The organism is Gammaproteobacteria bacterium (assembly GCA_036381015.1).
In the GTDB taxonomy this organism is placed as follows: domain Bacteria; phylum Pseudomonadota; class Gammaproteobacteria; order Steroidobacterales; family Rariloculaceae; genus ZC4RG20.
Genome location: DASVDR010000017.1, coordinates 57,672 through 115,342 on the forward strand (window position 1 = coordinate 57,672; position 57,671 = coordinate 115,342).

The following is a 57,671-nucleotide window of genomic DNA, read 5'->3' on the forward strand; positions in this document are numbered from 1 at the left end:
CCAGGTTCCTGCCGAGGCCGGCGCAACGGCCGCCCCGCCCGCGCGCGGTCGAGACGCGGCCGCCGCCCCGATCCCGGAAAGCGCCGGCATGCCGCGGGAGCCGCAGGAGAGCCTGGCCGAAGGCGGCCCGCGCCGCCGCCGGGTTGCGCCGTCCAAGGCCGCGCCTTAGGGTTCGCGCCCTTTCGGGTCGCGCTCGACCTTCCCGCGTCGCGCGGACAACGCGTAGAAGCGGTTCCGGAGCCGAATCAAGGCGGCGTGCCAGCTCAACCTCGGTTCCTTTCGTACCCGAGCCGTGCGCGCAGCGTCTGCCATTCCGGCTGCTCGAGCACCGGGTCCGCCCACGTGTTGCGGCGGATGAGAAGCAGCGGGATCGGGTCCATGCCGCTCGCGCGCGTCGCGACCGCCTGCTCGAGGGTTTCGCGCGCGCGGGCGTATTGGCCGAGCGCGAGCGCCGCCATCGCGTCGAGCCCCGGCTCGATGCGCCGTCCGGCGCTCGCCCGCTCGAACTCGCGGATCGAGCGCTCCGCATCCGCCCGTGCGCCGGCGCGCGCATAGCTGAGCGCCGCGTCGACGCGGAAGTTGCGCGTCGTGTCGTCGAAAAAGCGCTCGGCGATGCGCAGTGCCTCCAGGATGCGCTCCGGCTCGCCGCCGGCCGTCTCGGTTCTCGCGAGGTGAATGTAGCCGATCGGCGCGGCGGGCACGCACTCGATCGCGGCCCGAGCGGCCGCCCGCGCGCCGGCGAGATCGCCGAGTGCGCGCAGCCCGAGCACGAGCGGCGTGTACGGCGCCGGATTCAGCGGGTCGAGCTCGAGCGCTCGCCGTGCCGTGCGGACGGCGGCCTCATGCCGGTCGAGCAGGGTCTCGATCATCGCGGTGTAGTGCAGCACGACCGAATCGCTCGGCCGAAGCTCGCGCGCGCGCTCGAGCCGCGCGAGTGATTCGTCGAGCCGCCCGCGGTACATCGCGAGGCGCGCGAGTATCACGTGCGCCATCGCTTGAGAGGGCTCGAGCTCGAGGGCACGTGCGGCATCGCCTTCGATACGCTCGATCAAGGCCGCTCTCGTCCGCGGCCAATCCTCCGCCTGGAGGGGATCGAAGATCAGCGAATCGAGCGCGACATGAGCGCGCCATCCGACCGCCGCCGCGAAGCGGCCGTCGAGAGCGAGCGCCTCGCCGAGCAGGCGATCGATCTCGGCACGCACGTCGAACGGCATGCTCACGCCGATACCGCCGCGTGCGCGATAGAGCGCGACCGCCTGGAGGTAAAGCGCATAGGCTTCGAGCGACTGCGTCGGCGCGGCCCCTACGCTCGAGCGTTCGGCCGGCGTGAGCTCGGCCGCGAGCGCCGCTGCGATGCGTTCCGCAATGTCCGCCTGGATCGCGAACACGTCGCCGAGCTCGTCGTCGTACGTCTCGCTCCAGAGCTCGGTGCCGCCGGCGTCGACCAAGCGCACGCTCACCCGCACCCGCTCCGCGGCGTAACGCACGCTGCCTTCGAGCACGGCCGCGACGGCGAGCTCGCGCACGATGGTCTCGATGGGCGTCGTCCCTTCCGCATAGCGGAGCACCGACGTGCGCCCTTTCACCTCCAGTCCGCGAATCCGCCCGAGGCGGCTCAGCACTTCCTCGTGCATTCCGGCGGCGAAGTAGGCGTGCTCCGCGAGCGGGCTCAGGTTCTGGAAAGGCAGCACGGCGATCGCACCGGGGCGCGCCGGCGTATACGCCCCCGGGGCGCTTGGCGGGGCGCGCCGAACGGGCGCGATGAACTGGTAGCCGCGGCGCGGTATCGTCGCGACGAACCGCGGCGCGCTCTGCGTGTCACCGAGCGCGCGCCTCAACGCGAGCACGGTCTGGCTCAGGTTGTTGTCCTCGACGACCGTCGACGGCCACAGCGCCTGCGAGAGCTCGCGACGCGGCACGACCGTGCCGGCGCGCTCGACCAGATAGGCGAGCGCGTCGAAGGGCTTGCCTGTGATGGGCACCGGCTCCCCGTGCGCGCGTGCGAGCAGGCGTCGCGCCGGGTCGAGCCGAAACTCGCCGAACTCGTAGACGCCGCTCGCTGGGGCAGTGCCGCTCATGCCGAGCCTGCGTCGGGTTTCCAAGCGGATTTCACCGCATTTCACCCCGGGGCAACGTCATTTCATCGGCCCAACGATAGTGTCGTCCCGAATCCGGGGCCATCGCAATCGCCCGAGCACAGAGGAGAAAGCACCGATGAGCGCAGTCGCCTATTCCGGCACCGGGGAGCCGCTGAGGCGGCGCGCCCGCGCGGCCTCGCACGGCAAGCTCTACTTCGGTACGGCAGTGTCGATGGCCGCCGTCGCTTTCGCAGGCTTCGTGCCGAGCTACTGGGCGCCGTTGGCCGCCGGGACGCTCGCGCTCCATCCGGCCGTCCACTTCCACGGTGTGCTGTTCTTTCTGTGGATGCTCTATTTTGTCGCGCAGACGGCGCTCGTGGCGGACGGGCGCACGGGCTGGCACCGGGAGCTCGGTCTCTTCGGCATCGCGCTCGCGGCCGTGATGGCGTTCTCCGGAATCCTGGTGCAGATCGTGAGCCTCGCGGCCGGGTTGCAGGGTCCGCAGCCGGAGGTCGCGCGCTATGTCGCCGCACTCGGCTTCTCGGCGATGCTGATGTTCACGACGTTCGTCGCGCTTGCGATCGCGAATGTCCGCCGGCCCGAGATTCACCGGCGGCTGATGGTGCTCGCCTCGTTCGCGATCATCGGCGCGGCGGTGGTGCGCCTGGTGCGGCTCGTGCCGGGAATGACGACGCTGGCGGAGCGCGTGCTGCTCGGCACGGTCATCGTCGACGGGCTGCTCGTCGCCCTCGTCCTGCTCGACCGGCGGACGGTCGGGCGGGTGCATCCGTGTGGATCGCGGGCGGCGCGTTTCTCGTCGCGAACCAGGCGGCGCGGGCGTTGATCACGGACACCGAGCCGTGGGTTCGTTTCACGGCGTGGCTCGCCACGCTGACCGGTTGAAGTGCGAAGGGCGCCGGCGACGCTGCGTCGCTCGATACGCTCGAACGGCGAAGGCTACGGTGCTTGCTCGGATGGCATTAGGAGCCTCAAGACGTCTAGTATCGGCCCTCCAACCAGGAGGGTGATGCCATGAAGATCGTGACGAGCTTGTCTTTTCAGGGGCAGTGCCGGGAGGCGTTCGAGTTTTATGCCAGAGTGCTCGGCGGCAAGATTACGGCGGCCGTGCCGTACGGCGATGGTCCGCCGGACATGCCCGTCAAGCCCGAATACAAGAACTGGCTCATGCATTGCTGGCTCGACGTCGGCGACCAGGCGATCATGGGGGCCGACATGGCCAAGGATTGGGCGCCGAACATCGACAAGCCCAAGAACGGCTTCGATGTGACGTTGCACTTCGACGATGCGGACAAGGCGAAAGCCGTGTTCGACGCCCTCTCGGAGGGAGGCAAGGTCGTCATGCCCTTCAACGCGACGTTCTGGTCGCCGGGCTACGGGAGCTTCATCGACAGGTTCGGCGTGCCGTGGATGGTGAACACGGCGGGAGCACCCCCGGCGAGCTAGCGGCCGCCGACCAGGTCCGGCCGGTCGGGGTGACCGCCACGGCGATTTACTACAGAGCTCATCCTGATCGGCCACTCGCTCGAGCGCGGAACTCATCACACGGGACATCGCGAACGCGTATCTCCCATTCGATGCGAGCGAGGATGCGTCGATCAGCGCGCAGCTACGACATTCGATAACTGATCACCGGCCTACGGCGCGAGCAGGCGCGACAGATCGACCGACGTCTCCGGCAACGCGGCGATCCGCGTGAGGCCCGGCTTGGACGTCCAGGTCTTGTCCCGGTACTCGCCATCGACGAGCGATCGATAGAAGCGCAGCCGATCGTGCCGCAGATCCACGATCCACACCTCCGGGACGCCGTGACGCGCATAAAGCGGAACTTTGAGAACGAGCTGAGGCGAACCGAGCCCTGCACGCGCACGATTGCGCGGTCGCCCACGGCCGGAACGAGCAAATGGTTGAGCTGATCGACCACGCTTTCGTGGGTCTTTCCGAGCGCCGGCAAGTCGAAGATCTCTCCCTCGATCAGCTCGACGCGTGCCTCCGGCGCCAGTAGGCCGACCTCCGCCATCCGACAGTACTCATCGGCGGTGATGCGGTGGCGCCGGGGCCATGTTTCCATGCGCGTGCTCACGAGTCTCCCGTGATGATGCGAGTCTACTGCCTTGGAGTGAACGGCGGGCGCGCGGGAGGCCGTGTTCCCGCGGAGAATCGTCTCTCGAGCGGCTCCGCGGGAGCCGCCCGCAGCCCGGACGAAGCCGCAGCGCGCCGTCGCCGGCTTGCGCGGTTCGAGGCCGCACCGTAAGATTCGCGCCCTTTCGGGTCGCCTTGACCCTCCCGCGTCTTTGTCGTTCCTTATCGGGAACGCCGCGCCGCCGGGTCCGGCCGCGCGACCTTCGGGCGACACGCCGGAGCGGCGGCGACGGCCCGACCGACGAGCCGCCGGAGAAGAGGGTTAGCCAATGCGCAGTCACTACTGCGGCCACGTAGATCGAAGCCTGGTCGGCCGGCGGATCGCCGTCGCGGGCTGGGTGCATCGCCGGCGCGATCACGGCGGCGTGATCTTCGTCGACCTGCGGGACCGCGAAGGTCTGCTGCAGATCGTGTTCGACCCGGAGCGCCCCGATGTTTTCGCCGAGGCGGAGCGGCTGCGCGGGGAGTACGTGATCGCGGTCGAAGGTGTGGTGCGGGACCGGCCGGAAGGCACCGTGAACCCGGCGCTCGCCACGGGCGAGGTCGAGCTTCTCGCCGACGCGCTCACCGTGCTGAACAAGTCCGCGACGCCTCCGTTCCATCACGACGAGCCCGCGAGCGAGGAGCTGCGGCTGCGCTACCGATATCTCGATCTGCGCCGCGAGTCGATGCTCCGCAATCTGCGCTTGCGGCACGCGGTCACGCGCGCGCTGCGCGCCTTTCTCGACGATGCGGGCTTCATCGACGTCGAGACGCCGATCCTCACGAAGACGACGCCCGAGGGCGCCCGCGACTATCTCGTCCCGAGCCGCACGCAGCCCGGCAACTTCTTCGCGCTGCCGCAGTCGCCGCAGCTCATGAAGCAGATCCTGATGATCGCGGGCCTCGACCGGTACTACCAAATCGTCAAGTGTTTCCGCGACGAGGACTTGAGAGCGGACCGCCAGCCCGAGTTCACGCAGCTCGACATCGAGACGAGCTTCATGGACGAGGCCGCGATCACGTCGCTAATGGAAGCGCTGATGCGCGACTGCTTCGCGCGCGTGATGGGCATCGAGCTGCCGGATCCGTTTCCGCGCATGACGTTCGCCGAGGCCCTGTCGCGCTTCGGCACGGACAAGCCGGACCTGCGCAACCCGCTCGAGCTCGTCGAGGTCGCCGACCTCATGGCGGGCGTCGACTTCAAGGTGTTTGCGGCGCCGGCGCAGGATCCCGAGAGCCGCGTCGCGGCGCTGCGCCTTCCCGGCGGCGGCAGCCTCACGCGGAAGGAAATCGACGACTACACGACGCTCGTCGGGCGCCACGGCGCGAAGGGGCTCGCCTACATCAAGGTCAACGACCGCGGCGCCGGCCGGGACGGCTTGCAGTCGCCGATCCTGAAGTTCCTGCCCGACGAGGCGATCGAGGCCGTGCTCGAGCGCGTGCGCGCGGAGAGCGGCGACCTGGTCTTCTTCGGCGCCGACAAGAGCCGTGTCGTAAACGATTCGCTCGCCGTGCTGCGCGACGCTCTCGCGCGCGACCGGGGGCTCGTTGCCGAAGGCTTCGCGCCGCTGTGGGTCGTCGACTTTCCGATGTTCGAGGCGGACGAGAAGGGAACGCTCTCGCCGCTGCACCACCCGTTCACGGCGCCGCGCGACGTGACTCCGGACGAGCTCCGGGCGGCGCCGCTCGCCGCGATGTCACGCGCATACGACATGGTCATCAACGGCTACGAGATCGGCGGCGGCTCGATCCGTATCCACGACCCGGAGATGCAGACGGCCGTGTTCGACGTGCTCGGCATCTCCCGCGACGAGGCGTCCGCGAAGTTCGGCTTCCTGCTGACGGCGTTGCAGTACGGCTGCCCGCCGCTCGGCGGTATCGCATTCGGCCTCGACCGGCTCGTGATGCTGATGGCGGGCGCCGAGAGCATCCGCGAGGTCATCGCGTTCCCGAAGACGCAGAACGCGAGCTGCCTGATGACCGGCGCGCCGAGCCCGGCGGACCCCGAGCAGCTTCGCGAGGTCGGCATCCGTTTGCGCACGCCGGCCGGGAGCTGACGGAGCGCGCGGATGCCCGGCCGGCCGGAACGGACGCCGCAGCCTGACCCGCGCGGACCGGACCGGGAAACGGCGGCCGACGACGCGGATCCCGCGTATCGCCGCCCCGAGTCCGTGCTCGTCGTGATCCACGACGCGGCGCGGGCGTGCCTGCTGCTCGAGCGCGTCGTTCCCGCCGGCTTCTGGCAGTCGGTGACCGGCAGCCTGCAGTGGGGCGAGGCTCCGGCGGACGGGGCGGCCCGCGAGGTCGTCGAGGAAACCGGGCTCGACCCGGCCGGGCTCCGCGAGGCGAACGTGCGCCGGCGCTTCCGCATCCTGCCCGAGTGGCGCCACCGGTATCCGCCCGGCGTCGAGGAGAACCTCGAGCATCTCTTCTACCTCGAGCTGCCCGAGGCGCTGCCGGTCACGATCGATCCGCGCGAGCATCGCCGCTATCTGTGGCTGCCTCTCGAGGAAGCGATCGCCCGCGTCGGCTCGTGGACGAATCGCGAAGCGCTGGAACGCCTGCGCGCGAGCGCCGCCAATGAGGGACATGAATGAGGTGAGCCCGCCGCCGGCACGGCGCCCGGCCATGCCGCCGCCGTCGACGAATGTCGGCCCGGGGCCGGCCGTCGTCGTCGTCCACGGGCTGTGGATGCCGGGATGGGAGACGTGGCTGCTGCGGCGGCGGCTCGAGGCCGCCGGATACCGAACGTACGTTTTCGTCTACCGGACCGTCGAGCACGGGCTCGACGAGAACGCGAATCGCCTCGCCGAGTTCGCGGCGGGCATCCCCGGCGCGCCGCTGCATTTCGTCGGTCACAGCCTCGGCGGCGTGCTGATCCTCAGGCTCTTCCAGCGCCATGCGCTGCCGCATGCCGGCCGGATCGTCTGCCTCGGCTCGCCGTTGAACGGGACGCACGCCGGGCGCGTGCTCGAGGGCACTCCGTTCGGGCGGCGCGTCGTCGGCCGCTGCATCCGCGATCTCCTCACGAGCGGCGGCTGCGGCGCGTGGACGGGGCCATGCGAGGTCGGCGTGATCGCGGGCAGCCTGCCGCTCGGCCTCGGCCGGCTGCTCGGCGGGCTGCCGTCGCCGAACGACGGCACGGTCGCCGTCGACGAGACGCGTCTCGCCGGCGCTGCCGATCATGTCGTGCTGCCCTGCACGCATCTGTCGATGCTGTGGTCGCCGGAGGTCGCCGAGCACGTCGTCCGGTTTCTTCGCGCCGGCCGCTTCACGGAGCCGAAGCCGCGCGGGTAGCGCCGCGCGTCGGCATCGCTTCGCCCTTAGCGCCGCCGGCGTCAGCGCGGCTTTGCCTTTAGCGCCGCGCACGTCAGCGCCGCTTCGCCTTCTCCGCGAGGTCGTACAGCACGCCGAGCGCCTCGCGCGGCGACAGCGCGTCGACGTCGATGCGGCGAAGCGCGTCCGCGACGGATGCCGCCGCCGCGTCGGCCGGCGGCGCGAGCTCGAGCTGCCGCTGCGGGCTCGGCGGGGCGAGCGCCTGCTGATGCCGCTCGAGCCGCGCCAGATACTCGCGCGCCTCCTCGATCACCTCCCGCGGCACGCCGGCGAGCTCCGCGACCGAGAGCCCGTAGCTTTGATTCGCCGGGCCGGGCTTCACCCGATGCAGGAAGATCAGCTCGCGCCCGTGCTCGGTGGCGTCGAGATGCACGTTCGCGCAGGACCCGAGTTCCTCCGGCAGGCTCGTGAGCTCGAAATAGTGCGTGGCGAAGAGCGTGAACGCGCCGACGTGCCGAGCGATGTGGCGTGCCGCGGCCCACGCGAGGGAGAGCCCGTCGAAGGTGCTCGTCCCGCGGCCGACCTCGTCCATCAGCACGAGGCTCTCCCGCGTCGCGTTGTTCAGGATGTTCGCGGTCTCGGTCATCTCGACCATGAACGTCGAGCGGCCGCCCGTCAGATCGTCGCCGGCCCCGATGCGCGTGAAGATGCGGTCGATCGGACCGATCTCCGCGTCCTCGGCCGGCACGAAGCTGCCGACGTGCGCGAGGATCGCGATCAGCGCGGTCTGCCGCATGTATGTGGATTTGCCGCCCATGTTCGGGCCGGTGACGATCAGCATCCGCCGGCGGTCGTCGAGATCCAGATCGTTCGGCACGAACGGCGCGTCGCTCGATTGCTCGACGCCGATGTGGCGGCCCGTCCGGTATTTCAGCCGCGGCTCCGTGACGAGACGCGGCCGCGAGAGATCGAGCGCCTGCGCGCGCTCGGCGAGATTCGCGAGCACGTCGATCTCGGCGACCGTGGCCGCGGTCGTCTGCAGCGCCTCGAGATCGGCGGCAAGCGATGCGAGCAGCGCCTCGTAGAGGTGCTTCTCGCGCGCGAGCGCCCGTTCCCGCGCGCCGAGCACCTTGTCCTCGAACGCCTTGAGCTCCGGAGTGATGTAGCGCTCCGCGCCCTTCAGGGTTTGCCGCCGCACGTAGTCGGCCGGCACGGTATCGGAATGCGATTTGCCGACCTCGATGTAGAAGCCGTGCACCTTGTTGTAGCCGACCTTGAGCGACGCGATGCCCGTCCGTTCGCGCTGCTTCGCCTCGAGCTCGTCGAGGTAACGGCCCGCGTTCTCGCTGATCGCGCGCAGCTCGTCGAGCTCGGCGTCGTAGCCCTCCGCGATCACGCCGCCGTCGCGCAGCAGCACCGGCGGCGCGTCGACGATCGCGCGCTCGAGCAGCGCGCGCTCGGCCTCGTGCTCCCCGCACCGTGCCGCGAGCTCGGCGAGACGCGGCGCGTCGAGCTCGCCGAGCAGGCGCTTCAGCTCCGGCAGCCGCGCGAGGCCGTCCCGCAGCTGCGCGAGATCCCGCGGGCGTGCGGAGCCGAGCGCGACGCGCGTGAGGATGCGCTCGAGGTCGCAGATCTCGCCGAGCTCCGCGCGGATCGCGCGAAGCTCCGGTGCACCGTGAAGCGCCGTCACGGCCTGCTGGCGCAGCTCGAGCTCGGCCCGCGCGCGAATCGGCCGGTTCAGCCACCGGCGGAGCAGCCGGCTGCCCATGGCCGTCGCGCATCGGTCCATGATGCCGGCCAGCGTGTACTCGGGGCGCCCGCCCAAGCTCGTCTCGATCTCGAGATTGCGCCGCGTCGCGACATCCATGATCAGCGCGTCGTCGCGCCGCTCGCGCGTGAGGCCGCGAAGGTGCGGCACGCGCGCCCGCTGCGTCTCCTTCACGTACTGCAGCAGGCACCCGGCCGCGCCGATGGCCGCCGGCACGTCCTCGGCGTCGAAGCCGAGCAGGTCGCGCACGCCGAACTGCTCGCAGAGCAGGCGGCGGCCGCTCTCCTCGTCGAACTGCCACGGCGGGCGGGGACGCACGGCCGGCCGCTCGAGCAGCCAGTCCGGCCCGGACGCGTCCTCGGCGATCAGGAGCTCCGCCGGCTTCAGCCGCTCGAGCTCCGCGGCGAGGGCGTCGAGGTCGGCGAGCTCGTCCACGGCGAAGCGGCCGCCGGCGAGATCGAGCCAGGCGAGCCCGATCGGCCGGCCGAGCTTCACGGCCGCCAGGTGGCGGGTCTCGCGCTCGTCGAGCAGCGCCGAGTCGGTCAGCGTGCCCGGGGTCACGATGCGGACGATCTCGCGGGCGACGGGCCCCTTGCTCGCGGCCGGGTCGCCGATCTGCTCGCAGATCGCGACGGACTCGCCGAGCCGGATCAGCCGCGCGAGGTACGTCTCGACGGAATGCACCGGCACGCCCGCCATCGGGATCGGCGCGCCGTTCGACTGCCCGCGCTTCGTCAGCGCGATGTCGATCAGCTTCGAAGCGCGGCGCGCGTCGTCGTAGAAGAGCTCGTAGAAGTCGCCCATGCGATAGAACAGCAGCATGTCCGGACACTCGGCCTTGATCGCCAAGTACTGCTGCATCATCGGCGTGTGGCCTGTGGGCTCGGCGGTGCTCACTGCGATCGGGAAGCGTTCGGCGTTCTTCGGATGGTCCCCGGGGCGGAGCGCGCGCGGATCCCTAAGCCGCGCGGCGCGGGCGCCCATTGTAATCGCTCGGGATATGGCCGCCTGCGGGGCGCGGGGAGGCGAGTATCATCGGCCAATGCACGTCGTGCACATCGAAGCGGGGCGCCACCTCTACGGCGGCGCCCGCCAGGTGCTGTCGCTGATCGACGGCGCGGGCCGCGCCGGCGCCCGCAGCACGCTGTTGTGCCCCGCGGGCTCCGAGATCGCCGAGGCCGCGGCGCGCTCCGCGGCGCGCCCTGAGATCGTCGAGCTGCCGATGCGGGGCGATCTCGACGTTCGTGCGATCGGACGCTATCGCCGGGCGATCGCGGCCCGGCGCCCGGACCTCGTGCACGTGCATTCGCGCCGCGGCGCGGATCTGTTCGGCGGCTTGGCCTGCGCCGGCGCGCCGTGGCCCGCGGTGCTCACGCGCCGCGTCGACGAGCGCGAGCCGCGCGCGTGGGCGCGTCTGAAGTACCGGCCCTACTCGGCGTTGATCGCGATCTCCCGCGCCGTTCGCACTGAGCTCGTCGAGCACGCCGGCGTGCCCGGCTCGCGGGTGCACGTCGTGCCGAGCGGCGTCGATCCCCGAGCGTACCGGCCGGCCCCCGCGGCCCGCTCGGCCCTGGTCGCGGCGCTCGATCTCCCCGCCGACGCCTGCATCGCCGGCATCGTCGCGCAGCTCATCCCGCGCAAGGGGCATCGCGTGATCCTCGACGCGCTGCCCGCGGTCGTCGCGCGCCATCCGCGGGTCGTCCTGGTCTGCTTCGGGCGCGGGCCCGAGGAGGGTGCGCTGCGCCGCGAGATCGAGCGCCGCGGTCTGGGCGCGCACGCGCGCCTCGCCGGCTTCCATGTCGAGCTCGGGAGCCTGCTCCCGGGGCTCGACCTGCTCGTGCATCCGGCCCGGGCCGAAGGCCTCGGGCTCGCCGTGCTCGAAGCGATGGCCGCCGGCCTCCCGGTCGCGGCTTCGGCGGCCGGCGGGCTCGTCGACGTGATCGAGGACGGCACGAGCGGCCTTCTCGTGCCGCCCGGCGACGTGCCCGCGTGGGCCTCCGCCCTCGGGCGGCTGCTCGATGACGCCGATCTCCGCCTCCGGCTCGGCGCGGCCGCGCGGCGCCGGGTGGAGGCGGCGTTCACGGCCGAGCGGATGGTGGCGGGAAACCTCGGCGTGTACCGCAGCGTGCTCGCGGGCGGGCGCGCGGCTCGGAGGGGCCGGCCGGCCCGGCGCGCCGGCGCCGCCGCACAGGAACGCGAGGCATGACGGCCGCGGGCGCGGATCGCGGTGCCGACGACGCGCTCGGGCCGGGCGACGACGAGCTCGAGCGCCTCGCCCGGGATCTCGGCGAGCGGCTGGCCGGCCGCGGCTGGACCCTCGCGACGGCCGAATCGTGCACCGGGGGCTGGATCGCGAAGGCCGTGACGGACGTGCCGGGCAGCTCCGGCTGGTTCGGCGCGGGCTTCGTCGTGTACTCGAACGCGGCGAAGACGGAGATGCTCGGCGTCCCGGCCGAGCTGATCGACCGCGACGGCGCCGTCAGCGAGGCCGTCGTCGTCGCGCTCGCGGAAGGAGCGCGGCGCCGGGCCGGGGCCGATCTCGCGGTGGCTGTCAGCGGCGTTGCGGGGCCCGGCGGCGGCACGGCGGACAAGCCGGTCGGCACGGTCTGGTTCGCCTGGGCGAGCCCGGCCGCGACGTCGACGGAGCGGCGGCGCTTCCCCGGCGGGCGAGAGAGCGTTCGGCGGCGGAGCGTCGCGTGCGCGCTCGAAGGCCTGATCGCGGCGGCGGAGGCGGGTGCCCGATGACCGGAGAGGCCCCGGCGAACGAGGAGCGAGCGCGCCGGCGGCGAGTCTTCTTTGCGCTCTGGCCGGACGATGCGACGCGCAACGCGATCTCGCGCGCAAGCCGCCGGGTCGTCCGGCTTTGCGGCGGGCGGCCGACCGCGAAGCGCAACCTGCACGTCACGGTCGCGTTTCTCGGCGGGCTCGACGCGGAGCAGCTCGAGCGCGCGTCGCAAGTGCCGCCGATCCCGGTCGGCGCATTCGAGCTCGAGCTCGATTCGCTCGCGTATTTCGACGGCTCGAAAACGCTTTCTCTGGTGCCGAGAAGCGTTTCGCCGCCGCTCGCGGAGCTCGAGCGGGCGTTGTGGGACCGGCTCGAGCGCGAGGGGTTCGAGCGCGAGCCGCGGATCTATCGCCCGCATCTCACGCTCGCGCGCCGCGCCCGCCCGGTGGAGGAGCCGGTGACGCCCGTGCGCTGGCCCGTCGCCGCGCTCACGCTCGTCGAGTCGATTCCGCTGCCGCGCAGCGTGCACTACGAGCCGCTCGAGCATTGGCCGCTGTAACGGCCCGTCGCGAAAAAAGGTGTCGAAAAAAGGTGTCAGACACGATTTTGCCGAAAATCGTGTCTGACACGTTTTTCGGGCGCGCCGCGAATCCGCGCGGATGGCCGACAAAACCGCGGCTGCTCGACCCCGGAATCTATGAAATAATCCGCGCTGCCGCCGTCGTCCGGCGGCTCCGAAGCTCCGCGAATCCGATCACTCCTCAGGAACATCGAATGGACGACAACCGCAAGAAAGCCCTCGCCGCGGCCTTGGGTCAAATCGAGAAGCAGTTCGGCAAGGGGTCCGTCATGCGTCTCGGCGACTCGATCGCGTCGCGCGACGTCGAGGTCGTCTCCACCGGGTCGCTCGGGCTCGACATCGCGCTCGGCGTCGGCGGGTTGCCGCGCGGCCGTGTCGTCGAGATCTACGGGCCCGAGTCCTCGGGCAAGACCACGCTGACGCTTCAAGTCGTCGCGGAGGTTCAGAAGCAGGGCGGCACCGCCGCGTTCGTCGACGCCGAGCACGCGCTCGACCCGGTCTATGCCGAGCGGGTCGGCGTCAAGGTCGACGATCTGCTGATCTCGCAGCCCGACACCGGCGAGCAGGCGCTCGAGATCACCGACATGCTCGTGCGCTCCGGCGCGGTCGACGTCATCGTCGTCGACTCGGTCGCGGCGCTCACGCCGAAAGCAGAGATCGAAGGCGAGATGGGCGACTCGCACGTGGGGCTCCAGGCACGGCTGATGTCGCAGGCGCTGCGCAAGCTCACGGCGAACATCAAGCGCTCCAACTGCCTCGTGATCTTCATCAACCAGATCCGCATGAAGATCGGCGTGATGTTCGGCAACCCGGAGACGACCACCGGCGGCAACGCGCTGAAGTTCTACGCGTCCGTCCGGCTCGACATCCGTCGGATCGGCTCGATCAAGAAGGGCGACGAGGTGCTCGGCAACGAGACGCGCGTGAAGGTCGTGAAGAACAAGGTCGCGCCGCCGTTTCGCACGTGCGAGTTCGAGATCCTCTACGGCCACGGCATCTCGCGCGAGGGCGAGATCATCGATCTCGGCGTGAAGGAGAACATCATCGAGAAGTCCGGCTCTTGGTACAGCTACGGCGGCGACCGCATCGGCCAGGGCAAGGAGAACGCGCGCGATTTCCTGCTGCAGAATCCGGCCGTCGCAGCCGAGATCGAAGCCAAGGTCCGCGCGAAGCTGCTGCCGAAGAAAGGCTCGGCCGAAGCCGCGGCCGAAGAGGCGGAGGGGGCGGCGCTCCAGCAAGCCTGATCCGGCCCGTGCGTCACGACGGGCGCGCCGATCATGCCCCGGCGGGCCGCGGCTGACCGAGACGACCCGGCCGCCTGCGAGCGGCAGGCCGTCGCGCTGCTCGCGCGGCGCGAGCACAGCCGGCTCGAGCTCGAGCGCAAGCTCGCCGCCCGCGGCTTCCCGCAGGCCCTGATCGCGTCCACCCTCGACGGGCTGGAACAAAAAGGCCACCTCGACGGTCAGCGGTTCATGGAAACCTTCATCGATTCCCGAGCGGCGCGCGGCGTCGGACCTCTCCGCATTCGGGCCGAGCTCGCGCAGCGCGGGGTCGCAAGCGCTGCGGCCGCCGCGGCCGTCGCCGCTTCCGCCGAGGATTGGAGCGCGATCGCGCGGCGCGTCCGGGCGAAACGCTTCGGCCCGGAGCCGCCCCGCGATCGCGCCGAACGAGCGCGCCAGGCCCGTTTCCTGCAATATCGGGGGTTCGACGCGGCCCAGATCGACGCGGCACTGGAAGTCGACGCCGATTCGGATTAGCGTCTGCTGCCCCGCCGCGCGGGCGGGTCGGAAGGCGGCCTGCGCGGTGCACGTGAGCACCCGGAAGACCCACTGGCTATGAGCGTTTCGAGCAACGAGCTGCGTCGAGTGTTTCTCGACTTCTTCGCCCAGCGCGGCCACGAGATCGTGCCGAGCTCTCCTCTCGTGCCGGCGAACGACCCGACCCTGCTCTTCACGAACGCCGGCATGGTGCAGTTCAAGGACGTCTTTCTCGGCCGCGAGACGCGGGCGATTCCGCGCGCGGCCTCGGCGCAGCGGTGCGTGCGCGCGGGCGGCAAGCACAACGATCTCGAGAACGTCGGCTACACGGCGCGCCACCACACGTTCTTCGAGATGCTCGGCAACTTCAGTTTCGGCGACTACTTCAAGCGCGAGGCGATCCGCTACGCATGGGAGCTCGTCACGCAGGTGCTCGGGCTGCCGCCGGAGCGCCTGTGGTGCACCGTGTACGAGGACGATGACGAAGCGGCTGCGATCTGGCTCGACGAGATCGGCGTCGACCCGGCCCGTTTCTCGCGGCTCGGGATGAAGGACAACTTCTGGGCGATGGGCGACACGGGCCCGTGCGGGCCGTGCAGCGAGATCTTCTACGACCACGGGCCCGAGATTCCCGGCGGTCCCCCCGGCTCCCCGGACGAGGACGGCGACCGCTACGTCGAAATCTGGAATCTCGTGTTCATGCAGTTCGACCGGAACGCGGAAGGCGAGCTCACGCCGCTGCCGAAACCGTCGGTCGACACCGGGATGGGCCTCGAGCGGATCGCAGCCGTCATGCAAGGCGTGCACTCGAACTACGAGATCGATCTCTTCGTGCGGCTGATCGAGGCTGCCGCCGCGGCCACCGGCACGCGCGATCTCGAGAGCAAGTCGCTGCGCGTGATTGCCGATCACATCCGCGCGTGCTCGTTCCTGATCGCCGACGGCGTGCTGCCGGGCAACGAGGGGCGCGGCTACGTGCTGCGGCGGATCATTCGCCGCGCGGTGCGCCACGGCTACAAGCTCGGGCAGGATCGGCCGTTTTTCCACTCGCTCGTCACGGCCGTCGAGCGCGAGATGGGCGAGGCGTATCCGGAGCTCGTCGCGCGCCGCGCGCACGTCGAGCGCGTGCTGCACCAGGAGGAGCTGCGCTTCGCCGAGACGCTCGCGCAGGGCATGCGGCTGCTCGACGACGCGATCGCGCACTTGCCGAAAGGCGGAGTCATTCCGGGCGAGACGGTGTTCAAGCTCTACGACACGTACGGATTTCCCGAGGACTTGACGGCCGACGTCGCGCGCGAGCGCGGGCTCACGATCGACAAGGCGGGCTTCGATCGGGAGATGGAGGCGCAGCGGGCGCGAGCCCGCAAGGCAAGCCGCTTCGGGTCGAACGGCGGGGCGGCGCCGGTGCTCGAGCACCCCACGGAGTTTTTCGGCTACGACACGCTCGAGCTCGACGGCGAGATCACCGCGCTCTATGACGAGGAAGGTCGGCCGGTCGAGCACCTCGACGCGGGGCAGCGGGGCACCGTCGTGCTCGACCGCACACCGTTCTATGCCGAGAGCGGCGGGCAGATCGGCGACACGGGGAAGCTTCGCAACGAAGCGGCCGAGCTCGAAGTGACCGACACGCAAAAGCTCGGCGCGGCGTACGGCCACATCGGCACCGTCGCGGCGGGGACTTTTCGTGTCGGCGACCGCGTCCGCGCCGTGGTCGACGGCGAACGCCGCGCCGCGATCCGGCTGAACCACTCCGCCACTCATCTGCTTCATTCGGCGCTCCGCCGCGTGCTCGGAGATCACGTGCAGCAGAAGGGCTCGCTCGTCGCGCCCGACCGCCTGCGCTTCGATTTCTCGCATTACGAGCCGGTCAAGCCCGAGGAGCTCGAGCGCGTCGAGGCATTGGTCAACGAGCAGATTCGGCTGAACGTCGACGCCGAGATTCGCGTGATGGGCTTCGACGAGGCGATCGCGTCGGGCGCGATCGCGTTCTTCGGCGACAAATACGGAGAGCGGGTGCGCGTGTTGCGCCTCGGCGACTTCTCCACGGAGCTTTGCGGCGGCACGCACGTGCGCCGCTCGGGCGACATCGGCGTGTTCAAGATCGTCTCCGAGAGCGGCGTCGCCGCGGGCGTGCGGCGGATCGAGGCCGTCACCGGGGCGGGCGCCCTCGAGTGGATCTCCGCGAACGAGCGCATGCTGAAAGGCGTCGCCGGGCTCGTCCGCGGCAGCCGCGACGACGTGCTCGACAAGGTTCGTCAGCTGATCGAGCGCAACCGCGGGCTCGAGCGCGAGGTTCAGGCTCTCAAGGCGAAGCTCGCGAGCGGGGGCAGCCGCGATCTGCTCGAGGAGGCGACCGAGGTCGGCGGCGTCAAGGTGCTCGTCGCCCGCCTCGACGGCGTCGACAACAAGGTACTGCGCGATACGGCGGACCGCTTGAAGGACAAGCTCGGCTCCGGCGTCGTCGTGCTGGGCTCGGCCGAAGGCGACAAGGTGCGGCTCGTGGCCGCGGTCACGAAGGACCTCACGGACCGCCTCGAGGCGGGCCGCCTGATCCGCGTCGTCGCGGAGCGGGTCGGCGGCAAGGGCGGCGGTCGGCCGGACTTCGCGCAGGCCGGCGGCAACCGCCCGGAGCAGCTCGACGAGGCGCTCGCGCTCGTCGAGCGCGAGGTCGCCTCCATCTGCTGAAAATAGGTGTTCGACACCATTTTCCGGCCGAGAAAGGCGTCGCACACCTTTTCCCTGCCCCGAAAAAGGTGTCAGACACCTTATTTTGGGCCTCCGGCGATGGGACTATCGCAGGGCCCGGAATGTCAATAAAAATCGCTCGGAAAGGGTTACATCGTCGGGAAATGCATTACCATTGGACCGTTGGGGCGTCGCGCCACGGGCGCTCCGACCGGGGGGACCGGCCAGCAGATGCAATAACGAAGATAAAGGCCGGCCTTGGCCACGGACGTTCGAGGGGGAGAGCAGCGCGCACCAGGGGCGCAATCGTCATCCTCGGGCAGACGGGCGGCCGTTGATGCCTCGAAACCGCGTCGCACAGGAGAGTGCGGCCGAGGAATCAGCGGCGAGACCAAGAAGGAGTTTGGCTATGCTGATCTTGACCCGGCGAGTGGGGGAGACGGTGGTCATCGGAAACGATGTGACCGTGACCGTCCTGGGCGTGAAGGGAAATCAAGTACGCCTCGGTGTGAACGCCCCCCGAGAAGTTGCAGTGCACCGCGAAGAGATCTACGAACGCATCAAGCGCGAGCAGTCGGACGAGGAGAATCGACAACCGCAGGCCGTCGGCGCCGGGCACAGATAGTCTGACGCCGCCCCGGGTCCACGCCCCCGCATGATCCGGATCGCGATCCGGCGGGATCCCTTCATGTCGCGGTCGCTGGGTGCAGCCGCTAGAATCACAGGTCGCGGCTCGACCCGACTCATCATTCGGAGAGGTGGCTGAGTGGTCGAAAGCGCTCCCCTGCTAAGGGAGTAAGGGCTTCAAAAGGCCCTTCGAGGGTTCGAATCCCTCCCTCTCCGCCATCCTTCGGCGTATCCCTGGCGCGGATGCGTACAGTGTCGCCGTTCGGCGACCGCCGGTTTCCCGTTTTCCCGCAGTCCGCACGCAGCGCTTTGACGTTTTAGCCCATAGAACGACGACGCGCGGTTCCGGAACTAACACGGTAGTCGCCCCCCCTCGACAACGCGCCGCGAGCGCTATCCAGGAATACACCCGCATGAACGACGACCAAAACCTGCGCGACCGTGCCAGACAAGCGATGCGCGCCGGAGCCCTGCCGAATCGGCGGCCGAGCCGTACCTGGGGAGGGCCTGGCGCGGGCGCCGCCTGCACGATCTGCGGGACTCCGGTGGCGCCGAACGAGGTCGAGCTCGAGGTCGAGTTCGTCGACGACGTGGACGGCACGATCGACAAGCACCACATGCACGTCCGCTGCTTCGCGGCGTGGGAAGCGGAGTGCCAGGGCCGCGAGGACGCGCAATCCGCGCCCTCTCGCCGGGTCCGCCGCGGCACCTTGCCGGACGTCGAGGACGACGGCGACCTGTCGAGGCGCGGACCCTCCGCGGCCTACAAGTCCAGCTCGTCCTGAGACTTCCCCGCGCCGGCTCTACGATGTGCGCTACGCCGGCAAGCCCGGTCGCGACGCCGCTGAACCGCCGGTGCCCGGCCGCCGGTAATGCGAGCTATCCGAGGCTCGCGAGCCACTCGTCGTCGGAGCCGTCCGGGATGTCGTCGAACAGATAGGTGCCGAGGTAGCGCTCGCCGGTATCCGGCAGCATCGCGAGCAGCACCGAGCCTTCCGGCGCGCGCTCGGCAACCTTGACCGCCGCGGCCAGCGTCGCGCCCGACGAGATGCCGACGAAGATCCCCTCTTCGCGCGCGAGGCGCCGCGCCATCTCCTTGCCTTCCTCGTCCGTGACCGTGACGAGCTGATCGAAGACCTTCGGGTTCAGCACGTCCGGCACGAAATCCGGGGTCCAGCCCTGAATCTTGTGCGGCTGCCACGGCTTGCCGCCGAGCAGCGACGCGGCGGCGGGCTCGGTCGCGACGATCTGCACCTCGGGCCGGGCGAGCTTGATGACCTCGCCGGCGCCGGTCAGCGTGCCGCCGGTGCCCCATCCCGTCACCCAGAAATCGAGCCGCCGGCCGGCGAAGTCGGAAAGGATCTCGGGTCCCGTGGTCTGACGGTGGTACGCCGGATTGGCTGGATTCTGGAACTGCCGGGCGAGAAACCAGCCGTGCTTCTCGGCGAGCTGCTCCGCGAGCCTCACCATGCCGGTGCCGCGCTCGGCCGCCGGCGTGAGCAGCACTTTCGCGCCGAGCGCGCGCATGATCTTGCGCCGCTCGACCGAGAACGTCTCGGCCATCGTCGCGACAAACGGGTAGCCGCGCGCCGCGCAGACCATCGCAAGGGCGATGCCGGTGTTGCCGGACGTGGCCTCGATCACCGTCTGGCCGGGCTTCAGCGTCCCGCGCCGCTCCGCATCGTCGATGATCGCGATCGCGAGCCGGTCCTTGACCGACGCCATCGGGTTGAAGGCCTCGATCTTCACGTAGATCGTCGTGTGCGCGGGAGCGATCCTCGCGAGCTTGACGATGGGAGTGTTGCCGATCGTGTCGAGAATGCTTTCGTAGATCATTGCGCCGGTCTCATCGCTGGGCTGACGTGAAGCAGGAACGGCCGCGCGGTCTCGGGCCGCGCTCCGCCGACCTAGCTTACACGAGCGAGCCCGCGGGCCGCGCGGTCGTCGAAGACCTCGAGCCGGCTCGGACCGAACCATCCGTAGCGCTCCGCGAGGCGCGCCGTCTCGCCGATCACGAGGAGCGCGGGGGGACGCACCCGGAGCGCGTCCGTCGCCCGGGGCAGAAGGCGCAGCACGGTGAGGATCACGCGCTGCTCGTCGGTGGTGCCGTTCTCGACGATCGCCGCGGGCGTGTCGGGGGAGTGACCGAGGCGGATCAAGTCGGACGCGATCGTCCCGTACTGCCCGACGCCCATGTAGAGCGCGAGCGTCTGACCCGGACGGAACGACGCGAGGTCGCCCGAGTCGTCGTCGTTCGCTCGCCCGGTCGAGATCAGAAGCGTGCGCGACACGCCGCGGAGCGTCAGCGGGATTCCCGCGTAGCCGGCGCAGCCCTCTACGGCCGATACGCCGGGGACGATCTGAAACGGCAAGCCGGCCTGGACGAGGGCGTCGAGCTCCTCGCCGGCCCGGCCGAAGACCATCGGATCGCCACCCTTCAGCCGACACACGCGCTTGCCGGACGCGACGAGCTGCACGAGCAGCCGGTTGATCTGCGCCTGGGTGATCGACGGCCGGCCCGGCGTCTTGCCGACCGAGATCAGCTCCGCGTCGCGGCGCGCGAACTGCAGGAGCTTCGCGGTGCCGAGCCGGTCGTACAGCACGGCGTCGGCGTCGGCGAGCAGCTGGCGGCCCTTGAGCGTGATCAGCTCCGGGTTCCCGGGGCCGGCGCCGACGAGCCAGGCTTCGCCGCGGCTTCGCCGGGCGTCAGGGCCGGGCCGGCCCTCGGCAGGGTCCGCGGCGTCGGACGGCTCGCGCGCCGCGTCGATCCGCCCCGACCGCCACGCGTCGAGCTCCTGCTCTAGCGCGGTCGCGGCCGCGTCGTCTCGCCCGGCCACGCACTCCGCGGCCACGCGGCCTTGCACGACGTGCTGCCAGAAGCGACGGCGGTCGTCCGCGTCCGGAAGCGCGGCGCGAACCCGCTCCCGCCATGCTCCCGCGAGTCGTGCGAGCGCGCCGATCCGAAACGGCAGAAGAGCCTCGATCAGGCCCTTCACGTGGCGGCTCACGACCGGGGACCGGCCGCCGCTCGACACGGCGATCGTGATCGGATCGCGGTCGACGATCGCCGGCATGATGAACGACGAAAGGGCCGCGTCGTCGACGACGTTGCAGAAGCGCCGGCCCCGCTCCGCGGCGGCGGCAACGCGGGCGTTGACGGCCCGGTCGTCGGTCGCCGCGACGATCAGCCAATAGGGCTCGACGTCCGCGGCCGCGAGCTCTCCGAGCTCGAGCGCGAGCCGCGGCTCCGCCGCCGCGAGGGCGCGCAGCCCGGCACCGATCTCGGGCGCCTTGACGGTGACGCGCGCGCCGGCCTCGAGGAGCAGCCGCGCGCGGCGCTCGGCCACGGTGCCGCCGCCGACGATCAGGCACGGGCGGTCTTTCAGCTGGGCAAAGAGCGGTAGATGGCGCATCGTGAAGCGGCTGAGGCGCTGGCCGGATCGAGCCGACCGGTTCTCCGGAAAAGGCGGCACGCACGATAACCCGCGCCCGCGCCGGGGCCAAGACGAACTCCTTCGTTGGTTATGCCCCGAAAAAAGGTGTCGGACACGATTCTCCCGGGAATAAGGTGTCTGACATCTTTATTGGCCGCCGGGGCGAAAAGGTGTCTGACACCTTTTTGGGTCCAGCGGGCTCGGTTGACACCTTTGTAACCGCTGGTTATATATTCGGTCGGCCGCCGACTCCTCGGGGAGGACGCGGCTTTTTTCACTGTGCAGGGAGAGCGGCACCGGGGGCGCTGTTGACGCTGAAGCAGCTCAAGTACCTGATCGGCATCGTCGACAGCGGCCTGAACATCACCGCGGCGGCCGAGCGGCTCTATACGAGCCAGCCGGGCATCAGCAAGCAGCTGAAGCAGCTCGAGGCGGAGCTCGGCGTGCAGCTCTTCACCCGGAAGGGCAAGAGCCTCGCGGCCGTCACGCCGGCCGGGCGGGAGGTGATCGCGCGCGCCCGCAAGATCCTGCGCGAAGTCGACAACATCACGAGCCTCGCGAGCGACCTCACGGCCGAGCAGGAGGGAACGCTCTCGATCGCGACCACGCATACGCAGGCGCGATACATGCTGCCCGAGGTCATCCGGAGCTTCAGAGAGCGCTACCCGAAGGTCGATCTCGAGCTGCACCAGGGAACGTCCGAGCAGATCGCGGAGCTGATCAGCACGAACAAGGTCGATTTCGCCATTGCGAGCGGCGCCCGGCATCTGTTCTCGCAGCTCACGCTATTGCCGATCTTCCACTGGCACCGCATCGCTCTCGTGCCGAAGCACCATCCGCTCGCCGAGCAGCGCAAGCCGCTCGATCTGCAGACGCTCGCGAACTACCCGCTCGTCACGTACGTCTTCTCGCTGACGGGGGAGTCCTCGTTCAAGCGCGCCTTCCACGATCAGGGTCTCGAGCCGCGCGTCGTCTTCACGGCGCGCGACGCCGACATCATCAAGACTTACGTCCGAATGGGAATGGGCGTCGGCGTGATCGCATCGATGGCTTTCGAATGCCAGGACCTCGAGGATCTCGTCGCGCTCGACGCGAGGGGGCTGTTCCCGAAGGTCACGACGTGGATCGGGTTCCCGCGCGAGATGGTGCTGCGCAGCTTCATGGTGGACTTCATCCACTTTCTCGCGCCGCACTACTCGACGCAGCTGATCCGGCAGGCGGCCGGCCTGCCCACGCAGGAGCAGGTCGACGAGCTGCTGAAAGACGTCGTGCTGCCGGAGCGCGGCGGCTGCGAGCAGGGCGCGCCGGTGTAGCGGGCCCAAAAAAAGATGTCAGACACCTTTTCCCGGGAAAAGGTGTCTGACACCTTTTTCCTGGTTTCAGAGATCGCCCAGGTCGATCTCGTGAATCCCGCACTCCCGCTTCAAGCCGAAGAAGCGGGTTTGCTCCACCGTGCTGACCTCGTGGATCGGCCGGGTGCTGTGGTAATCGCCGATCGAGAGATACCCCTTCTCCCACAGCGGGTGATACGGCAGCCCGTGCTCCTTCAGGTAGTAATGCACGTCGCGATCACTCCAGTCGGCGATCGGATGCACCTTCCAGCGCCCGCCGGCCCAGTCGAGGAACGGAATGCGCGCGCGCGACTCGCTTTGCTTGCGCCGCAGACCCGCGAACCAGGTATTCACGCCGAGCTCGCGCAGCGCACGACGCATCGGCTCAACCTTCGTTTCCTCGTTGTATGCTTCGATGCCCGCGAGCCCCTGGTTCCAGCGCTGGCCGTAGCGGGCCTCCTGCCACGCCGGTGAAAGCTCCGCGCGATAAACCCGGAGGTTCAAATCGAGCCGCTCCACGAGCTCGTCGACGAAGCGGTAGGTCTCGGGAAAAAGATACCCGGTGTCGATCAGCACGACCGGAATGTCGGGCTTGACGCTCGTGATGAGGTGCAGCGACACGGCGGCCTGCGCGCCGAAGCTCGACGTGAGCACGTGGTTCGCCGGAAGGTTCTCGAACGCCCACTCCACGCGCTCGCGCGGCTTCAGGTCCGCAAACAGACGATTGCAGTGCTCGAGGGCGTGCGCGCGAGTGCTTTCCTCGTCGTACGACATCAGCTCGGCAGGCTTCGAGCCTCGAACGTCCTGCCCTAGAGAATCGGGAAGTGCGCTCATTCTTGTCCGCTCTGCTCCGCGCGCCGGCGGCGCGGTGAGCAAAATGGAGTTGATCCGGAGCGCACTAAAGTACGGTCCGGCCTCGATTACCGGAAGGTTTAAGTTCTTATTCCCGTATAGCCAAAGCGCATAAGATCGCGGCTTGCGACGGCCGCCCATTGCCGGGATCCCGGCGCGCCCATCGCGAAAATTACGGGCATCGGAAAAGTGCCGAGGCCTGCGCTGCTCTTCGCGGAGCGCGCGCCTCACAGGCGGGCGAGGATCTCCGCGGCGGCGCGCTCGCCGGTCTCCATCGCCCCTTCCATGCCGCGGCTCGCCCGCGCGAGATGCTCTCCGCAGAAGTGGATGCGGCCGTGCGGGCCGGCCGCTGCGTCCGCGAAGGCGCGCACCGCGCCGGGGCGGAAATACGCCCACGCGCCGCGCGCGTACGGGTCGTTGCCCCAGGACTTCAATCCCGCGACCTCGAGCCGCCCCTTGGCCGCCGGTCGGATGCGCTCGATCGCGGCGATCACCTCCCGCGCGGCATCCGCCTCCGGCATCCGGTCGAGCCGCGCCGCGCCGCGACCCATGACCCAGGCGGTCAAGCTCGTCACTTCGCGCGGGTCCTCGCCGTTACGCGCCGCCGCGATCATGCCGGCCGCGGAGTCCGTGTAGAGGCTCGGGGCGTGGCCGTCCTCCTCCCAGAACGGCGTCCTCGGAAGCAGATAGACCTGTGTGACCGGCTGCGAAGGAAGGGCGGCGACCTGCGCGGCCTGACTTTCGAGGGGCGGGCTGATGCGGATCTCTCCGAGCACTGCGTGCGGAACGGCGCACACCACGAAGTCGGCGACCGCACGGCTCCCGTCGGCGCAATGCACGCGCACGCCGTCGGCCTCGGACTCGATCGCCGCGACCGCGCGGCCGAGCTCGACCTCCCGCCGCAGCGCGGCGGCCATGGCCTCCGGAATGCTCTGGACACCGCCCGCGGCCGTGAACCCGACGCGTCCTTCGGGCGCGAGGCGCCGCTGCGCCTTCGAGAACGCCGCGCGAAAGAAAAGCTGCAATGCCGAGACGTCGCGGGCATCCGCGCCGAAGCTCGGGTTCAGCTCGTAGCCGATTTCGATCGCGCGATCGCTCAGGCCGAGCGAGCGCATCCACGCGTGGACGGAGACGTCCGCGTGCGCGAAGCGCGGGTCGAGCCAGTCCTCGGGCCGCTCGAGCGGGTTCTCGCGCATCGCGAGCACCCGGTGGAACGTCCACGGCATCAATGCGCGGTCGCGCGGCGGGAACGGGTTCGCCGGATGGTCGGGCCACTCGTTCTGGCCGATGATCTCGCCGCCGAGCACGAGCTCCTGCTCGCGGAAGAACTCGAGGAGCGGCGTGACGTCGATCAGCCGCACGCCGAAGCGCCGCGCCGCAGCGATCACGCGCTCGTAGCCGGCGCCGATGTAGGTCCCGCCCGCTTCGGCCTGCGTGCCGAGCTGGCGCATCGAATGCACGCGGCCGCCGACCCGGTGCTGCGCCTCGAGCACCCGCACGTCGAGCCCCGCGTCCTCGAGCGCGAGCGCCGCGGCGAGCCCGGCGAGGCCGGCGCCGACGACGACGACGTCCGATCGCTCCGTCATCCGTGGGTCATCCGGCCGGGGCTTCGCCGACGGTCGGCGGCGGGGCGCCCGGGCGCCCGCTGAGGCAACAGTCGGGCGGGCAGAAGTCGGGCGCCGGACCGAGCGATCCGAGCGCGCGGCGCGCCGGCCGCGCGGTCATGCGCTCGCAGATCAGGTCCCGCACCATCGACACGTAGGCCGGATGCGTGCCGACGGTGGCGGCGCGGATCATCTCGAGGCCGTGCGCGCGCGCAATCGCGGCCGCCTCGTGGTCGAGATCGAGCACGACCTCGAGGTGATCGCAGACGAAACCGATCGGCTCGACGACGACGTGCTCGAAGCCTTCCTTCGCGAGCTCGATCAGCGCTTCCCCGATGTCCGGCCCGAGCCACGGCTCGCCGCCGTAGCGCGCGTTGTTGCTCTGAAAGACGAGGCGCCAGCGCTGGTGCTCGAGCGCGTCGCCGACGAGCCGGCACGCTTCGTTGAGCTGCGCTTCGTACGGCGAGCGCCGGGCCATCGCAAGCGGCAGGCTGTGCGCCGTGAAGAGCACGGGCGTGCCGTCGCGCCGCTCGGCCGGGAGGCGCTGCAACGCTTCCGCGACCCGATCGGCGACGGCCTCGATGAAGCCCGGGTGGTTGTAGCCGCTGCGCAGCCGATCGACGATCGGCGGCCTCTCCACGGAATGGGCCGCCTGATACAGGTTCTCGCGATACTTGCGGCAGCCGCTGTAGGAGCTGAACGTGCTGGTGACGTACGCGATCGCTCGCTTCACGCCGTCGCGCTGCATGTCCGCGAACGCTTCCTCGAGCAGCGGATGCCAGTTGCGGTTGCCCCAGTAGATCGGGAGCGCCGGGCCGTGCGCGTCGAGCTCGCTGCGCAGCGCGGCGATGAACGCGCGCGTCTCCGCATTGATCGGGCTCACGCCGCCGAAGCGCGCGTAGCGCTCGGCGATCTTGGCCCTCGTCGCCGGTCCGACCTCTATGCCGCGGAAGACGTTATCGAGAAACGGCATCACGTCGTCCGGCCCTTCCGGGCCGCCGAACGAGACGACGAGCAGCGCGTCGTACTCGCGCGCGGCGTCGTCGTAAAGCCGTTCGCTCGCCGGGATCATTCCGTTTGCGGACTCTGCCAGGCGACGCGGCCGACGAAGAACGGTCCGAGGCTCTCGAGGTATTGCGCCGTCTGCTCGGTCTTGCGCATCTCCTGCACGACGGCCGACAGCGGGTGAAGCGTGGGGCCGACGAGACCGACGATGAAGTCGTTGTCGTTGCGGTCGAGGCCGTGACAGGCGAGACGGATGTCGTTCGCAAGCCCGGCCGTGCCGAACCGGCGCGCGAGCGTGCCGTGCTCGCCGAGGATCTGCCGCTGGCGCTCCGGCGGCAGCAGCTGGAAGCTCTTCGCGCGGCGCAGCGGATACCAGACCGCCCACCGGTGCATCGGATCGAGCAGCTTGCGGCGCGGACGGTGGAGGAGGGTGTCCTCGAGGTCGCTCTCGTATCCGATCGAGTAGCTGCGGCCGAGCATGTCGAGCTCGGGCTTGTGCTCCAGCGCGTCGAAAGGCGGCGCGTTGAAGAGCTCGCGAAGGGTCGTCACGAAATAGTCCGGGTCCTCGCTCGACGCCATCAGCCCGATGCCTTGCGGATCGTTTGCATCGAGATAGAGCGCGCCGACGACGCCGGCGCGCGCCGCGGCCGCGGCGGCCTCGTCGGGGCGCGGGCAACGGCCGAACGCCGTGAACTTCATGAAGAGCCGCCGATCGAGCGAGATCACCTCGCCGGCGCGCCGCCCCTTCTCGCTCAAGTCGAGCGGCGGCGGCTCGGCGATCGCCGTTTGCGCATCCTTGTCGGGAGTGGAAGTGGCCATCGTTCCTCCGAGTCTTCGAAAAAAGGTGTCAGACACCTTTTCGTGGAACCTCGAAAAAGGTGTCAGACACCTTTTCCGGTCTCGCCGTGCACGGCCTCGATCAGCGCCGCGACGCTCTCGAGCGGCGTCGAAGGCAGGATGCCGTGGCCGAGATTGACGACGTGCCCCAGCCGATCGACGGCGCCGAGGAGCCGCGCGGCGGCGGCCCGGGTGGGATCGGGCCCCGCCACGAGCACCGCCGGATCGATGTTGCCCTGCACGCTTCGGCCGGGGTAGCGGGCGCGCAGCTCGCCGAGATCGATGCGCCAGTCGACGGCGAGGACCTCGGCGGGGAGCCGTGCGTAGGCGTCGACCAGATGCGGCGCGTTCTGCACGAACAGAATACGCGGAACGCCGGCGGCGCCTATCGCACCGAGCAGCGACTCGAGATGCGGGCGGATCAGCCGGCTCCAGTCGTCGAGCGACAGCACGCCGGCCCACGAGTCGAAGATTTGCACGGCATCCGCGCCCGCGGACGCCTGCCGAACGACGTAGTCCGCCATCAGGCTCGAGAGCCTCCCGAGCAGCCGATCGAGCAGGTCCGGCCGCGCGGCGGCGAAAGCGCGCAGCGTCGGGAAATCCTTCGCGCCGCGGCCTTCGACGAGATACGCGGCGAGCGTCCACGGCGCGCCGCAGAATCCGAGCAGCGCGACGTGCTCGGGCAGCTCGGCGCGCACGAGCTCGAGCGTGCGCACGACCTCCGGCGCGATCTCCTCCGGCGCCGGGTCGCGGAGCCGCTCGAGCCCGCGCTCGTCGCGGATCGGCTCGGCGACGATCGGACCCGGATCGAAGTCGAATTCGACCCCGAGCGCCGGCAGCGGGCTCATGATGTCGGCGAACACGATCGCCGCGTCGAGCGGGAAGCGCCGGAGCGGCATCAGCGTGACCTCGGCCGCGAGCTCCGGCGACGCGGCCATCTCCTTGAACTCGTGCCGCGCCCGCAGGGCCCGATACTCCGGCAGGTAGCGCCCGGCCTGCCGCATGATCCACAGCGGCCGCCGCGGCGTCGGCTCGCCGCGAACCGCCCTCGAAAAAATGGTGTCTGACACCTTTTTCGGCGAAAAGGTGTCTGACACCATCTTTTTGCCGTCCCGTTTCATTCGGTCGGCGTCTCCGGCTCGAACGTGAAGCGGTAGCCGACGCCGCGCACGGTGTGAAAGTGCGCGGGCTCCTCGGGGTTGCGCTCGAAGCGCTTGCGCAGCCGTACGATGAAGTTGTCGATCGTGCGCGTCGACGGAAACACCTCGTAGCCCCAAACGCGATCGAGAATGTCCTCGCGCGTGACGATCGCACCCGCGTGCTCGGAGAGCACCTTGAGGATCATCGCTTCCTTGTGCGTCAGCGAGTGCTCCGTCCCGTCCCATGCACGCGCGTGATACGTCTCGAAGTCGATGCGGTTTCCGCCGAACTCGAGCGTCGCCTCCGTCTCGGCATACCAGCGGCTGCGCTTCAGGATCGCGGCGACGCGCAGCAGCAGCTCCTTCAGGTGGAACGGCTTCGGCAGGTAGTCGTCGCCGCCGGCCTCGAGCCCGCGGATCCGGTCCTCCGGATCCCCTTTGACCGTGAGGAACATCACCGGGGTCCGCGACCCTTCGCGCCGAATCGCCTCGCAGACCTCGAGGCCGTTCATCTTCGGCATCATGACGTCGAGCAGGACGAGGTCGAAGTGCTCGCGGCGAATTTTCTCGAGACCTTCGACACCGTCGTGCGCGACGTCGGCCGAGTAGCCCTCGGCCTCGAGATTCTCGCGGATGCCGTCGGCGATGTGCGCCTCGTCGTCGACGACGAGGATGCGCGCGCGCGCCGCGCCGCGCATGTCCGCGTCGCCGCTCATCGGATGTCGCTCGCCGGCCACGTGACGGTGACCGTTGCGCCGCGCCCGGGCCCCGCGCTCGACGCACGCACCTCGGCGCCGGACAGATCGACGAGCCGCTTCACGATGTACAGCCCGAGCCCGGTGCCGGCCGTCGAGCGTCGCAGCTCGTCGCCGAGACGATGAAACTTCTCGAAGATCATCGCCGCGTCCTCGGGCGGAAACCCGATGCCGTCGTCGGCGACGCAGAGCTCGGCGCGGCTCCCGACGCGCTTCGCCCGCACGACGATCGAGCGGCCGCCGCCGGCCGCGCAGGCCTTGATCGAATTGTCGAGCAGGTTGCGCAGGATCGTGTCGAGCGCGGCGCGGTCGGCCGAAAGCTCGAGGCTCGAGTCCACGTCCGCCGTGATCTCGATGCCGCTCGCTGCCGCGCGCTCGGCCACCTCGGCGATCGCGCCGTCGACCGCGCGCGCGATGCGCACCGTCTCGCGCGTGAGCGCATGGCGGCCTTCCTCGAGCCGGGCCGTGTCGAGCAGGTTGTCGACCATTCGAAGGAGGCGCTCCCCGTCCTCGAGGATGCGCCGGCCGAGCCGCTGCGTGTCCGGCTCCTTCGAGCGCATGACGAGGGTCTCCGCCGCGAGCCGCACGCTCGCGAGCGGACTCTTGAACTCGTGCGACACGGCCGCGAGAAAATTCTGCTGGCGCTGCCGCAGCGCGCGGTCGTGCCGGATCGCGCGCGTGAGCACGCCCATCCCGCCGATCAAGACGACGAGGAAGAACGCGCCTTCCCACGTGTAGCGGTTGCTGCGCCGCGCCGTCTCCTCCCGGAGCTCCGCGAGCGCCGCGGGCTTCACCCGGGCGCCGCCGTCGTCGACGTCGAGGTGCGGCATCGCGCTCGGTAAATCCTCGGGCGTTCGGCCGCTCAGGAAATCGGTCACGATCGCGGCGTCGGCGCGATACAGCGCTCCGATGCGCTGCTCGACGGCGTTCGCGTAACCGATGTGATCGGTGACCCAGTACGCGACCTGCACGACCGAGACGACGAGCAGCGCGAGAAAGCCGATCAGGAGGGCCTTGCTCGGATCGCGGCGCAGCGCGGTCATGTCGTGCTCCGCTCGGGCTCGACGGCGCGCAGGGATTCGGCGAGCGCCTCCGCGAGCCGATCGACGTCGCGGCGCTCATGCGCGAGCGACAGGAAGCCGATCTCGAAAGCCGAGGGCGCGAGCGCGACGCCTCGGGCAAGCAGCGCGTGAAAGACCCGCGCGTAAAGCGAGCCGGTCCGCGGGTCGAGCGCCTCCGCCGACCGGGGCGGCGTCGCGGCATACCACGCGAGCCAGAACATCGACCCGAGCCGGACGAGCACGCACGGGACCGGCGCCGCCGCGAGCACGGGCGCGACGCGCTCCTCGAGGTAGGCGCCGAGCGCGTCGAGGCGCCGCCATCCGTCCTCCTCGCGCATCGTGCGCAGCGTCGCGAGGCCGGCGGTCATCGCGATCGGATTACCGGAAAGCGTGCCGGCCTGGTAGACGCCGCCTTCCGGCGAGAGCAAGCGCATCAGCTCGCGCCGTCCCCCGAAAGCGCCGACCGGCATCCCGCCGCCGATGACCTTGCCGAACGTCGCGAGATCGGGCGTGAGACCGTAGTGCTCGGCCGCACCGCCGGGGCCGAGGCGAAAGCCGCTGATGACCTCGTCGAAGATCAGCAGCGCGCCGCTCGCGTCGCAGTGCCGACGCAGCGCCTCGAGGAACTCGCGGCGCTGGAGCAGCAGGCCGTTGTTCGCCGGGACCGGCTCGATCACGACGGCCGCAATGCGGTTGCCTTCGGCCGTGAAGAGCGCGCCGAGCGCGTCCGTGTCGTCGAGCGGCAGGACGCGGGTCAGCGCGGCGAAAGCATTCGGCACGCCGGCCGACGAAGGCTGCCCGAGCGTGACGAGCCCCGAGCCCGCGGCCACGAGCAGGTGATCCGCGTGGCCGTGGTAGCAGCCCGAGAATTTCACGATCAGGTCGCGGCCCGTGGCAGCCCGCGCGAGCCGCACGGCGCTCATCACGGCCTCCGTGCCGGACGAGACGAAACGGACCTGCTCGAGGCCGGGGTACGCGACGACCACTTCTTCGGCGAGCTCGATCTCCGGGCGGCACGGCGCGCCGTACGACGTGCCCCGCCGCACGGCCGCGTCGATCGCCGTGACGACCTTCGGGTGCGCGTGCCCGAGGATCAGCGGCCCCCACGAGCCGACGAAGTCGAGATACTCGCGGCCGTCGACGTCGACGATCGTCGTGCCGTGCGCCTCGCGCACGACGAGCGGCGTGCCGCCGACGGCGCCGAACGCCCGCACCGGCGAATCCACGCCGCCCGGCGTGACGCGCTTCGCCCGGTCGAACCACGCGGCCGACTCCGGACCGCCGCCGATCGCCGTGCCCCCGGACTCCCCGCTCACAGCCATCCTCCGCGAAGCGCGTCGCGCGCGTGATAAGTGATGATCAGGTCGGCGCCCGCGCGGCGGATCGCGATCAGGTTCTCGCGCACGACGGCGGGCTCGTCGAGCCAGCCGTTCGCCGCGGCGGCCTTCACGGCCGAGTATTCGCCGGAGACATTGTAGGCGGCGAGCGGCAGGTCCGATATCTCGCGGACCGCCCGGATCACGTCGAGATACGGGAGCGCGGGCTTCACCATCAGCAGGTCCGCGCCCTCCTGCGTGTCGAGATCGGCTTCGCGCAGCGCCTCGCGCACGTTGCGGCAATCCATCTGGTAGCTCTTGCGGTCGCCGTGCTCCGGCGCGGAATCCGCCGCCTCGCGAAACGGTCCGTAATAGGCCGACGCGTACTTCACCGCGTACGACATCACGACGACGTCGTCGAACCCGGATGCGTCGAGCGCGTCGCGAATCGCCGCGACGCGCCCGTCCATCATGTCCGAAGGCGCGACGACGTCGGCGCCGGCGCGGGCGTGGCTCAACGCCGCGTCGACGAGCGGCTTCAGCGACGCGTCGTTGACGACGCGGCCGTTCTCGAGCATTCCGCAATGCCCGTGGCTCGTGTACGCGCAGAGGCAGACGTCGGTCATCACGATCAGCGCGTCGCCGTGCTCGCGCTTGAGCCGCTCGACCGCGCGCTGCACGGCGCCGTTCGCCGCGGCGGCCGCGCGCCCGTCCGGGGTCTTTCCACCCGATTCCAGGTGGCCGAAGAGGAGCACGGCGCGGATCCCGAGCTCGAGGTCGGCCGCGACCTGCGCGCACAGGTTCTCGATGCCGTGCTGCGGAATGCCGGGCATCGATCCGATCGGGACTTCGGCCCGGTCGGCGGGCAGCACGAAGTGCGGCATGACGAGCTCGGCCGCGGTGACGCGGGTCTCCGCGACGAGATCGCGCAGCGCCGGGGTGCGGCGCAGTCGCCGGGGCCGGATGCGCTCCGGCAGCGTGATCGGCACGTCCTTCATTCGATCGCCTCCAGCAAACCTTCGAGGCTCGGCTCGCGCGCCTCGGCCGCGACGGCGAGGCCGCGCGCGCGCGCCGCTTCCGAGGTCGACGGCCCGATCGCGACGAGCCGCGCGCTGCCGTCGACCTCGACCTGATTCACGAAGCCTTCGACCGCCGACGGGCTCGCGAGAAACACCGCATCGACCCGGAAAGCCGCGAGCGGCCGCCGCGGCTCGCGCGGCGGCACCGGCACCGTGCGGTACACGTCGAACCTGCGGCACTCGGCCCCCGCCGACCGCAGCTCCCGCTCGATCACGTCGCCCGCATTCGCAGCGAGCGCCAGCACGACCCGCGGTGCACCACGTGAGCTCGGTGCCGGACAGGCATCGTGCGGCGCATGACGCGCAGTCGGTGCAGTAGAAGCATCGTTCCGTGCGGGACTCGCCGCAGGCCCGAACAACGCGTCCTGCAGCTCCGGCACCAGCGCCTTCGCGGTTCCGCGGCCGACGAGGTCGGCGCGGCCGAGAAGGCGGCGTGCCGCCTCGGCCGTGGCCGGGCCCACGACCGCGATTCTCGCGCCCGCGGCCCTGTCCGGCACGAGCCGCGCGAAGCACTCGACGCCGCGGCGCGACGTGAAGACCAGCCAGTCGGCGCGGGACGACGCGTCGCGCAGCACCGCGGCGAGCGCCGGCGACTCGAGCGGCTCGGCCGCGATGCAGGGCAGCACGACCGCCGCGTGGCCGCGCCGTTGGAGCGCCTCGGCCCACGCGGCCGAATCCTCCTCGGCGCGGGTCAGCAGGATACGGTGTGTCCGGCTCGCCGCGCTCATTCCTCGGCCTCGATCCGCCGCCAAAGCTCAGCGCCGACCGCTTCGGGCGTCTCGCCCGCCGCGTCGACCGTCACGATGCGTCCGGCCCGTTCGAGCATCGCGGTCAGCGCAAATCCGTCTTCCGCCGCGACGCAGTACGCGCCGAACGCCGTGTTGCATCCGCCCTCGGCCCGCGCGAGCGCATCGCGCTCGATCGTCACGGCCGCCCGCGTCGAGGGATCGTCGATCGACGCGAGCAGCGCGCGCACCGGCGCGTCGTCCGCCCGGCACTGCACGGCGAGCGCCCCTTGCGCCGGTGCCGGCACGAAGCGGCGCGGGTCGAGCCTCACCGCGACGATGTCCGGCAACCACTCGTCGAGCGCCTCGCCCAGACGCGCGATGCCGGCCGCCGCGAGCACGATCGCGTCGTAGTCGCCGGCGCGAAGCTTGCGGATGCGCGTCGGCACGTTGCCGCGGAGCGGCAGCGCCGCGACGTCCGGCCGAAAGTGCCGCAGCCATGCCGCGCGCCGGACCGACGACGTGCCGACCCGGGCACCGCGGCACAGCGCGAGCCCGACATCGGCCGTCTCGCGCGGCGCCGCCCCGGCCGACTCCGGCGCCCCGGCCGACGCCCGCGCCGCGGCAGCGCTCGAGCCTTCGTCCCGCCGGGACGGCAGCAGGCACGCGTCCGCGCGCACGAGCAGCACGTCCGCCGCATCCGCGCGCAGCGGAATCGCCCCGATCGCGAGTCCTTGCGGCGACGCCGTCGGCAGGTCCTTGAACGAATGGACCGCAAGGTCGACGCGCCCGTCGAGCAGCGCCTCCTCGATTTCCCGGACGAACACGCCCTGCGCCCCGATCGATCCGAACGACGGTGCCTGCGAGCGGTCACCGGCGGTTCGGATCGGGACGATCTCGACGGTATGCCCGGCCGCGCGCAGCCGATCGGCCACAGTGCCGGACTGCATCAGCGCGAGCTCCGAGCCGCGCGTGCCGAGCGCGAGCTTCACCGCTTCGTCTCCGCAACCGACGCGGCCGCGGTCTCGTCCCCGCCGGCCGGCCCCTGCCGGCCGGCCCCGGCAGCGCGCCCGAGCGCCGCGCGAAGCTCGTCGGCGAACTCGGCGTCGAGGCCGCTCAGGAACGCCTCGATCGAGCCGTCCGGCCCCCGATGGAGCAGTCCCTTCAGCCCGAGGCACGGGATGTGCGCGAACCGGCGCGCGAGCGCCTCGGTCCACGCCTCGATCGCCGCGCGCTCCGCGTCGCCGAGCCCCTTCAGCTCCTTCTTCAGCAGGCGCTGGACGCCTTCTTGCGCCGTGCGCCGGTAGCGCTGCTGCAGCGTGCCGAACAGCGGGCCGTAGTAGCGCTCGGCGAAGCGGTCCCGCAGCTCCGCGAGCGCGCGGTCGACGTACTCCCGTGCCTGCGCGGCCTCCATCAGCCGTGCCGCCCGGTTCGCCTCGGCGCGGCGCACGATCTCGTCCAGGCCGACCCTCGGGATGCCGAGCTTCGCGCAGGCCGCGGGATCGGCGTCCGGCGGGATCGCCATGTCGACGATCAGCGGCGGCCGGCCGGACTCGGCGGCCGCGTGGAGTCTCGCGAGCGCCGGCTCGGTCAGCACCGCGTGGCGCGCGCCCGTCGCGCACAGCACGGCTTCGACCGGAGGCGGCGCGTCAATGAACGACGCGAGCGAGAGATGCCGCGCGCCGAAGCGGGCCGCGAGCGCTTCGGCCTTCGACGCGGTCCGGTTCACGACGAGCAGCCCCGCCGGCGACGACGCGAGCGCGCGGCCGGCGCGCTCGGTCATCGGCGAGACGCCGACCAGCGCGACGTTTCCGCCGGTTTTCGCGAGCCGCTCGCGAATCAGGTCCACTGCGATCTCGGCAAGCGACACCCGGCCCTCGCCGACCCGCGTCTCGCCGCGTACGCGCGCGGCGATCTTCAGCGCCTCGTCGAAAACGAGCGCGAGCGCGGGGCCCGCGAGCCCCAAACGCTCGGCCTGCTCGTAGCAGGCGCGCACCTGGCCGACGATCTCCGTCTCGCCGACACACGCCGAGTCGAGCCCGGCCGCAATCAGGAACAGATGCTCCGCCGCGCCTTCGCCCTGCCATGCGCGCAAGCGGCGCTCGGCCTCGCCGGACGCGGGTGCCCGGCCCGTCAGCATCTCGAACGCGGCGCGCCGCAGGTCCGGCTCGGGCGTGTCCTCGGTCCGCGCGAAGATCAGCTCCACGCGATTGCAAGTGGCGAGATAGGCGAGCTCGGCGAGCGCGAACTTGCGCGCGAACTCGCGTAGCCGCTCCGGGGCGCGGTCCTCGGCGAGCGCGAATTCGGCGAGCGCGTCCGTGCCGCCCTGGCGCCACGAGACGCCGATCATCGAAAGCCGATCCAGCAACTGCTCCTCCCGGAGCTGCGAGACGCGCGTAGGGATAGCACAGCGCCCGCCGCATTTGTGTCACAGGAATGTCATCGTCGGCGCGCACGGCGGCGCGACTCGGTTAAGGGCCTCGGCGCCGCCGGCACTGAATGTCGCGCGGCGCGGCTCAGCCGCGGAATGCGTCGGCGACGATCGCGCGCAGCGCATCCATCGATGCGCCGATCGAGTCGGCGAGCGCGAGCTGGCCGGCCGCGCGCGCGAGATTGTGCGCGCTGCGGCTCGCGTACCGATTCGGGTCCCACGCGAAATACCGATCGGCGAGCGCGTCGGCGCAAAAGCGCGCGGCGAGCTCGACCGTGATCGTCAGCGTCGCGTCGGGAATCGCGATCCATTCGCGCTCGCCGAGCCAGCCTCGGGCCGATTCCGCATAGCCCGTCATCGCGGCCTCGAACGACGGGAGCGACAGCCGTGCGTCCGGGGAGTCCTCGAGGCCCGGGTTGCACCACGATCGCATCGCGTCGCCGAGCTCGATCGCGACGGGCATCCGCGCGAGCGTGTCGAGGTCGATCAGGCAGACCGCGCGGCCGGTCGCCTCGTCGAACACGATGTTCGAGATCTTCGGGTCGCCGTGCACGACCCGATCCGGCGCGGCGGGCTGCGTCGCGAGCCGGTCGGCGTGAGCGAAGATGCGCGCGGCGAGACGCTCGGCTTCCTCGATCGCGGGATGGCGCGAATGCTCGGCGAGCGCACGCCGCAGCGCGGCGAGCTGCGCGGGGGTGTCGTGCACGCCGAGGCGAGCGTTCCGGAGCGGGCGGTCGAAGTCGGCGACGGCGCGATGGAAGGCCGCGAGCACGCGCCCCGCCTCGCGCGCCTGATCCGGCGCCGCGAGCGCGTCATGGGTCACGCCGGGCACGGCGGTCAGCACGCGCCAGACGGCGCCCGCGTGCTCGAGCCACAAGCGTCCGTTGAGAGTCGGCACGAGGCGCGGCGTCGCAAGCCCGCGGGCGGCGAGGTGGCGGGTGAGCGCGTCGATGTCCTCGTTCACGGCCGGGGGGAAGATCGGATTGACCCGCTGGAGCACGCGCGGCTCCCCGCCGGCGGAGACGACATGCCACGTGCGGTTGATCAGTCCCGACTCGGCCGGCCGAGCGCCGCCGGGGACGAGGCCGAAGGCCTCGAGGACGGCCGGGTCGGGCAGGTTGGAAGCTTCTCGCGTCACGGGCGGATCATACGCCGTAAGCCGCCCGGCCCTCCGCCCCCCGCGGGAATCAACGGTTCGCCGCCTGGTCTATAGTGGACGCTGCGGCAGTCTCCGTGGCGGTGGTTGCGGAGTAATCGGGCCCGGCTCACGCTGCCGAGCCGTGCAGCCGCATCTCGGGTGTTCGCCACGGGCGGCCGCTGGGGCGCCGGGAGGAATGTTCATGCACGCACCGCTTTTTCTTGCGCCTTTCGCCGGCGCAGTGCTCGTTCTGGCCGCGGTCCCGGTCGGCGCGCAGGACGATGATGAGGAAGAATTGGTCGACCGGGCTCCGGAGCGGTGCATTTCGTTGAACCGTGTCGACGAGACCGAGGTCATCGACGACCGCACGCTGATCTTTCTGATGCGCGACGGCGGGATCTACCTGAACCACCTCTCGCGCGAGTGCCCCGGCCTGAAGCGCGAGGAGCGCTTCATGTACAGCCCGACCAGCAATCGACTCTGCGATATCGACACCATCACCGTGCTGGAGCAGTGGGCCTTCGGGCTGACGCGCGGCTTCACGTGCCAGCTCGGTCAGTTCCACCCGATCTCCGAGGCCGACCTCGCCGAGCTTCGCGCCGTCGAGGAAGCCGGCGAAGGCGAGGGCGGATTCGAGGTCGTGCCGGTGGATCCGGAGACGCTCGAGGACGACGGAGGGGACTCCGATGCGGGCGGAGCCGCCGAGCCCGAGAGCGGCCGCGACGACGAGGCGGGGGCCGCCGGCGACACGGACGAGGAATAAAGACGAGCGTCCGTATTCCCTACGCCGCGGCGCGCTGCATCGCGCCGAGCAGCCGCGCGTAAAGACCCTTTTCGACGGCCAGGAACGCGTCCGTGCGTGCGTCGCTCAGCTCGCCCGCCGTCTCGAGCCGGCGCGCGACGTCGACCAGATGGTTTTGCTCCTCGCCGATCACGCGCTTCAGCGTGGGCGCGCCGCCCGCGCGGGCGAGCGTCTGCTGATACAGCCGGTAGAACCACAGCGCGCGGAACTCGACGACCATCGACATATATAAGTAGGTGGCGCGCACGCTGCGCTGCCGGGCGAGCGTACGGACCATCGCCGCTTCGAGGCGCTGGAAGTACATCCGTGCGGCGGCCGGCGCGAGCAAGTCCCGATCCACGTACTCGAGGGGGGCGCCTGCCGCTCTCTCGGCCTGCCGCTTCATGAAATAGGCGTGATAGGCCTCCTCGGCGACGTGCCGCAGCGTCGCTTGGTCGATGAGCGCGGAGTGCTGCGTGGCCATGATCTTGTGGCTGCCGAGGTGCTCGAGCATCGACAGCGTGTTCGCGAGCCGCGCGTGCAGCGCCGTGTCCGGCACGACGCGCGCGAGCAGCGAGCCGGTGGCGACCGCGAGCGCGTCGTTGTCGTTCCGGAACCGGTCGAGCGCGATGTCGAGCCAGGATTTCACGGGAACATTGTACGGAAGAGCCCGCGGCGCGGCGCCCGCCGCTTGAATTCTCGGCGCCGCATGCGCATTGTCCCGGCATGCCGATGGACGAGATGCACGACGGCGAAGCCGAGGTCAGGCGCCGCTTCGACGAAGCCGTGGAAGCCTTCGATCGGGGCGCCTGCGTCGAGGAAGCGACCGCGGAGCTGACGCTCGCGCTGTGCGACTTGCTGCCCGAAGGCGACGTGAAGAACGTCGTGCGGGCGGCCCTGCTGCATCTCGCCGCCGACCCGCCGCGAGGCAACCGCGAGGCCGCCGTACGCAGGGCGCATGCGGCGCTGCACACGGGCGGCGAATGAAAAATGCCCCGTGCGGCTCGCGCCGCACGGGGCACGGGTGGCTCTCGTTTCGAGCGCTACTCGGGCTTCGCCAGCGCTTCGACCTGGATGCGCAGGGTGACTCCCATGTCGAAGCCGAAGTTCTGACCGAAGTTGATGCCGAAGTCGGCGCGGTTGATCTGCGCTTCGGCGTCCGCGCCGCAGACCTCACGCCCCTGCTGAGGATGCTGCTGGCACTTGAAGCTGTTCAGCGTGAGCCTCACGGGCTGGGTCACGCCGTGCAGCGTCAACATGCCGTCCACGGCCGTGGGGGCGCCGTTCTGCCAGTCGACCAGCTCGCCCGTATAGGTCGCCGTGGGGAACTCGGCCACGTTGAACATGTCGGCCGTCTTCGCGTGCTCGTTCAGCCGATCGTGACCGAAGTCGATCGTCGTCATGTCCATCGTGACCTCGACCGTTCCGGTTTGCGCTTCCTTGTCCATCGTGACCGCTCCGGACGAGGACCTGATCAGGCCCCGCCATTTCGAAAGACCGCCCATATGGTCGGCCTCGAAGGTCGGATGCGTGTGGTTCGGATCGATCTCGTACTCGACGGGGGCCGCGAGCGCGACACCGGCGAAGGCGGCGCAGCTGATCCCGGCGATAAAGATCGGCCTCGAGACGTTCGCACGTTTCATCTTCAATGCTCTCCGTGTTGTGAATATTGTTTCGGCTTGGCGCAGAACCCCCCGCCGAGCGGCAGGCTCGCGCCGGCTCGCGATGTGACGGGACCCGCGCGCTCCCCTGTGTTCAAAACATCGTCTGCGCAGGCGCGCCCCTATCCTACGACATCTGGCGGTCGAAAGGGGCTTCCGCGGGGCGGAAGCCGACCGGGCACTCGCACGCGCCCGCGGGGCTCGTTGTGCGGCCGCGCCGGTTCATGGACAATCCCGACTTCCCGGCGGGCTCGCCCGGCGGGCGACCGGCACCGCGCCCGTAGCTCAGTTGGATAGAGTACCTGGCTTCGAACCAGGTGGTCGGGAGTTCGAGTCTCTCCGGGCGCGCCACCTTACCATTGCCGTCCGGCCGATGCCTCATGCGGGTCTACCCCGCCGTCCGGGAGGACCGCCTTCCGGAATGCCGCCGTTCGGCGGGAATGTTCCAGGGCCAGTTTCAGCCCGTTCTCGATCCGCCACCGGCCTGCACGCCTGCGGACGCCGTCCGGGCCGGGGCGGACGTGGGCGGGACGGCGCAAAAGATGCTACCCTCGGCGGTCGAGCCAACTTGGGGGGCCTGGGGCAGTGAATACGGATCCGCGCGAAACCATCCTGAATTCGCCGATGAGCGTCATGCAGATCGTCGCCGTGGCGATCACGATCGGCCTGAACGCCCTCGACGGGTTCGACGTCATGTCGATCAGCTTTGCCTCGCCGGGGATCGCCGAGGAGTGGGGCATGGACCGGGCCGAGCTCGGCATCGTGCTGTCGATGGAGCTGATCGGCATGGCGTTCGGCTCGATCCTGCTCGGCGGCGTGGCGGATGCCCTCGGCAGGCGGCGGACCGTGCTCGGCTGCCTGTTGGTCATGGCCGTCGGCATGTTCATGGTCACGACGGTCGAAGGGCTCGTGTCGCTGTCGATCTGGCGCATCATCACCGGGCTCGGCATCGGCGGCATGCTCGCGGCGATCAACGCGGTCGCGGCGGAGTTCTCCAACAAGAAGCGCAAGCACCTGAACGTCTCCCTGATGGCGATCGGCTATCCGATCGGCGCCGTCGTCGGCGGCCTGTTCGTCGTGCCGCTCCTTGCGAACTACAACTGGCGCTCGGTGTTCTACTTCGGCACGACGCTCACGGCGATTTTCATTCCGCTCGTCTATTTCTTCGTGCCCGAGTCGGTTCATTGGCTCGCGCGCAAGCAGCCGGCGGGCGCGCTGGAGCGCATCAACGGCACGCTGGCCCGGATGGGCCATGCCGCGATCTCCGCGCTCCCGAGCGTTTCGGAGACGGCGCGCAAGCGCTCGGCAACGGATCTGTTCACGCCGGCGCTGATCGCGATCACGCTGATCGTAACCGCATCCTATTTCTTCCACATCACGACGTTCTACTTCATCATCAAGTGGGTGCCGAAGATCGTCGCCGACATGGGCTTCACGGCCGCGGCGGCGGCCGGCGTCCTGACGTGGGTGAATGCGGGCGGCGCCACCGGCGGGGCGGTCTTCGGGCTGCTGACGCTGCGCTTCGGCTTGAAGCCGCTGACGATCGCCGTGCTCGTGCTCTCCACGGTCATGGTCGTCATCTTCGGGCGGACGCCCGAGGATCTCGTCCGGTTGTCGATGATCTGCTTTGCCGCCGGGTTCTGCACGAACGCCGGCATCGTCGGGCTCTATGCCATCTTCGCGCATGCGTTCCCGACGCATGTGCGCGCGTCGGGCACCGGTGTCGCGATCGGCATCGGCCGCGGCGGCGCGGTCCTTGCCCCGATCATCTCCGGCTTCCTCTTCGACGGCGGGATCCCGCTCCACACCGTGGCCCTGATCATGGGCCTCGGCTCGCTGTGCGCGGCCGGCCTGCTCGCGTTCCTGAAGCTCAGGCCCGACGAGCCCGCGGAGGAGCACGAGGAACAAGAGGAGCGCGCCGAGCTGAAAGCGTCGCCGGCCGCGTCGTAAGACCAAACTCGCCGGCGGCGTCATAAGACCGAACGGGCTCGGCCGGCACGGCCGAGCCCGCATCCGCAGTGAGAACCGGCGCCATGAGCTCGGGGTCGCGTGGACCGAGCAGAGCGGCCGCTCGCCGCTCGAGTTCCAACCGGGAACGCGCTGGGCCTACAGCGCGGCAGGGAAGCTCGTGCCGCGCGAGGATCCGGACTCGATGTCCGGCGAGCGGTATTTCTCGGCGGCGGGAGGATTGATGACGACGGCCGAGGACTACGCCCGTTTCGCGATGATGCTCGCGAACGGCGGCGAGCTGAACGGCCGTCGCATCCTGAGCCCGCGAAGCGTCGAGATGATGCGCTCCGTCTTCGTTCCGGACACGCTGCCCGGCCGCCAGCCGGGCGAGGGCTACGGGCTCGGCGTGCGCGTCGTGACCGATCCCGCGAAGCGCGGCACCTGGCTATCCGAGGGAAGTTTCGGGTGGAGCGGCTTTTACGGCACGCATTTCTGGGTCGACCCGCAGAAGGACCTCGTTGCGATCATCCTCGCGCAGACCTCGGTTCGCTCGATGCTCGACGACTTCGAGACCGCAGTCATGCAGGCCGTTGTAGAGTAAGGCGAAAACAGCCCGATCGGTCGCGCGGCGCCGGGCGCCTCGCTCCTCCGGAGAAGGTAGGTAAGCGTGCCTCGGTGTTCCTGCCTATATTCATGCGCGTCCCACTTTAGCAACATGCGCAAAGGTTCCGTTTCTGGTTCCTGACCGACCGCTGCATTCAGGTTTTCCCGGGCACCTACAACACGCCGGGCCGGGAGTGTTCTCGGATCGGCCAATAGCAGATCCTGGAGAGCGGGTAGAACGCATTCATCCGCGTTGACAGATCCAAAGACTCGTCTACGATAGGTCCGAATGGCGACACAACTCAGAAAGAAGTCAAGGACGAAAAAGAAGCGGCTCGACGCGGAGATTCACCGCGAGTTCGATGCCGAGGGCGTCCGGCGTGCGATGCTCGCCGCGCTCGAGTGCATCTACGAAAGCTTCCCACACATCACGCTCGCGCAGTACCTCGTGGCGCTCGAGATCCTGGTCGCCGAAGCGGACGGGCACCCGCACACGTTGGTGTCGCTCGTGAAAAAGCTGAACATGCCGTTCTCGACCGCCTCTCGCGTGGTCTGGTCGTTGACGGCCGAAGGCGGCAATGTCGGCATCGTCAAGTACGAGCCGCACCCCACCGACCGCCGGATGAAGTACCTCGTGATCGATCCGAACGGTCTCACGAGCGACGTCCCGCGTGCTTTGAACCGCGCGATGATCGAGTACTACGGCGACTCGGTTCACAAGCTGAAGCGCGCCGCGCCTCACTGATCCCGCCGCGCGGAACGGCGCGCAGAGAAGCGCCCATAAAGGCGCGTAAAAGAAGCGTCGATAAAGAAGAGCCGGGGAACGAACCGGCTTGCGGACGATTCGACCCCGGCTCAGGCGGTTCCGGGGACGAGCCCCGGGCGATTTCGTTGTTGGTTGTTGGCGCTCTTCAGGCCTGCGCGCCTCACTGCATCGGCGCGCAGCGCACCTCCGTAGACGGCACGATCGGCGCTCGACCGACCGGCGCGCGGAGAGTAGCACGCGGGCCGCGCGCCGATGAAAGTGTCGCCATTCCTCTACGGTTTCGCGATCGCCGCCTTCACGGCGACGCCCATTGCCGCAGCAGGTTGTGATAGACGCCGGTCAGCGCGACGATCCCCTCGTCGTCGCCGACTCGCTGCCGCAAACGGACGATCGCGAGATCGAGGTCGAAGAGCAGCGTGCGCCGGGCATCGTCGCGCACGAGGCTCTGCACCCAGAAGAAGGATGCGATGCGCGCGCCGCGCGTCACGGGCAGCACGCGGTGCAGGCTCGTGGCGGGATAGAGAACCAGGTGGCCGGCCGGCAGCTTGACCGAACGCGGCCCGTACGTGTCGTCGATGACGAGCTCACCCCCTTCGTACTCGTCGGGCGCGCTCAAAAACAGCGTCGCGGAAAGATCCGTGCGAATGCGGTGCGGCGTACCGGGCACGGGGCGGATCGCGTTGTCCACGTGCGTGCCGAACGCCTCGCCTCCTTCGTAGCGGTTGAAAAGCGGCGGGAACACGCGCGCGGGCAGCGCGGCGGATGCGAACAGCGAGCTCGCGTCGAGCGCGTCGAGGATCATGCGCCCGGCGCGCGCCGCGGCCGGGGAATCCGCCGGCACTTGCCGGTTGCGCTTCACGCGGGTCGACTGGAACCCGGCCGTCACGGCGCCGTCCACCCATTCCGCAGCATCGAGGATGCGCCGGCATTCGGCGATCTGGCCGTCCGTCAGCACGTCCGGAATGTGTAGCAGCATCGGCGGTCCCCCGGCGTTCCGCGGCGCATCAAGTCTCGATGTTTGCGGGGACGCCGCTCACGACTCGGACAGGCTTCTATAGCTCGTAATCGAAGGAGAGGATGGCGAGCCGGCCCGGGCCGATCGCCGCGTAATGCGACCGGTACGGACGCGTGAAGTAGGTCTCGTCCGTCGCGTTCTGCACGTTGAGGCGCAGCTGCATCCGCGGTGCGACACGCCAGGACACCATCGCGTCGTACGTCACGTACGAAGGCACCCAGACGGTGTTCTCGGGATCGCCGAAGCGCATGTCGACGTAGGTCGCGCCGGCCCCGATCGTGAGCGACGGCAGGACGTCGTAGGTCGTCCAAAGGCTTGCGCTGTTCTCGGGCGTATTCGGGAAGGCGTTGCCTTCGTTCGCATCGATCGGGCCGTCGTCGACGATCTCGCCGTCGAGCCGCGTATAGCTCGCCATTAGCTGCCACGCCTCGCTCAGCTGCCCGACGACGCCGATCTCGAATCCCTCGATCCGTTGCTCGCCGATGGTCAGCTGCGGCGCGCCGCGGCCCGGTTCGATCGGCACTCGAGCGTTGCTCTTGTCCGTGCGGAAGACGGCCGAGGCCAGCGACAGCCGCCCGTCGAGCAGCGCCCACTTCGTGCCGATCTCGTATGTGCGGCTGCGCTCCGGCTCGAGATCCGCGTTGCCTTCCGACAGGTTCTCGGTGCCGTCGCCGAGCGTGTTCCCCGAAGGGCTCGACGACGTGCCGGTGGAGACGTACAGGCTGCCCGCCGGCGCGGGCTTGTACACGAGCCCGGCCTGGTAGTTCCAGAAATCGGCGTCGTTGCGCAGCGTGGTCGAGACGCCGGCCTCCGTCTGCGTTTGCCGCGTCGAGTAGTCGTCGTAGCGCAGCCCCAGGTTCAGCGACCAGCGGTCGTCGAAGCGAACGGTGTCGAACGCGTACGCGGAGCGGGTGTCGGTTTCCGCCACGGTGATCCGGTCCGACGGGGTAATGGTCCCGAACCAGGGATCGGACGGGTCGGGGTCGAGAAGCGTCGTGCAGCTGTAGCGGGACGGCGCGCCGACGGCGCCCGGAAAGCTGCACGAGGAGGCGAGGTCCTCGTTTGCGCGGCCTTCGAACAGCGTCTCGACCTCGTAGCCCTGGTTGCGCATCCGCTCGTTGCCGACCTCGAGCCCGAACGCGAAGGAGTGGGCCGTGCCGCCGAGCTGCGCCTCGCCGGTGACGTCCGTCAGGTTGGCCCGCGTCGTGGTCTCCGAGTTGCGGCTCTTCGCGTTGCGGAGCACGAAGCCGTGCGGGACGTTGCCGCGGCCGTCGTCGGGGTTCGTGACGATGTAGGCGTTGCCGGACTCTCCGTACCGCGTCGTGTTCCGGAGCGTCAGGCCGCCGGGGAACGCGTGCTCGACCGCCACGGTCCCGATGTCGGCGCTCGTCTTCTGGAAGTCGCGGTTCAGCAAGCCGTAGAAGGTGTCGCGGTCGACGTCGACCGGCTCGCCGGCCGGCTCCGTGTTGTCGGCGTTGCGGCCGTACGGGATGCTGTAATCCGGCATGTCGTCGGTGCGGAACCGGTAGTAGCCCACGTCGATGCGCGTCGGCTTGCCGAGGCCGAAGGCGAGCGACGGCGCGATGCCTTGATGGGAGATGAAGACGCCGTCGCGGCCCGGAACGTCCGCGTCGTGATCGAGCAGGTTGAGGCGCAACGCCGCGCTATCCCCGAAACGGTAGTTCGCGTCGAGCGCCGCGCGGAGATAGGCGTCGGAGCCCGCACCGACGTTCGCTCTCAGGAAGCTCTCGTCGCGCGGCTTCTTCGTCACGAGGTTCACCGTGCCGCCGGCGGCGCCCCGCCCGGCGTACGCCGACGCGGGCCCCTTGACCACCTCGACCTGCTCGAGGGCGAAGATGTCGCGCGTCTGGGAGCCCGCGTCCCGAACGCCGTCGACGAACACGTCCGCGCCGGCGTCGAAGCCGCGGATGCGCAGATTGTCCGCGGCCGGCTGACCACCTTCGCCGGCGTTGAACGTGATTCCCGGCACGTTCTTCAGCGCCTCGACGAGGGAGGTCGCCGCACGTTCCTCGAGCAGCTCGCTCGTCACGATCGTCACCGACTTCGGCGTATCGAGCAGTGGCGCCGTGAACTTGTCGGACGAGGCCTCGGCCGGCAGCGTGCGTCCTTGAACGACGATCTCGTCGCCGGCGCGCGGCTGTGCCTGCGCCGAGGCGGACGCGAGCGCGAGGCCGATGGCACCTGCCAGGGTCCCGGGCACCGTGGCCTGCCGGGACCGGATCCGAGCGGACTTCGACATGCGGAAAACCTCCCTATTCTTCGTATGCGCCGTAAATGCGAATGATACGCATTCTCTGAGCGATTGCAAATGAGAGGCGTTCGCGTTTGTCGGCGGCCCCGCGCTTTCATCCCTGGCGAAGCAACGGCCGGATCAGGCGGCGGTAGGCGAGCGCGAGGCCGGTCCAGACCATCACGAGGCTCGTCAGCGAGACGAGGCCCGCGATCGTCTGCCCGACGAGGCCGAGCGCCTCGCCGGTGTGCAGGTAGCGGATCAGCGTGCGGGCGCGCCGTCCGGGGGATTCCGCCGAGAACGGGCGCCACTCGAGGACCTCGCCGCTTCGGGCATCGAGCACGAGCGTATGCCGATGCTGCGGCTGCCCGCCGTTGCCTCGGTCGATCGTGAGCGCGACCTGCGTCGCCGCGGCATCCGGCAACGGGATCGTGATGCGATTCCAGGCTTCCGAATGCGCGGCGGCGAGCGCGAGCAGGGCGTCGAGCGAAAGGGGCGGGGCGAACGCCGCCGGCTCGGCTCGCGCCGTCTCGGTACGTGCAGGCGGCGGGCCGCCGCGGCCTCGCGCGGGCGGCTCCTCTCCGAAGCTCCGATAGACCAGGTCGTTGGCCCATCCGTAAGAGAAGACGACGGCGGTCGCGACGACCACGGCCAGCGGAATCGCCGACCAGATCCCGAACACGTGATGCCAGTTGAAATCGCGCGCCTTGCCGCTCTCGGCGCGCGGGTTGAACAGCAGCCGCGTCTTGAACGCAGCCCAGCGGTACACCCGCGGCAGCCACAAATACATACCGCTGAGGATCAGGAACAGGAACATCAAATTGCTCGCGCCGGTGATCGCGCGCGGAATCGCGCGGCCGTCGCCCTCCGCATTGAACCAGCGGTGCCAGCCGGTCACGGCGTCGAAGAACGCGCGCAAACCTTCGGCGCCTTCGCCGAGCACCTCGCCGGTGTACCGATCGACGTAAAGCGAGCGTGACCGTCCGGCGCTGACGGCGACTGGGGCGGCGGGATCGCGCGGGACCGTCACCGACGTCGGGCGGAACTGCGGCGCCTGCTGCTCGACCGCCGCAACCAGCGCGTCGATCGAGCGCGCTTCCCGCCCTGCCGGCTCGCGGTGCATCGACCGTTCCGCCCAGGCGACCACTTGCCGCTCGTAAGTCAGCAGCACACCCGTCGCGGACATCATCAGGATGACGATGCCGGCGGTGACGCCGCAGGCGAGATGGATCCAGAACACCGTCTTTCGAATCACGATCGACCTCTTTCGCAGCCTGAGCACGCCGTCGAGCTTATTGCAACATTCTCTCATTTGCCAACGCTTCTCATTCGCGCTAGCGGCGACGGCCCCGGGCGCAGACCCGATGCGCGGATTTGTTGCTAACATTCCCGGCTCGATCTGCGACGGCATCCGGGAGGAGAATTGCCGGATTCCCCCAGTGCGGCTTCGTCGCCTCCCGCGACGCGCGGCTCCTCGCCGTCCGGCCGAGGAGCGCCCCCGTGCCCGCCCGGCTCGAGTCGGCCGCTGATCGTCGGCGTCGGAGTCTCCGCCGGCGGGACCGAAGCGTTGCTCGCGCTGCTGCGCGCGACCCCGCCTCGGTCGGGCATCGCGTTCGTGATCATCCCGGACGGCCCGCCGCATGCCGAAGGGAGCTGGCCCGCGGCGCTGGAGCACGAAGCGATCGCGCCGGTCCAAGAGGTCGCGAGCGACACCCCGGTCGAGCCGAACGCGGTTTACCTTCCCGCCCCCGGCATGGCGCTGACGATTCGCGGCGGCGTGTTGCACGCGTCGAAGTGCAGGCGCGCGCGCGGCGCCGCTCCCCTCGACAGGTTCCTCGCCACGCTCGCCGCGGACGCGGGCGAGCGCGGCGTCGCCGTCGTGCTGTCCGGCGGCGGGCTGTGGGGCGTCGGGGGCTTGCGCGACATCAAGGAGAACGGCGGCCTCACGATCGTCGAAGAGCCGCCGAACGGCGCCGCGGACTGCATGCCGAAGACGGCGTTCGCGATGGCGCACGTGGACATGATCCTGCCGGTGGAGCGGATGCCGGAGAAGCTGCTGAGCTACGCGCAGCACTCCTATCTTCAGCCGGCAGCCGCCGATTCGTCCGGCGATGCTCCGCAGCGGCTCCGCGACGAGGAGCTGCTGGCGATCACCGAGCTGCTGCGGCGGGAGACGACGCACGACTTCCGCCGCTACCGCAAGAACACGCTGTCGCGCCGCATTCAGCGCCGGATGGGCTTGAACCAGATCGAGCGGGCATCCGAGTACCTCGAGCTGCTGCACGCGAATCGTCTCGAGGTGCAAGCGCTGCGCCGCGATCTGCTGATTTGCGTGACACGCTTCTTCCGCGACCGCGAGGCGTGGGCGGTGCTCGAGCAGCGGGTCCTGCGCGAGCTCGCGGCGAGCGACGACGGGAGCGCGCCGATCCGCGCGTGGGTGCCCGGCTGCGCGACCGGAGAAGAGGCCTATACGCTCGCGATGCTGCTGCACGAGCGAAACGAAGCCGCGGGCCGCGCTGCGCGCAGTGTTCAGGTCTTCGCCACCGACGTGGCAGAGGATGCGCTCGACGCGGCGCGGTCCGGGCTCTACCCGTTATCGATCGAAAACGACGTGTCGAGCGAGAGGCTCGCGCGATTTTTCGTTCGAGAAGGCAACGAGTATCGCGTGTCGAAGCAGCTGCGCGAGTCGGTGATCTTCGCGGAGCAGAATGTGCTCGCGCAACCGCCGTTCTCGCGGCTCGATTTGATTTGCTGCCGAAACCTGCTGATCTATCTCGAGCCGGACGCGCAGCGCCGCGTGATGGTTGCGTTCCAATATGCGCTGAAGCACGGCGGATACCTGTTTCTCGGCACCTCCGAGACCGTCGGCGCAGCACAGCCGCTGTTCGCGCCGGTATCGAAGAAGTGGCGCATTTACCGCCGCACGGGCATCACGGCGGCGTTGCCGGTCGGCCAGTTCGCGGACGTGAGCCTGCGGCTGCCGAACCTGCGCGCTCCGGCGCCGCTGCCGCTGCGGCTTCCGGCGCGCTCGCGGGGGATCCCCGAGCGCGTGCAAAGGCAATTGTTGAAGGAGCTCGATCGAGGCGTTGCCGTCGTCGACTCGCAAGGGCGGCTGCTGTATTTGCACGGCGCCGCGGATCTGTACCTGCAGCTATCGCTCGGGGAGGTCGGCACGGAAGCGCCGAACGTGCTCGAGCTCGCGCGCGAGGGGCTGCGCTCGAAGCTGCGCGCCGCGCTTCGCAGCGTCCGCCGCACGGGCGAGCCTGCCGAGTTCGAATTCCGCGTGCTCCGCGACGGCCGTCTGCGGCGCTGCAGCGGCAAGATCCGGCCGCTCGAGGGCGGCGCTGCCGACGACGGCTTGTTGCTGTTGAGCTTCGAGCCTGTCGCGCAGATCCAAGCTCCGTCTGCGCCCGCGGAGCTCGACCACGAGCCGGGCGAGGAGGGCCTCGTGCAGGAGCTCCGCCAGGAGCTCGGCGCCGTGCGCGAGCAGCTGAACAGCACCATCGAGGATCTCGAGGCCGCGAACGACGCGCTCAAGGCTTCTCACGAGGAAGCCATCTCGATGAACGAGGAGCTCCAAGCGGGCAACGAGGAGCTCGAGACCTCGAGGGAGGAGCTTCAGTCCCTGAACGAGGAGCTCACGACGCTCAACGCGCAGCTCGAGGCCAAGGTCGCGGAGCTTCAGACGACGACGGCCGACCTCGACAATCTCCTCACGAGCAGCCACGTGCCGACGCTGATCCTCGACACCGAGTGGCGGATACGCCGCTTCACGCCGTCTTGCACGGAGCTCTTCAATCTCATCGCCGCGGACATCGGCCGGCCGCTTACGGACATCGCCGCGACGATCGATGATCCGTGGCTCGTCGAGGACGGCCGTGCCGTGCTCCGCGATCTGCAGCCCCGCGAGCGCCAGCTGCACAGCCGGGCCGACGATCGGCACTACCAGCGGCGCGTCCTGCCGTACCGCACGCCGGACGATCGGGTCGAGGGCGTCGTGCTGACGTTCGCCGACGTCACCGAGCTTCAGCGCACGACGGAGAAGCTGCGCCGGCGCGAGCGGCAACAAGAGGCGCTTGCGGGATTCGGGCGGCGGGCGCTGGGCGAGAAGGATCTCGACGCGCTGATCCAGGACGCGGTGCGCACCGTGCAGGAGACGTTCGAGGCCGACTTCGTGAAGTTGCTCGAGGTCCTTCCGGACGGCCGCCTGCTGGTTCGGGCCGGGCACGGGTGGCGGGAAGGCGTGATCGGCCACGTCACGATCGATGAGGGAAGCGACTCTCAGGCCGTATATACCCTCGCGTCCAACACGCCGGTGGTCGTCCGCAATCTGAACGACGATGCCCGCTTCGGCACGCCAACGCTGCTGCTCGAGCACGGCGTCGTCAGCGGGCTCAGCACGATCATCCCCGGCGCCGACGGTCCGATCGGCGTCCTCGGCGTGCACACGAGACACGAAGCGACTTTCAGCGCCGACGACATCGATTTTATCGACGGCATCGCGCGTACCCTGTCGGAGGCGATCGAGCGGCGGCGGGGCGACGAGGCGGTGCGCGCGGCCGAGGAACGGTTGCGCCTCGCGACGCTCGCGACGAATCTCGGCACCTGGGACTACCACCCGCAAACCGACGAGCTGGTGGCGAGCGCCCGATCGAAGGAGCTCTTCGGCTTGCCGCCGGATGCCGAGATTCGTTACCGCACGTATCTCGAGCGCGTGCATCCCGAGGACCGCCGGCGGGTGGACGAGGCCACCCGGCGCGGGCTCGACCCTTCGGGCGGCGGCCACTGCGAGCTCGAGTACCGGACGGCGCCGGGTCCGGACGGGAGCGTCCGCTGGATACGGGACATCCGCCAGACCTTCTTTGCGGACGGCCGGCCCGTGCGCATGATCGGCACGCTCGAGGACGTCACGCAACGGAAAGAGGCGGAGCAGGCCGATCGCGAGCGACTGCAGCTCGCCGAGCAGCTGCGCCGGCTCGCCGATGCGACACCGGGCACGCTCTTCACGTTCCGTGTCCGCTCGGACGGCGGGCCGCCGGCCTTCCCGTACACATCGCCGAACGTGCGCGACACGTGGGGGCTCGAGCCCGAGGACGTCGCGAACGACGCCGCGCCGCTCTTTGCACGCATCCATCCGGAGGACGGACGCCGACTCGCCGAGATCACGAAGGAATCCGCGGCGAAGATGGGGATGTGGCACGCGCAGTTCCGCTACGCTCACCCGCGCAAGGGAAATGTCTGGATCGAGTCGTACGCGAGCCCGGTGGCCGAGCCCGACGGCACGATACTCTGGCACGGGATAGCGCTCGACATTACCGAGATGAAGCTGGCCGAGCACGAGCTGCGCGAGGCGCGGCGCATCGCCGAGACCGCCGATCGGGCGAAGGGCGAGTTCCTCGCGAACATGAGCCACGAGATCCGCACTCCGATGTCCGCGATCCTCGGCTACGCCGAGATCCTCGCCGGGCAGCTCGAGGATCCGGACAATCTGCAAAGCCTCGATACGATCCGGACGAACGGCCTTTATCTGCTCGAGATCATCGACGACATCCTCGATCTTTCGCGCATCGAGGCCGGCAAGCTCGAGCTCGACCTCCGCAGAGTGCAGCCCGCGGCGCTCGTGTGGGAGGTGCATTCGCTGCTGAGGCTGCATGCGGCCGAGAAAGGACTCGCGCTGGAGGTCGAGTTCGACGGCCGCCTGCCGGAGTCCATCGAAACCGATCCGACGCGCCTCAAGCAGATCCTGATCAACCTCGTCGAGAACGCGATCAAGTTCACCGACGAAGGCGAGGTGAGGATCGTCGTTTGCCTGATGCCGGCCGAGTCGCAGCTGCGGTTCGACATCGTCGATACCGGCTGCGGCATCCCGGACACGACGCTCGCGAAGCTCTTCCAGCCGTTCACGCAAGCCGACTCGTCGGTGACCCGCCGCTTCGGCGGAAGCGGGCTGGGCCTCTCGATCTCTCGGGCGCTCAGCAGGATGCTCGGCGGCGACATCACGGTCTCGACGAAGGTGGGCGAGGGCAGCACGTTCACGCTGACCGTCGCCACGGGCGATCTCAAGGGCGTGGGTCTGTTCGACCCGCGGGCGCGCTCGGGCGTGAGCGCCGGCGTGCGGGTCGAGGTGCGCGCGCTCGCCTGCAGCGTGCTCGTCGTCGACGATCGCCGCGACATGCGCTATCTCGCGCAGCACATGCTCGAGGAGGCGGGCGCCCGCGTGGCGCTGGCGGCGGACGGACGCGAGGCCATCCGTTGCGTCGACGAGGCCGCCGCGCGCGGCGCGCCGTTCGACGCGATTCTGCTCGACATGCAGATGCCCGTCGTCGACGGCTACGCCGCGGCGAAAGAGCTGCGCGCCCGCGGGTACGACAAGCCGATCATCGCGCTGACCGCGAACGCGATGAAGCAGGACGAGCGGAAGTGCCTCGGATGCGGCTGCGACGACTACCTGAGCAAGCCGCTCGCCCGCGCGACGCTCGTGAACACCGTCGCGTACTACACGCAGGACGTCACGGCCGCGGAGCTCGCGGACCGGCGCCGCGCTTACGGCTTCGCTCCCGCGGCGGCCGCTCGGGAGGCGGCGGCCACGAAGGTTCTCCTCGTCGACGACAATCGAGACAGCTGCACGCTGCTGAAGCTTCTCTTGAAGAACGCGGGATGCGAGGTCGTGGTCGCCGGCGATGCCGAGGCCGCGGAAGCCGCGTGCTCCGCTTCCGGATTCGACGTCGCGGTCGTCGATCTCGGGTTGCCGGACATGCCGGGCGAGGAGCTCGTCCGGCGGCTGCGCGGCCGCCCGGAGCTCTCCGGCTGCCGCTTCATCTGCCTCTCCGGCCGCGGGCCGAAGGAGATCGATTGGCGCGCGGCCGGTTTCGACCACTTCGTGCAGAAGCCCGCGAGGTTCGAGGAGCTGAAGAGGCTCGTGGGCCTCGGCGCCCGGGAATGAGCGATCGGGGACCTCGAACGATGACCGGCGACGCGCTCGAAGTGCTGCGGCAGCGGCTGCGCGCGTTCGCCTCGGAGCGCGATTGGGAGCGCTTCCACTCGCCGAAGAACCTGTCGATGGCCCTCGCCGCAGAGGCCGCGGAGCTGCTCGAGGAGTTTCAGTGGCTCACGGAAGAGCAGAGCCGCACGCTCGACCCCGTAAAGCTCGAGCGCGTGCGCAGGGAGATCGCCGACGTGCTGCTCTATCTCGTGAGACTTGCGGACGTGCTCGACGTGGATCTCCCCGCGGCGGCCGACGAGAAGATCGCGCTGAACGCGCGCAAGTACCCGGCCGAGCGCGTGAAGGGCGACGCGCGCAAGTACACGGAGTACGACTGAAGCGGCGCGGTCGCGCCATAAAAAAAGGTGTCAGACACCTTTTTCGCGGAAAAGGTGTCTGACACCATTTTTCAGGTTCGCCTGCTCCGCAGCTTCGCGAGCGCGAGGCGCGCCTCGTGGTTCGGGTCGTTCCGCATTCGAACCTCCTCGCCGAACATCATCGTCGGATACGTCGCCGGGTCGAAGGCCGGCCAGTGCGGCATGTCGGCGTGGTTCGGGTCCCCGGTTCTCGCGAACGCCGCCCAGGCTGCGCTCATCACGTGCCCGAGCGCGTACCGTTCCTGCGACGATCCGGTCATCGACGCGGCGATGTCGAGGTTGTAGAAGACGAACGGAATGTCGAGGGTGTGGTACGCGCCCATGCGGCCGTTGTGCACGGGCGAATACCAGTCGAAGAAGTAGAGGTAGGCCGGCGCCCCGCCCTGCTCGTGCTTCAGCCGGCAAAGCTCCTGCGCGTTCCAGCGCCGCGTGGCGTCCGACTCCGCCGTGAGCCATAGCATCTGGTTGCGCTTATCGGGATGCAGCTGTGCGTAGAGATCGAGCAAGCGCCGACCCTCCGCCGGATCGTCGTTCGCGAGCTCGACGAAGTGTGCGAGCATCTCGTCGTCCGGGAGGTCGTACGGCGGCGGTCCGACCCAGCCGTTCTCGGTCTCGGTGGAGCCCGTCAGGAACGGCACGTCGGCCGAGTAGGCGGGCGCCGTCGGGTCCCATTGATTCCGCGGCAGGATGCGGCCGTCGATCACGGGCCCGGTGCCGAGCCGCTCGATCCGCGGCTCGGCGTAGTAGACCGCCTGGATCCGACGGTAGTCCATGCTTTGCAGGCGATCGAGCTGGTCCGTGCGCAGACCGAGCTTGAGCAGGAAGCGCTCCGCGGCCTCGCTCGCCTGGTCCGCCGGAATGCCGCGGAACGCGGAGCCGCTCTGCGCGATCGAGCGATGGAAGAGCCCCTGCGCAGACGGCATCGCCATCAGCGTCGTCGTCTTCCCGCCGCCGCCTGACTGGCCGAAGATCGTGACGCGGCTCGGATCTCCGCCGAAGCTCTCGATGTTGTCGCGCACCCACTCGAGCGCCGCGACGAGATCCTGGATGCCGACGTTGGTCGCCTGCGCCCACTTCTCGCCGCCGAGATCGGCGAGATGCAGAAAGCCGAAGACGTTCAGACGGTGGTTCACCGCGACGACGACGACGTCCTCCTTCTTCGCGAGGTTCGTGCCGTCGTACAGCAGATAGTTTCCGGAGCCGACGGAGAAGCCGCCGCCGTGCATCCACACCATGACCGGCCGCGCGCGGTCGTCGAGGCCCGGCGTGAAGACGTTGACGGTGAGACAGTCCTCGCTTTGCGGCGTGTGCCGGTTCAGCGCCGTGACGACGGGCGCGGGCTCTTCGGCGCCGGGCTCGATCGGTGCGGCGAACGTGATCTCGAAGTGATCCTTCACGCCGGTCCATGGCGCCGGCGGCTGCGGCGGCATGAAGCGGTTCTGCCCGCCCGTCGGTGCGCCGTACGGCACGCACCAGAACTGATGCACGCCGTCCTTGAGCAGGCCGCGCACGCGCCCGGCGCGCGTCTTCGCGACGCCGCCGATCGACGCGAGGCGCCGATCCTGGCCCAACGCGCGAAGCGGCACGCCGCCGAGCGCGACGGCCGCCGCGGCGCCTGCAGTCTGGACGAAGGTTCGGCGGCTGAAGCGCGGCCGCATCGGCGTGCGATTCCGGGCCATGGAACTTCCCCCTGTCTCGATTGGCGCTTTCGCGGACTATACGCCATGCCGGGCGGGGGCCGCACGGCCCCGTCGACCGCCGGCGCGCACGTCCCCCGTTGGCTTATGATGACCCCCGGCCGAGCGTTCAACCATTGTCCGTGGCCCGAGGCCCGACGGGGACCGAGTGACGCGCCGACGCATCTCGTTTCGTCGCAGCCGCTCAGCGCTGTTGTCGATCGCGCTGCACGCGGCCGTGCTCGGCGCCACGGCCCGCCTGTCGTGGGTCGCGACGGACCTCCCGACCGAGCCCCCGCCCGCCGTCGTCTGGGTCACCGAGGTGCCGCGGTCGCCGGCCGAGCCCCCGGAGGCTCCGCCCTCTCCGCCGGAACGCGCCTCGGCGGACAGCGGTGCCCGCCCGCCCGCCGCGGTGGCTGCTCGAGCGGAAGCCGTCCCGCCGCCGCGGCCGGCGGTCCCGCCCGCCCCCGAGGTGCCCGCCGAGGTTGGAGCGAGCCCCGAGGTGCCCGCCGAAGCCGAAGTACGCCCGGAGGCACCCGCCGAGACCGAAGCGAGCCCCGAGGGCCCCCCCGAGGACGGCACCGAAGCCGAACCCACACCCCGGCGCTACGTCGTGCGCGACGTGGACCCGGAGGAGGCGCGGCGCCGAGCGGTCGAGCAAACGTCCGAGCGCATCGCGCGCGAGAACCGCTACCGCACCTTCTCGCTGGACGACGTCGCCGAGGAGGAGGCGCCGGCGGAGGAGGCCGCCCCCGACGAGTCCGTGTTCGAAGCGCGGGGCAGCGGGCGCGACCGAAGCGTGCTCTCGGCCGGCAAGGCGAAAAGCCGGTTCGGCCGCCGCATGGCCGAGCTTTGCAACGCGTTGACCTCCGGCGGCTTCAGCGTCTTCGGGCTCGTCGACGTCTGCACCGACCCCGGTCCGACGGCGACGATGTTCGCGCACCTGAAGCCCGCCTACATGCGCTCGACTCCGGTGTGCACGGAAGTGCCCGTCGAAAGCACCGCGGCGACCGCCGGCGGGGCGGGCACGGATCCGGCCGAGCCGACGACCGTGAAGTGCCGCCTCGTCCTCGACGAATAGGCCGTCCGCCGCGACTTTTGGGGAAAACGGCCAATTGCTGGCTGTGCCTCCGCGGTTCGCCGGCGGCATCCGATCGCGACAATTCGCGCCGACTCAATGGCTTGGACGCGCTCACCGGCGTTGGCACGCGATCTGCTATGCGCAGCCGAACGAACGACGAAAAGCCCGATCACCCCGCCCCTGCTTCCGGTCTTCGGACGATCGTCGCGCCGGTAGAGTCTCGACCGGAAGCGCGGTAGGCTGCGCGTTCTCGCCGGCACGGCGGCGAGAATGCGCCCTCGACGCCGGGTGATAAAGGAGCCGAATAGCTTGATCGATCAACGTACGACGCTGCTCGAGCAGTTGCGCATCGATCGTGACGACGAGCCGGCGCCGCGGCGCGGCGCGCGGATTGCCTGGGCCGCCGGCATCGGCCTGCTGCTCGCGGGCGGCGCGGCGGCAGCCTGGCTCCTGCTCGGGCGGCCGTCCGCGACGATCGTCCGCGTCGCCGTCGCGGAGCCCGGCGCCGTGGAAGCGGCGGCGCGTCGCGGCTCGATCCTCGACGCGTCGGGCTATGTCGTCGCACGGCGGCAGGCCACGGTGTCGTCGAAGATCACCGGTCGGGTCGTCGAGCTCCTGATCGAGGAAGGCCAGCACGTCGAGGAGGGCGAGATCATCGCTCGGCTCGACGACACGAACCGCCGCGCCGAGCTCGCGCAGGCGCTCGCCCAGCGCGACCAGGCACGCGCGAACCTGGATGCGGCTCGCGTCGCGTTCGAGAACGCGCAGCCGATCTTCGAGCGCTTTCGGGAGCAGCTCGATAAGCGCGTGATCAGCGAGCAGGATTTCGACACGGCGAAGGCCGAGTACGACTCGGCGCGGATGAGTGTCGAGGTCGCGGAGCGCGCGCTCGCGGTCGCCGAGGCGAACGTCGGGGTCGCCGAGCGCAACACGGAAGACACGATCGTCCGGGCGCCCTTCGCCGGCATCGTCACGGTCAAAGCTGCGCAGGAAGGCGAGATCGTCTCGCCGGTGTCGGCCGGCGGCGGCTTCACCCGTACCGGCATCGGCACGATCGTCGACATGGACTCGCTCGAGGTCGAGGTGGACGTCAGCGAGAGCTTCATCAATCGCGTACGGCAGGGGCAGGACGTGACCGTCCGGCTCAACGCCTATCCGGACTGGGCCATTCCCGCGCACGTGATCGCGATCATCCCGACCGCGGACCGCGCGAAGGCGACCGTGCAGGTCAGAGTCGGTCTCGACCAGAAAGACCCGAGGATTCTGCCGGAGATGGGCGTGCGGGTGTCGTTTCTCGACGCGGGCGATGACGCGCCGAGCGCACCGGCCGTGCAGCCGGCAGTCGTCGTTCCGCCCGACGCGGTGACATCCGACGGCGACGCCGACGTCGTCTTCGTCGTGCGCGAGGACCGCGTCGAGCGCCGCGCGGTCCGCCTGGGGGCGACGACGAGCGCGGGCCGGATCGTGCTTTCGGGCATCACGGCCGGAATGCGGGTCGTGATCGGCGACACGTCGCAGCTCGTCGACGGCGCCCGCGTGCGAATTGCCAACGAGGAGTAGAGCATGGCAGCGATCGTCTCGATCCGTAACGTCGTGAAGGGATACGTGCGCGGCAAGCAGCGCGTGGAGGTGCTGCACGGGCTGAATCTCGAGGTCGAGCAGGGCGAGTTCCTCGCGCTGATGGGGCCGTCGGGCTCCGGCAAGACGACGCTGCTGAACCTCATCGGCGGCCTCGACCGGCCCGACCGCGGCGAGGTCGTCGTCGCCGGCGAGCGGCTCGATCAGCTGTCGCCGGGGCGGCTCGCGAAATGGCGGGCGCGCCACGTCGGCTTCGTGTTTCAGTTCTACAATCTGCTGCCCGTCTTGACGGCCGAGCGCAACGTCGAGGTGCCGCTGCTGCTCACGAAGCTCAAGGCCAAGGAGCGCCTGCGCAACGTGCGCGCCGCGCTCGAGCTCGTCGGGCTCCTCGATCGTGCGAAGCACAAGCCGGCCGAGCTTTCCGGCGGCCAGCAGCAGCGGGTCGCGATCGCGCGCGCCCTCGTCTCCGACCCCGTCCTGCTCGTCTGCGACGAGCCGACCGGCGATCTCGACCGCGAGACGTCGGAATCGATCCTCGAGCTGCTCGAGCTGCTGAACCGCGAGCACGGCAAGACGATCATCATGGTGACGCACGATCCGAAGGC

At 69.9% G+C, this 57,671-nt stretch carries 49 protein-coding genes and 2 tRNA genes (2 of these 51 cut by a window edge); 27 read left to right on the forward strand and 24 right to left on the reverse strand.

Annotated elements, in window-relative coordinates:
* Positions 1-169 carry the end of a DUF502 domain-containing protein gene (locus VF329_07060; protein HEX7080756.1) on the forward strand. The gene continues 674 nt to the left of window position 1, outside the view, so 169 of the gene's 843 nt are visible here — the last part of the coding sequence; its start codon lies off the left edge, out of view; its stop codon occupies positions 167-169.
* 94 nt (positions 170-263) lie between these two features.
* Here the strand turns inward: VF329_07060 and VF329_07065 are convergent, their stop codons facing one another.
* Positions 264-2,078 carry a winged helix-turn-helix domain-containing protein gene (locus VF329_07065; protein ID HEX7080757.1) on the reverse strand — a complete coding sequence of 605 codons (1,815 nt, stop codon included), beginning with the start codon at positions 2,076-2,078 and terminating at the stop codon, positions 264-266.
* A 136-nt stretch (positions 2,079-2,214) separates the two neighbouring features.
* On the opposite strand from VF329_07065, the gene VF329_07070 reads away from it, so the two are divergent.
* On the forward strand, positions 2,215-2,922 hold the full coding sequence (locus VF329_07070; GenBank protein HEX7080758.1) for a hypothetical protein: 708 nt from the start codon (positions 2,215-2,217) through the stop codon (positions 2,920-2,922).
* Positions 2,923-3,110: 188 nt separating this feature from the next.
* A complete protein-coding gene (locus VF329_07075; GenBank protein HEX7080759.1) occupies positions 3,111-3,542 on the forward strand; it encodes a VOC family protein in 432 nt (143 codons plus the stop codon).
* A gap of 191 nt (positions 3,543-3,733) precedes the next feature.
* On the opposite strand, the gene VF329_07080 is transcribed toward VF329_07075, so the two are convergent.
* Complete coding sequence (locus VF329_07080) at positions 3,734-3,883, reverse strand: hypothetical protein (protein HEX7080760.1); 150 nt, start codon at positions 3,881-3,883, stop codon at positions 3,734-3,736.
* 624 nt (positions 3,884-4,507) lie between these two features.
* Here VF329_07080 and aspS point away from each other — a divergent pair.
* The 3 genes from aspS to VF329_07095 are packed head-to-tail and all read left to right on the forward strand — an operon-like array spanning position 4,508 to position 7,517.
* Entirely contained in the window at positions 4,508-6,277 is a 1,770-nt protein-coding gene (gene aspS / locus VF329_07085; protein ID HEX7080761.1) for an aspartate--tRNA ligase, read from the forward strand.
* A 12-nt stretch (positions 6,278-6,289) separates the two neighbouring features.
* Positions 6,290-6,817 (forward strand): dihydroneopterin triphosphate diphosphatase, encoded by a 528-nt coding sequence (gene nudB, locus VF329_07090; protein HEX7080762.1) that lies wholly within the window; start codon positions 6,290-6,292, stop codon positions 6,815-6,817.
* Positions 6,801-7,517, forward strand: coding sequence for an alpha/beta fold hydrolase (locus tag VF329_07095; GenBank protein HEX7080763.1), 717 nt, complete (start codon positions 6,801-6,803; stop codon positions 7,515-7,517). The genes nudB and VF329_07095 overlap by 17 nt, the downstream gene beginning before the upstream one ends.
* A gap of 73 nt (positions 7,518-7,590) precedes the next feature.
* Here the strand turns inward: VF329_07095 and mutS are convergent, their stop codons facing one another.
* Complete coding sequence (mutS, locus tag VF329_07100; protein HEX7080764.1) at positions 7,591-10,128, reverse strand: DNA mismatch repair protein MutS; 2,538 nt, start codon at positions 10,126-10,128, stop codon at positions 7,591-7,593.
* Between the two features lie 178 nt (positions 10,129-10,306).
* Here mutS and VF329_07105 point away from each other — a divergent pair, with 178 nt between their 5' ends.
* From VF329_07105 to VF329_07145, 9 genes are all read left to right on the forward strand, one after another.
* A complete protein-coding gene (locus VF329_07105; protein HEX7080765.1) occupies positions 10,307-11,470 on the forward strand; it encodes a glycosyltransferase family 4 protein in 1,164 nt (387 codons plus the stop codon).
* Positions 11,467-12,009 (forward strand): CinA family protein, encoded by a 543-nt coding sequence (locus VF329_07110; GenBank protein HEX7080766.1) that lies wholly within the window; start codon positions 11,467-11,469, stop codon positions 12,007-12,009. The genes VF329_07105 and VF329_07110 overlap by 4 nt, the downstream gene beginning before the upstream one ends.
* Positions 12,006-12,548: an RNA 2',3'-cyclic phosphodiesterase gene (gene thpR, locus VF329_07115; protein ID HEX7080767.1), complete on the forward strand. Its 543-nt coding sequence runs from the start codon at positions 12,006-12,008 to the stop codon at positions 12,546-12,548. The genes VF329_07110 and thpR overlap by 4 nt, the downstream gene beginning before the upstream one ends.
* 215 nt (positions 12,549-12,763) lie before the next feature.
* Entirely contained in the window at positions 12,764-13,813 is a 1,050-nt protein-coding gene (gene recA / locus VF329_07120) for a recombinase RecA (protein HEX7080768.1), read from the forward strand.
* Between the two features lie 33 nt (positions 13,814-13,846).
* A complete protein-coding gene (locus VF329_07125; GenBank protein ID HEX7080769.1) occupies positions 13,847-14,326 on the forward strand; it encodes a regulatory protein RecX in 480 nt (159 codons plus the stop codon).
* 78 nt (positions 14,327-14,404) lie between these two features.
* A complete protein-coding gene (alaS, locus tag VF329_07130; GenBank protein HEX7080770.1) occupies positions 14,405-17,011 on the forward strand; it encodes an alanine--tRNA ligase in 2,607 nt (868 codons plus the stop codon).
* 409 nt (positions 17,012-17,420) lie between these two features.
* Entirely contained in the window at positions 17,421-17,636 is a 216-nt protein-coding gene (csrA, locus tag VF329_07135) for a carbon storage regulator CsrA (protein ID HEX7080771.1), read from the forward strand.
* A gap of 127 nt (positions 17,637-17,763) precedes the next feature.
* Positions 17,764-17,857, forward strand: a tRNA-Ser gene (locus tag VF329_07140).
* 194 nt (positions 17,858-18,051) lie between these two features.
* Positions 18,052-18,423: a hypothetical protein gene (locus VF329_07145; GenBank protein ID HEX7080772.1), complete on the forward strand. Its 372-nt coding sequence runs from the start codon at positions 18,052-18,054 to the stop codon at positions 18,421-18,423.
* A gap of 94 nt (positions 18,424-18,517) precedes the next feature.
* On the opposite strand, the gene cysK is transcribed toward VF329_07145, so the two are convergent.
* The gene (cysK, locus tag VF329_07150) at positions 18,518-19,474 is read right to left on the reverse strand and encodes a cysteine synthase A (protein ID HEX7080773.1); all 957 of its coding nucleotides are present in this window, start codon (positions 19,472-19,474) and stop codon (positions 18,518-18,520) included.
* Positions 19,475-19,545: 71 nt separating this feature from the next.
* Positions 19,546-21,051: a siroheme synthase CysG gene (gene cysG, locus VF329_07155; GenBank protein HEX7080774.1), complete on the reverse strand. Its 1,506-nt coding sequence runs from the start codon at positions 21,049-21,051 to the stop codon at positions 19,546-19,548.
* 329 nt (positions 21,052-21,380) lie between these two features.
* Here cysG and VF329_07160 point away from each other — a divergent pair, with 329 nt between their 5' ends.
* Positions 21,381-22,385, forward strand: a complete 1,005-nt coding sequence (locus VF329_07160) for a LysR substrate-binding domain-containing protein (protein HEX7080775.1) — start codon at positions 21,381-21,383, stop codon at positions 22,383-22,385.
* 66 nt (positions 22,386-22,451) lie between these two features.
* Here the strand turns inward: VF329_07160 and VF329_07165 are convergent, their stop codons facing one another.
* From VF329_07165 to VF329_07225, 13 genes are all read right to left on the reverse strand, one after another.
* On the reverse strand, positions 22,452-23,237 hold the full coding sequence (locus VF329_07165) for a phosphoadenylyl-sulfate reductase (protein ID HEX7080776.1): 786 nt from the start codon (positions 23,235-23,237) through the stop codon (positions 22,452-22,454).
* Between the two features lie 245 nt (positions 23,238-23,482).
* A complete protein-coding gene (locus VF329_07170) occupies positions 23,483-24,841 on the reverse strand; it encodes an NAD(P)/FAD-dependent oxidoreductase (GenBank protein ID HEX7080777.1) in 1,359 nt (452 codons plus the stop codon).
* Positions 24,842-24,848: 7 nt separating this feature from the next.
* Positions 24,849-25,931, reverse strand: a complete 1,083-nt coding sequence (gene hemH, locus VF329_07175; GenBank protein ID HEX7080778.1) for a ferrochelatase — start codon at positions 25,929-25,931, stop codon at positions 24,849-24,851.
* Positions 25,928-26,683 carry a chlorite dismutase family protein gene (locus VF329_07180; protein ID HEX7080779.1) on the reverse strand — a complete coding sequence of 252 codons (756 nt, stop codon included), beginning with the start codon at positions 26,681-26,683 and terminating at the stop codon, positions 25,928-25,930. The genes hemH and VF329_07180 overlap by 4 nt, the downstream gene beginning before the upstream one ends.
* A gap of 62 nt (positions 26,684-26,745) precedes the next feature.
* Entirely contained in the window at positions 26,746-27,771 is a 1,026-nt protein-coding gene (gene hemE, locus VF329_07185) for a uroporphyrinogen decarboxylase (protein HEX7080780.1), read from the reverse strand.
* 47 nt (positions 27,772-27,818) lie between these two features.
* Positions 27,819-28,556, reverse strand: a complete 738-nt coding sequence (locus VF329_07190) for a response regulator transcription factor (GenBank protein HEX7080781.1) — start codon at positions 28,554-28,556, stop codon at positions 27,819-27,821.
* Positions 28,553-29,638, reverse strand: coding sequence for a HAMP domain-containing sensor histidine kinase (locus VF329_07195; protein ID HEX7080782.1), 1,086 nt, complete (start codon positions 29,636-29,638; stop codon positions 28,553-28,555). Before VF329_07195 ends, VF329_07190 begins: the two co-directional genes overlap by 4 nt.
* Complete coding sequence (locus VF329_07200; protein HEX7080783.1) at positions 29,635-30,972, reverse strand: glutamate-1-semialdehyde 2,1-aminomutase; 1,338 nt, start codon at positions 30,970-30,972, stop codon at positions 29,635-29,637. Before VF329_07200 ends, VF329_07195 begins: the two co-directional genes overlap by 4 nt.
* On the reverse strand, positions 30,969-31,970 hold the full coding sequence (gene hemB / locus VF329_07205; protein ID HEX7080784.1) for a porphobilinogen synthase: 1,002 nt from the start codon (positions 31,968-31,970) through the stop codon (positions 30,969-30,971). The genes VF329_07200 and hemB overlap by 4 nt, the downstream gene beginning before the upstream one ends.
* A complete protein-coding gene (locus VF329_07210) occupies positions 31,967-32,779 on the reverse strand; it encodes a uroporphyrinogen-III synthase (protein ID HEX7080785.1) in 813 nt (270 codons plus the stop codon). The genes hemB and VF329_07210 overlap by 4 nt, the downstream gene beginning before the upstream one ends.
* The gene (locus tag VF329_07215; GenBank protein ID HEX7080786.1) at positions 32,776-33,768 is read right to left on the reverse strand and encodes a hydroxymethylbilane synthase; all 993 of its coding nucleotides are present in this window, start codon (positions 33,766-33,768) and stop codon (positions 32,776-32,778) included. Before VF329_07215 ends, VF329_07210 begins: the two co-directional genes overlap by 4 nt.
* Positions 33,765-35,144: a hypothetical protein gene (locus tag VF329_07220; GenBank protein ID HEX7080787.1), complete on the reverse strand. Its 1,380-nt coding sequence runs from the start codon at positions 35,142-35,144 to the stop codon at positions 33,765-33,767. Before VF329_07220 ends, VF329_07215 begins: the two co-directional genes overlap by 4 nt.
* A 148-nt stretch (positions 35,145-35,292) precedes the next feature.
* Positions 35,293-36,345 (reverse strand): phosphotransferase, encoded by a 1,053-nt coding sequence (locus VF329_07225; protein ID HEX7080788.1) that lies wholly within the window; start codon positions 36,343-36,345, stop codon positions 35,293-35,295.
* 202 nt (positions 36,346-36,547) lie between these two features.
* Between VF329_07225 and VF329_07230 the strand changes: the two genes are divergently transcribed.
* On the forward strand, positions 36,548-37,108 hold the full coding sequence (locus VF329_07230) for a DUF6491 family protein (protein HEX7080789.1): 561 nt from the start codon (positions 36,548-36,550) through the stop codon (positions 37,106-37,108).
* 19 nt (positions 37,109-37,127) lie between these two features.
* Here VF329_07230 and VF329_07235 read toward each other — a convergent pair whose 3' ends face one another.
* Entirely contained in the window at positions 37,128-37,775 is a 648-nt protein-coding gene (locus VF329_07235; protein ID HEX7080790.1) for a hypothetical protein, read from the reverse strand.
* Positions 37,776-37,858: 83 nt separating this feature from the next.
* Here VF329_07235 and VF329_07240 point away from each other — a divergent pair, with 83 nt between their 5' ends.
* A complete protein-coding gene (locus VF329_07240) occupies positions 37,859-38,113 on the forward strand; it encodes a hypothetical protein (protein ID HEX7080791.1) in 255 nt (84 codons plus the stop codon).
* A gap of 56 nt (positions 38,114-38,169) precedes the next feature.
* Here the strand turns inward: VF329_07240 and VF329_07245 are convergent, their stop codons facing one another.
* Positions 38,170-38,769, reverse strand: coding sequence for a YceI family protein (locus VF329_07245; GenBank protein HEX7080792.1), 600 nt, complete (start codon positions 38,767-38,769; stop codon positions 38,170-38,172).
* Between the two features lie 292 nt (positions 38,770-39,061).
* On the opposite strand from VF329_07245, the gene VF329_07250 reads away from it, so the two are divergent.
* The 4 genes from VF329_07250 (at position 39,062) to VF329_07265 (ending at position 42,085) form a co-directional block, all read left to right on the forward strand.
* Positions 39,062-39,138 (forward strand) — tRNA-Arg (locus VF329_07250).
* A 273-nt stretch (positions 39,139-39,411) separates the two neighbouring features.
* Positions 39,412-40,737, forward strand: coding sequence for an MFS transporter (locus tag VF329_07255; GenBank protein HEX7080793.1), 1,326 nt, complete (start codon positions 39,412-39,414; stop codon positions 40,735-40,737).
* Between the two features lie 178 nt (positions 40,738-40,915).
* Entirely contained in the window at positions 40,916-41,338 is a 423-nt protein-coding gene (locus VF329_07260; protein ID HEX7080794.1) for a serine hydrolase domain-containing protein, read from the forward strand.
* 291 nt (positions 41,339-41,629) lie between these two features.
* A complete protein-coding gene (locus tag VF329_07265; GenBank protein ID HEX7080795.1) occupies positions 41,630-42,085 on the forward strand; it encodes a hypothetical protein in 456 nt (151 codons plus the stop codon).
* A 316-nt stretch (positions 42,086-42,401) separates the two neighbouring features.
* On the opposite strand, the gene VF329_07270 is transcribed toward VF329_07265, so the two are convergent.
* From VF329_07270 to VF329_07280, 3 genes are all read right to left on the reverse strand, one after another.
* Positions 42,402-43,082 carry a Fe2+-dependent dioxygenase gene (locus VF329_07270; protein HEX7080796.1) on the reverse strand — a complete coding sequence of 227 codons (681 nt, stop codon included), beginning with the start codon at positions 43,080-43,082 and terminating at the stop codon, positions 42,402-42,404.
* 76 nt (positions 43,083-43,158) lie between these two features.
* Entirely contained in the window at positions 43,159-45,381 is a 2,223-nt protein-coding gene (locus VF329_07275; GenBank protein HEX7080797.1) for a TonB-dependent receptor, read from the reverse strand.
* A 106-nt stretch (positions 45,382-45,487) separates the two neighbouring features.
* On the reverse strand, positions 45,488-46,627 hold the full coding sequence (locus tag VF329_07280; protein ID HEX7080798.1) for a PepSY-associated TM helix domain-containing protein: 1,140 nt from the start codon (positions 46,625-46,627) through the stop codon (positions 45,488-45,490).
* Positions 46,628-46,795: 168 nt separating this feature from the next.
* On the opposite strand from VF329_07280, the gene VF329_07285 reads away from it, so the two are divergent.
* Both VF329_07285 and VF329_07290 read left to right on the forward strand, forming a co-directional pair.
* A complete protein-coding gene (locus tag VF329_07285; protein HEX7080799.1) occupies positions 46,796-52,315 on the forward strand; it encodes a CheR family methyltransferase in 5,520 nt (1,839 codons plus the stop codon).
* Positions 52,312-52,692 carry a nucleotide pyrophosphohydrolase gene (locus tag VF329_07290; protein ID HEX7080800.1) on the forward strand — a complete coding sequence of 127 codons (381 nt, stop codon included), beginning with the start codon at positions 52,312-52,314 and terminating at the stop codon, positions 52,690-52,692. The genes VF329_07285 and VF329_07290 overlap by 4 nt, the downstream gene beginning before the upstream one ends.
* 71 nt (positions 52,693-52,763) lie before the next feature.
* Here the strand turns inward: VF329_07290 and VF329_07295 are convergent, their stop codons facing one another.
* Entirely contained in the window at positions 52,764-54,410 is a 1,647-nt protein-coding gene (locus VF329_07295) for a carboxylesterase family protein (protein HEX7080801.1), read from the reverse strand.
* 166 nt (positions 54,411-54,576) lie between these two features.
* Here VF329_07295 and VF329_07300 point away from each other — a divergent pair, with 166 nt between their 5' ends.
* The 3 genes from VF329_07300 to VF329_07310 form a co-directional block, all read left to right on the forward strand.
* Complete coding sequence (locus VF329_07300; protein HEX7080802.1) at positions 54,577-55,488, forward strand: hypothetical protein; 912 nt, start codon at positions 54,577-54,579, stop codon at positions 55,486-55,488.
* A gap of 309 nt (positions 55,489-55,797) precedes the next feature.
* On the forward strand, positions 55,798-57,048 hold the full coding sequence (locus tag VF329_07305) for an efflux RND transporter periplasmic adaptor subunit (protein ID HEX7080803.1): 1,251 nt from the start codon (positions 55,798-55,800) through the stop codon (positions 57,046-57,048).
* Between the two features lie 3 nt (positions 57,049-57,051).
* Positions 57,052-57,671: the 5' portion of an ABC transporter ATP-binding protein gene (locus tag VF329_07310; protein ID HEX7080804.1), read on the forward strand. Its footprint extends 76 nt past the window's final position; 620 of the gene's 696 nt are visible here — the first part of the coding sequence; the start codon lies at positions 57,052-57,054; its stop codon lies off the right edge, out of view.

Bases quoted from the DNA above. Each gene is read 5' to 3' on its own strand.
- VF329_07065 (HEX7080757.1), bottom strand. From the start codon at position 2,078: ATGAGCGGCACTGCCCCAGCGAGCGGCGTCTACGAGTTCGGCGAGTTT.
- VF329_07070 (HEX7080758.1), top strand. From the start codon at position 2,215: ATGAGCGCAGTCGCCTATTCCGGCACCGGGGAGCCGCTGAGGCGGCGC.
- VF329_07075 (HEX7080759.1), top strand. From the start codon at position 3,111: ATGAAGATCGTGACGAGCTTGTCTTTTCAGGGGCAGTGCCGGGAGGCG.
- aspS (HEX7080761.1), top strand. From the start codon at position 4,508: ATGCGCAGTCACTACTGCGGCCACGTAGATCGAAGCCTGGTCGGCCGG.
- nudB (HEX7080762.1), top strand. From the start codon at position 6,290: ATGCCCGGCCGGCCGGAACGGACGCCGCAGCCTGACCCGCGCGGACCG.
- VF329_07095 (HEX7080763.1), top strand. From the start codon at position 6,801: ATGAGGGACATGAATGAGGTGAGCCCGCCGCCGGCACGGCGCCCGGCC.
- mutS (HEX7080764.1), bottom strand. From the start codon at position 10,128: ATGATGCAGCAGTACTTGGCGATCAAGGCCGAGTGTCCGGACATGCTG.
- VF329_07105 (HEX7080765.1), top strand. From the start codon at position 10,307: ATGCACGTCGTGCACATCGAAGCGGGGCGCCACCTCTACGGCGGCGCC.
- VF329_07110 (HEX7080766.1), top strand. From the start codon at position 11,467: ATGACGGCCGCGGGCGCGGATCGCGGTGCCGACGACGCGCTCGGGCCG.
- thpR (HEX7080767.1), top strand. From the start codon at position 12,006: ATGACCGGAGAGGCCCCGGCGAACGAGGAGCGAGCGCGCCGGCGGCGA.
- recA (HEX7080768.1), top strand. From the start codon at position 12,764: ATGGACGACAACCGCAAGAAAGCCCTCGCCGCGGCCTTGGGTCAAATC.
- VF329_07125 (HEX7080769.1), top strand. From the start codon at position 13,847: ATGCCCCGGCGGGCCGCGGCTGACCGAGACGACCCGGCCGCCTGCGAG.
- alaS (HEX7080770.1), top strand. From the start codon at position 14,405: ATGAGCGTTTCGAGCAACGAGCTGCGTCGAGTGTTTCTCGACTTCTTC.
- csrA (HEX7080771.1), top strand. From the start codon at position 17,421: ATGCTGATCTTGACCCGGCGAGTGGGGGAGACGGTGGTCATCGGAAAC.
- VF329_07145 (HEX7080772.1), top strand. From the start codon at position 18,052: ATGAACGACGACCAAAACCTGCGCGACCGTGCCAGACAAGCGATGCGC.
- cysK (HEX7080773.1), bottom strand. From the start codon at position 19,474: ATGATCTACGAAAGCATTCTCGACACGATCGGCAACACTCCCATCGTC.
- cysG (HEX7080774.1), bottom strand. From the start codon at position 21,051: ATGCGCCATCTACCGCTCTTTGCCCAGCTGAAAGACCGCCCGTGCCTG.
- VF329_07165 (HEX7080776.1), bottom strand. From the start codon at position 23,237: ATGAGCGCACTTCCCGATTCTCTAGGGCAGGACGTTCGAGGCTCGAAG.
- VF329_07170 (HEX7080777.1), bottom strand. From the start codon at position 24,841: ATGACGGAGCGATCGGACGTCGTCGTCGTCGGCGCCGGCCTCGCCGGG.
- hemH (HEX7080778.1), bottom strand. From the start codon at position 25,931: ATGATCCCGGCGAGCGAACGGCTTTACGACGACGCCGCGCGCGAGTAC.
- VF329_07180 (HEX7080779.1), bottom strand. From the start codon at position 26,683: ATGGCCACTTCCACTCCCGACAAGGATGCGCAAACGGCGATCGCCGAG.
- VF329_07190 (HEX7080781.1), bottom strand. From the start codon at position 28,556: ATGAGCGGCGACGCGGACATGCGCGGCGCGGCGCGCGCGCGCATCCTC.
- VF329_07195 (HEX7080782.1), bottom strand. From the start codon at position 29,638: ATGACCGCGCTGCGCCGCGATCCGAGCAAGGCCCTCCTGATCGGCTTT.
- hemB (HEX7080784.1), bottom strand. From the start codon at position 31,970: ATGAAGGACGTGCCGATCACGCTGCCGGAGCGCATCCGGCCCCGGCGA.
- VF329_07210 (HEX7080785.1), bottom strand. From the start codon at position 32,779: ATGAGCGCGGCGAGCCGGACACACCGTATCCTGCTGACCCGCGCCGAG.
- VF329_07230 (HEX7080789.1), top strand. From the start codon at position 36,548: ATGCACGCACCGCTTTTTCTTGCGCCTTTCGCCGGCGCAGTGCTCGTT.
- VF329_07240 (HEX7080791.1), top strand. From the start codon at position 37,859: ATGGACGAGATGCACGACGGCGAAGCCGAGGTCAGGCGCCGCTTCGAC.
- VF329_07245 (HEX7080792.1), bottom strand. From the start codon at position 38,769: ATGAAACGTGCGAACGTCTCGAGGCCGATCTTTATCGCCGGGATCAGC.
- VF329_07255 (HEX7080793.1), top strand. From the start codon at position 39,412: ATGAGCGTCATGCAGATCGTCGCCGTGGCGATCACGATCGGCCTGAAC.
- VF329_07265 (HEX7080795.1), top strand. From the start codon at position 41,630: ATGGCGACACAACTCAGAAAGAAGTCAAGGACGAAAAAGAAGCGGCTC.
- VF329_07270 (HEX7080796.1), bottom strand. From the start codon at position 43,082: ATGCTGCTACACATTCCGGACGTGCTGACGGACGGCCAGATCGCCGAA.
- VF329_07275 (HEX7080797.1), bottom strand. From the start codon at position 45,381: ATGTCGAAGTCCGCTCGGATCCGGTCCCGGCAGGCCACGGTGCCCGGG.
- VF329_07290 (HEX7080800.1), top strand. From the start codon at position 52,312: ATGAGCGATCGGGGACCTCGAACGATGACCGGCGACGCGCTCGAAGTG.
- VF329_07295 (HEX7080801.1), bottom strand. From the start codon at position 54,410: ATGGCCCGGAATCGCACGCCGATGCGGCCGCGCTTCAGCCGCCGAACC.